This window comes from Sphingobium sp. CFD-1, assembly GCF_024611115.1.
GTDB lineage: Bacteria > Pseudomonadota > Alphaproteobacteria > Sphingomonadales > Sphingomonadaceae > Sphingobium > Sphingobium baderi_A.
This window is the reverse complement of sequence record NZ_CP084398.1, coordinates 3640172-3694941: the sequence shown is the minus strand read 5'-3', so window position 1 is coordinate 3694941 and position 54770 is coordinate 3640172. Positions and strand designations below refer to the sequence as shown.

The window sequence follows — 54770 nt, the reverse complement described above, 5'->3', positions numbered from 1 at the left end:
GAAGTGGGTCTGGAAAGGCGCCACCCTGCTCGACCCGGATGAAAAGCGGGCGCTCATCAATCTATCGGACGGGGGCGAGGATGCCGTCACCCTGCGGGAGTTCGATCTCACCACCGGGCAGTTCGTGCCGGGCGGGTTCGATATTCCAACCTCGAAGCAGAATGAGGCATGGCTGGACGGCGATACGGTGCTGCTGGCCCGCGATTGGGGCGAGGGGACGATGACGGCTTCGGGCTATCCCTTCGTGCTCAAGGGGGTGAGGCGCGGAGAGCCTCTGGTGGCGGCGAAGGAAATCTATCGCGGGGAAGCGTCAGATCAGGTGGGCGTCTATCCGATGGTGCTGTCCGATGGGCAGGGAAACCGGGCAGCCTTCCTCTATCGCGGCGTAACCTTTTTCGGGAACGAGACGTTCCTGCTGACGGCGCAAGGGCCGAAGAAACTACCGTTGCCAACCCGAAGCAACCTGCAAGGCATGGTCGCGGGACAGGTGCTGATCCAGACCGGCGAGAACTGGACGAGCGGCGGCGTGACCGTGCCTGCCGGGTCGCTTGCGGCGGTGCCGCTCAAGGCTCTGGAGAGTGGCGAGGCGTTGAAGCCCGCTATCCTCTTCGCGCCCAATGCCCGGCAGTCCCTCGATGGAGTGGCGACGACAAAGGATCGCGTGATCCTGTCGATCAATGACAATGTGCGCGGGCGCGTGCGAGTGCTGGCGCCGGACGACAAAGGCTGGACCTCGCAGCCGGTCTCCCTGCCCGACAATGCGACCATCGGCATCGCGACGGCGACGGACAAGAGCAACAAGGCTTATCTGGCGGTAGCGGGGTTCCTCGCACCGACGACGCTGTGGGCGCTGGATGCGACGGACCCGAAGCCTGTGCAGGTTAAGGCGATGCCTGCGCGCTTCGACACATCAGGACTGATAGTGGAGCAATATGAGGCAGCCTCCACCGATGGGACGAAAATCCCCTATTTCATCGTCCGGCGGAAGGACGCGAGCAAGGATGGCTCCACACCAGCCATCATGACGGCCTATGGCGGGTTCGAAGTGTCGATGACGCCCAGCTATGCAGCGACCACCGGCAAGCTGTGGCTGGAGCGGGGGAATAGCTTCGTGCTCGCCAATATTCGTGGCGGCGGGGAGTTCGGCCCGGCCTGGCATGAGGCGGGCCGCAAGACGAAGCGGCAGATCATCTATGACGACTTCACGGCGGTAGCGAAGGATATTTTCGCGCGCGGATTTTCTTCACCCCGGCGGTTCGGGATTTATGGCGGGTCCAATGGTGGATTGCTGATGGGAGTAGAGTTCAACCAGCACCCCGATCTCTGGAACGCTGTCACCATCCAGGTGCCGCTGTTGGATATGATTCGTTACGAACAAATCGCGGCGGGCGCTTCCTGGGTGGACGAATATGGCAGCGTGGCAGTGCCGGAGGAAAAAGCGTTTCTGGAGAAGATTTCACCCTATGCCAACATCCGCAAAGGAGTGAAATATCCCATGCCATATATCTGGACCACGACCAAGGACGACCGCGTCGGCCCGCAACATGCGCGCAAGTTCGCAGCGCGACTCAAGGAATATGGACTACCCTATCTGTTCTATGAAGATACCGCCGGCGGCCATTCAGGTGACGCCGACATCGAACAGGGCGCGCGCTTGCAAGCGATGCAGATGGTCTATTTTTCGCGGGCACTGGAGGGGGAATAACCTGCAATAACGGCCCTGCCCCGCCGCGCAGAATGGTAATATCTATTCGTGCGGCAGCAGCGCCTTGTTCAATCTGTCCATCACTTCCGCAATCGGTTCGGTGACCGTGACGCTGCGTCCTTCGCCAAAGCGGATGCGTGTTCCCTCGGTAACGGAAGAAACGAACGTGACCTGACCGGCGTTGACAGCGGTTTCGGTGCGATCCGCACCCACGAACATCACCATCATTGCGCGCTCTCCTGCTCTTTATGGACCGGCAGCTTAGCCGCTCGCGCGGAACAGGCCAGCATTTTTGCTTCGGCGCCTGACGGAAATAGCCCCTTCAGCCCTTCATGTCCTCAAACATCAGCTTCATCCCCGTTCTCGGCCGGATCGTCAGGCGGCTGATCGGTTCCGGCCTGAACCCCTGCGGCACCGACAGGCGGTAACGACGCAGCGTGGATGCGATCACCGTCATCACCTCCTGCTGGGCAAAGCCCGCGCCGACGCAGACGCGCGGCCCCCGGCCGAAGGGGAACCATGCCTGTTTCGCCATCTCCGCATTGGCCGGATCGTCGAAGCGTTCAGGATCGAAGGCATGGGGACAGGCCCAATTGTCCTTGTTACGCTGAGTGAGCCAGGGAGCGACGACCAGCATCGCTCCTTCCTCCAGATGCTTGTCGCGCATGTCCATGGGACACGGCACCTCGCGCGGGAAGAAGGCCACCGGCGGATAGAGACGCAACGTCTCGCGGAAGATGTTCCGCACCGCGCCCATGTCCTTGAGCATCCCGGCGGCGAGCGGCTGGCCGCCGGCCACGTCCTGCACCTCGGCGCGGGCTAGGTTCTGGATATGCGGACATTCGGCGAGCATGTAGAGCGCCCATGTCATCGTGCTGGCCGATGTTTCATGGCCCGCGAGAAAGACGGTCGAGACCTGATCCATCACCTGTTGCAGGGTGAAGGGCGCGCCGGTTTCGGGATGCTTTGCCTCTATCAGCGACTGGAGGATATCGCGATGCGGCGCGTCCCCGCGCTGGTGGAATCCTTCGAAACGCGCCTCCACTATGGGACGGAAGACGTCGTGAATGGCCTTGGCGGGCCTCAGGGAGCGCCGTTCGAACCAGCGGGCGGGCAGGCCGTAGAGGCGCAGCATGGAAGCGCTGTGGGCGAGCCGCTGGAACTTGCCGAACGCGGTGTGGATGATGTTGGAGCGATGCGCGTCCAGCGTCTGCGAAAACAGCGTCCGGAAGATGATATCGGCGGCCACATGGGTCATCATCGGGTCGATGTCGATGGGCCTGCCCCGGTCGGCGGCGTCGATGCGGGCGAGGAAATCGTCCGCCGCCGCGACCATGAGCGGCATGGAGCGGTGGAGCGCGGTATGGGCGAAGGCGGGATTGACCATCGCCCGCTGGCTTTCCCAATCCTCGCCATTGGCGGAAAAGACGCTGTTGCCGATGAGCGGAGAGAGGTTGCGGACCAGTTCGCGATGCTTGGGAAAGGCGGTGCCGCCACGCAATATCCGATCCACCAGCGGCAGTTCGTTGGCGATATACATGGTCTGGCCGGGCATGCGGATTTCGCCCATCTTCATCGTGTAGCTCTTTTCAAAGAGCACATGAATCCAACTATGCCAGCCGCGCAGGAAGCGTTTGACGAGGCCGCGCTTGCTGCGTGGCGGTTCGGGGTAGGGCGGGATGAAAGGGTCCGTCACGGAATCGTCCTGAAGGCGGCGATGGCTTCGTCGATGGTGCGGCGGCCTGCGGTGAGACTCAGATAATCGACCGGCGAGAGACGGTCGCCCACGCGCAGATAATCGAAATGCGCCTCATATTTGTTCGACCAGCCGCTGTGGTAATTTTCCGGCTCGTAGAAGAGGTGGAAGCGCGGCGAAAGCAAATCAACGCGGGCGGCGCATCGGTCCGAAACAAGGCGGATGGGATGCACATCATAAAAGGCCGCGCCATCTGGGGGCGAGGAAAAGTCGACAAGGCGGAAATGCTTGTCATCCAACGCCTTGAGGTCAGCATGATACCAGCGCGCGTCCTTACGGAGCGCGGTGACGGGAACGACCTGCCCCAAGGTCAGCGTCGTGAAATTGGCGGGAAGGCCGGGCCGCTTTTCGAGGATGCGGCGCATCACGCTCATCGCGTAATTGGTGCCGTTGCTGTGGGAGGCGAAGATCACCTCGTCATAGGGGCCGTCCATCTCGGTAAGGACACGATCAGCGAACTGATCCAGCCGGGCGTCCATCTCCGGCCCCGGTCCCTGCGCCGCGACGCTGTGGTTATAATACATGAATCGTAGCAGCCAGGGCACAATCAGCTTGTTGAGAAGACGTCCCGACAACAGCGCGCTCACCGCCACGCCGCAGAGCGCCGCCGCCCAGAAGGGCAGCAGCGTCCACAGCAGCAGCGCCGTCAGCAACGCAATGCCGAGCGGAATGAGGATAGCAAGGATCGGCGGATAGAGGATGGTAATAACCGGACCACGCCGCAATTTACGCATCCGGCCGAACTGCATGAAGCGGGCATGGGCGCTGTAGGTCGCGACGGAACGCCAGGCGAGAAGGAACGGGTTCCTGATCCATACCTTTGCGACGAGGTCTTCCCAGCGGAAAAACTCATAATCAGTTTCGACGCCCGCAGTCGCATTGGTGACGGTCCAGATCGCGGAAGAGGCCGGACCCGGACGGCGCGCGCTCACCTCCACCTGCTCGCCGGAGAGGCGCGCATATTTTTCCGCCTGTTCGCGGTAAAGCTGGTGGTAGAAACGCACCCCGCGCGGATCGAAACCGCCAAGGTAGAAGACTTTCCGCTTGAACTTTTCCATGGCCCCTGTCCACATCGGGCCATGACGACACCCGAACGCGACTACTGCTATTTCATAGACCACCGCAAATACAACCGAAACATCGGTTGCCGGCGCCATGACAATGCCTATGGCATCCATGGTGGAGGGACGGAACGGGACCGCTGGCGGGCGGACTTCGCCTTTTACCGGCATATGCGGGACAATGGCGATCCGATGGCGCTGCCCTCGCTGCTCGCCTGTCTGGCTTTCGGCTGGTTCTGCTGGAATTATCATGCCGGCAAGGGCCTGTGGCGCGGTCAGCTCTTGCGGCGGTTCGTGAAAGCGCCGAAGTGAGCGGCATGACGATACCCAAACATGTTTCGGTGGGGCCGGTGACGATCGGCAACGACCTGCCCTTCGTCCTGATTTCCGGCCCCTGCCAGATCGAAAGCCGCGATCATGCGCTGTTCATGGCGGAGGCCCTGAAGACGGCGGCGGCGCAGGCGGGCGTGCCGTTCGTGTTCAAATCCTCCTTCGACAAGGCGAACCGGACGTCTGTGTCCGGCCGGCGCGGAGTCGGGATCGACGCGGGGCTGGCCATATTGGCGGAGGTTAAGGGCGCGCTGGGTTGCCCGGTGCTGACCGACGTGCATGAAGCTAGCCAAATCGAAGCGGCGGCGCAGGCGGTGGACATCCTCCAGATTCCGGCTTTTCTCTGCCGGCAAACCGACCTGCTGGTCGCGGCGGGCCGAACCGGCGCGGTGATCAATGTGAAGAAGGGCCAGTTCCTCGCGCCGTGGGACATGGCGGCGGTGGCGCAGAAGGTCGCATCCACCGGCAATGAACGCATATTGCTGACCGAGCGTGGAGCGAGCTTCGGCTATAATACATTGGTCAGCGACATGCGCGCTTTGCCGGTGATGGCGCAGACGGGCTATCCGGTGGTGTTCGATGCGACCCATTCGGTGCAGCAGCCGGGCGGGCTTGGTTCGGCTTCGGGCGGGCAGCGGGAATTCGCGCCGGTGCTGGCACGTAGCGCCGTCGCGGCGGGTGTCGCGGCGATCTTCGCTGAAGCGCATGACGATCCCGACAAGGCGCCGTCCGATGGCCCGGTGATGCTGCCGCTGGCGTGGATGGGTCCGATGCTGGAACGATTGAAGGCGATTGACGCGGTGGTGAAGGGGTAGGCCAAGTGCGTGCCCCCGCTTTCGCGGGCTACGCCATCGCACTACGGCCGGGTCTGCCCCGTGCCGCGCACCAGCCATTTGTAGGTCGTCAGCCCTTCCAGAGCGACGGGCCCTCGCGCATGGAGGCGGCCAGTCGAAATACCGATCTCCGCGCCAAGGCCGAATTCGCCCCCGTCCGCGAACTGGGTGGAGGCATTCCACATCACGATGGCGCTGTCCACGGCGTTCAGGAAGCGCTCCGCCCTTTCCGCATCCTCGGTGATGATGGCGTCGGTGTGGTGGCTGGCATGAGCGGCGATATGGGCGAGCGCGTCGTCCAGACCGTCCACCAACCGGATCGACGCAATGGCGTCGAGATATTCGGTGTCCCAGTCCTCGTCGCTGGCGGGCGTGACGCGGCTGTCCATCGCCTGCACCGCCTCGTCGCCGCGCACGGCGCATTTCGCGTCGAGCAACGTCTTCACCAGCGCGGGCGCCTGGCCATAAGCGCGGTCGATCAGCACAGTTTCGGTCGCGCCGCAAATGCCGGTGCGGCGCATCTTCGCATTCACCACCAGCTTTTGCGCCATATCAGGGTCAGCCGCGCCATCGACATAGCTGTGGTTGATGCCATCGAGATGCGCGAGCACGGGCACGCGCGCTTCTTCCTGCACGCGGGCGACCAAGCTCTTGCCGCCACGGGGCACGATGAGGTCGATGAACTCCGACGCCTTGAGCAGAGCGCCCACGGCAGCGCGGTCCGTGGTGGGGACCAGTTGCACCGCGTCGGCGGGTAGGCCCGCGGCAGCGATGCCTTCAGCCATGGCGGCGTGGATGGCGCGGTTGCTTTCCTTCGCCTCGCTGCCGCCGCGCAGGATCACGGCATTGCCTGCGCGCAGGCAGAGCGCGGCTGCGTCCGCCGTCACATTGGGGCGGCTTTCATAAATGATGCCGATGACGCCCAAAGGCACGCGGACGCGGGAAAGCTCGATGCCGTTGGGGCGAACCTGCTTGTCAATGATGCTGCCCAACGGATTGTCGAGGCTCGCGACCTGATCGACGCCCGCCGCCGTCGCTTCGACCCGCGCTTTGTCGAGTTTCAGACGGTCGAGCATGGCGGGAGAGAGTCCGTTGGCAGCGGCGTTTTCCATATCCCGGGCGTTGGCGGCGATGATCTGAGCCGACTGGTCACGCAAAGCCTGCGCGGCGCGGCGGAGCGCGTCGATCTTCTGCGCGTCGGTGGCGCTCGCCAGCATGGCAGCCGCCCCGCGGGCGCGAGCGCCCAGGGTAGCGATCAGCATTTCAGGGGTCTGGGTCAGGTCGTTCATCTTGAGTCTCGCCACTTTTCCGTCGGCGAGCGCCTTAGCATGAAAGCATCGCCGGGCGGAACCCACGCCATGACGGCTCTACAGGAACCGGCAGGCGTTAGCAGCCGCTGATCAGGCCGCCTGCGCCAGTGCCTCGTCCCGCAAGGCGTGGAACGTCCGGCAGGGCGGGATATTGCGCCACACCGTTCGTTCGGTCACCCGCATGAAGATGGGTGTCAGCAAGCGGCGCACGAAAGCGGAATATTGATAGACGAGGAACGCTCCGCCAGATCGCAGGACGGCATGGGTTTCCGCGCAAATCGCTTCGCCCACACCCTCGGGCAGCGTGGAGAAAGGAATGCCCGACAGGACATAGTCCGCCTGCCGGAAACCGGCTTCCGTGACAAAGCGGCGCACATCCACGGCCGAACCATGAACGACACGCAGGCGCGGATCGCTGATTTCCGCCTCCAGATAAGCGACGAAATCAAGATTGAGGTCGATCGCGATCAGCTTTGCCTCGGGATGGAGGCGGTCGAGGATCGTCTGGGTAAAGGTGCCCACACCCGGCCCATATTCGACGAACAGGCGCGTCGTGTCCCAGTCCACGTCGTCCAGCACGGTATCAACCAGCGCCTGGGATGAAGGGATGACGGAACCGATCATGCCGGGATGCTTCACGAACTGGCGGAAGAACATGCTCCATTGTCCCAGGAACTTGGCCTTTCGGCCCGGCCGCCGGGCGGCATGATTTTTCTTCAGCGGAATGGAGGCCATCAATTGTTCGCCTGTTCTGATTACCGTTTCGTCCGGTTGCAAATCCGGGCGCTGCTTGCAAGCAGCTTTGCAATGCTGACCCCATATCGCCAGACCCCAATCGAACGCGCGGGCGGCGACATGGGTTCATCCGCCGCCCGCATGTTTCGCGCGTTCAATCGCGCCTGTTGCGGGCGTTCAGCATGCCCGGCGCGACAAAGCCGATGGGATCGACCTGCATCACGCTTTGCTTAAGCGTAGCCTGGATCTGCTCATATTCGCGTTCCATCTCCGGCGTGACGGATGCGCGAGTTTCCTCCAGCGCCGCCTCGAACTGGGCCATGCCAACCTTCTCTATGGAGAGCGACTGGCGCAGCGCGATCAGGCCCGCGCGGCGCACCAGATCCTCCAGATCCGCGCCGGTGAAGCGTTCCGTCCGCGCCGCGAGGGAATCCAGATCCACATCGTCAGCCACAGGCATCTTCTTGGTATGGATCGACAGGATATGCCGCCGCCCGGCCTCGTCGGGCACGGGGACATAAATCAGCTCGTCGAAGCGGCCCGGCCGTAGCAATGCTGGATCGACCAGTGTCGGCCGATTGGTCGCGCCGATGACCACAACCGATTGCAGTTCCTCCAGCCCGTCCATCTCGGCGAGGATGGTGTTCACCACCCGTTCCGTCACCTGCGGTTCACCAAGGCCATTGCCTCGCGCGGGGACGAGGCTATCCAGCTCATCGATGAAGATGACCGTGGGTGCCACCTGCCGCGCGCGGGCGAAGAGGCGGGCGATCTGCTGTTCGCTCTCCCCATACCATTTGCTGAGCAGATCGGACGATTTGGTAGCGATGAAGTTCGCCTCCGCCTCCCGCGCGACCGCCTTGGCCAACAGCGTCTTGCCGGTGCCGGGCGGGCCGTAGAGCAGGAAGCCCTTGGCCGGACGGATGCCGATGCGGCGGAAGGCATCCGGGTCTTTCAGCGGAAGCTCCACCCCTTCCTTCAGGCGCATCTGCGCGTCGCCAAGGCCGCCTATATCGCCCCAGCCGATATTCGGGGCCTGCACCATCACCTCGCGCATGGCGGAAGGCTGGACACGCTTGATCGCGGCCATGAAATCATCCCGCGTGACGGAAAGCTCTTCCAGCACATCGGGCGGGATGATCCCTTCCTCCAGATTGAGGCGCGGCATGAAACGGCGCACTGTCTCGATCGCCGCCTCACGGGTGAGCGCAGCAAGGTCGGCGCCGACGAATCCGTATGTCATGCGCGCCAGTTCGGTGAGGTCGACCCCCTCCGCCAGGGGCATGCCGCGGGTGTGAATACCCAATATCTCACGCCGCCCGCGTTCGTCGGGAACGCCGACGATGATTTCGCGATCGAAACGGCCTGGACGGCGCAGCGCCTCGTCAATCGCCTCGGGCCGATTGGTCGCGGCAATGACGACGAGGTTGGTGCGCGGCTCCAGCCCGTCCATCAGCGTCAACAATTGCGCGACGAGACGCTTTTCCGTCTCACCCGTTACCTGCCCCCGCTTAGGCGCGATGGAATCGATTTCGTCGATGAACAGGATCGATGGGGCGGACTTGGTCGCCGCCTCGAAAATCTCGCGCAACTGCTTTTCGGATTCGCCATAGGCGGAGCCCATGATTTCCGGGCCGTTGATGAGGAAGAATTCCGCTTCCGATTCATTGGCGACCGCGCGGGCCAGCCGCGTCTTGCCGGTGCCTGGCGGACCATGGAGCAACACGCCCTTGGGCGGATCGACGCCCAGCCGCTCGAACAGTTCGGGATAGCGCAGTGGCAGCTCCACCATCTCGCGCAGCTGGTCGATCGCATCGGCCATGCCACCGACATCATCATAGGTGACATCGGCCCGCCGCAGGTCGCGCGGTTCTTCATATTCGGCGCGCAATTCGACTTCGGTGTCGGCGTCGATATGGACAAAACCCTTGGGTACGGTCGATACGACCACCAGACGGATTTCCTGCAAGGCATAAGCCGGCGCGGCCAGCATTTGCCTGAGTTGAGGCGGCATATCGCCGGGCGGCACCTGCTGCTGGCCGGAGGTTGCGACGATGTCACCTGCGGTCAATGGCCGCTGATAAAAGACGCGTTTCAAGGCGTCGGGATTACCCTGAAGCCGCAAATTGCTTTGTGCAGGCGCGAAGATCACCCGCTGGGCGGGGCGCAGCTCCACCTTGCGGATGTGCACGAAATCGCCCGAGCCCACGCCCGCATTGGCGCGCTGCAACCCATCAAGGCGCAACACGTCCAGCCCTTCATCCTCCTTATAGGGTCGCACCACGCGGGCAGGAGTCGGGCGCTTGCCGGCGATCTCGACCACATCGCCTTCGGCCAGGCCCAGTTCCGCCATCACTGCCAGCGGCAGGCGCGCCAATCCGCGCCCCGCATCCTCAGGCCGCGCATTCGCCACATGAATCCTGCGCCCTGCATTGTCCTGATCCGCCATCGGCACCCCTCGTTCCTGTCTCCTGCGTAACGAGATAGGAAATGCGCGGGCGAAGGAAAAGGGCGCATCGCTCGCCCCACCAAAACAAAAAAAGGGCCAGCCCGAAGGCCAGCCCTGAAAGTTTATAGGAGAGGATGCCTGAAAGGCCTTTTCTATGTGCGGTGCAGCAGCTATTTTTGCAAGTGCGAAAGAAATCGGGCAAGTTGCAAAAAATGCATCTTGCCAATTGACGGATATTGCTCATCATTGAATGGAGGATGCTGATAAGTCGGCTGACGCACCATCCAACAAAGATATGATGCGGTGCGACGGCCTGGATATTCTGGAATTTCGACGGATTTATGCGCAGACTGCCGCCTCTCACGGCCCTGGAGGCCTTTGTTCAGGTTGCCCGCCTTGGTTCGGTCAAGGCGGCGGCGGAGGAACTTGCGCTATCGACACCGGCCTTGAGCCGCCGGGTGCAGGCGCTGGAGCGTTTCATTGGGCGTTCGCTATTCGACCGCAAGCATCAGGCGCTGGAAATCAACGCCGACGGGCAGCGGTTGTTGGACGATATCGCCCCCGCGCTGGATTCACTCAGCCAGGCGCTGGAAAATATTCAGAGCGGTGGCAATCAACTGCGCCTGCGGCTGGCTGTCATGCCTCTGTTCGCAACACAGCGCCTGTTTCCTCGGCTGGGCCAATTACGGCAGATGCATCCCCAGCTACATATCGATATCGAAACCACCCCTTATGCCGTCGCGCGGCTGGGCGAGGGACTGGATGCAGCCATCGTGCTGGCGAAGGACATCGACCCCGCGCTCTACGCGCATGAACTGGATCATGACGAAGTCTATCTGATCGGGCGGCGCGCCCTGCTGGAGCAGCCCCATCCATTGAGCACGCCGGAGGAGCTATCACAACACACCATATTGCTGCACCGCGACATGACGTTGGCCTTCGACGCATGGAAGGAAGCGGTCGGCCTGCCCGACCTGCAACCGCTGGCGGTCGACAATTATGATTCGGGCCAGCTCATGCTGGAAGCCGCGGCACAGGGATTGGGCGTCGCCGTGATGCATGCCAGCCATTTCCAGCAGGCGGCGGACGAACGGCTGGTCCGCCTGTTCCCGACCAGGGTGGAAAGCCCCTATCGTTATTTCTTCGTCTGCCGTCCGCGCGCATTGCAGACGCGTTCTGTCCGCATATTCCGCGACTGGCTGGTTTCGGCGGATATCTGAACGCGATTCCAATGGCTTTTCAGAATTTGTTTGATAGGGATTTAACCCTCCTTGCGCCCTGCCGTTCTCCCTTGCATGAGCGCAGCACCCTCTCCTTTCGCCAGCCCTCCGCATGGGCTTACCGACCGCCTGACGCGATGGGCGCGTGGCCTATCGGGCAAAGCCGAAGAGGGGGAGGAAGAAACGCCGGTTGAACGGCGGTCGCGCGCCAGCACGGCAGCCAATCGGGAAATTACGCGCCGGCGCAAGCTGTATGACGATATTGGTGATTTCCTGTTCGCGCATGATCTGGACCTGACGTCGATGAATTTCTCCGTCGCGCTCGATTATCTGACGGGCACGAATATCGGCATCGAAAAGGCGGTGAAGGCCGTAATGATGGAACGCGGTCAAGTCACCAATAGCTGGGTCGAAACTGTCGTCGCCGAACAGCGCGCCGACGAAATCACGCCCGAAGCGCTGGCGGCCATGCTGGACAAGGTAGAGGAAAATCTGACCCTGTTCACTGGCCTGATGCATGAATCGCGCAGCAGCGCCAAGGATTACGGCGCCGCCCTGCAGGAACATGCCAAGGATCTGGCATCAGGCGGCGACGCGGAAACCGTGCTTGGCCGGCTGGTCAGCCTGACCCGGTCGATGGTGGAAAAGACGCGACAGGTCGAAACCCAGCTTCGCGACAATCAGAAGCAGACGCAGGCGCTGAGATCTAGCCTGGAAAACGCCCGCCAGGCTGCCGAGCATGACTTCCTGACCGGCCTGCCCAACCGCCGCGCCTTTGAAGGCGCGCTGCGCGAGGAACTATCGCTGGCGCGGGCGCAGGGCGAGCCGCTGGCCATCGGCTTCTGCGACATCGATCATTTCAAGATCATCAACGACACCCACGGGCACGACACGGGCGACCGGGTGCTGAAATTCGTGGCGGGCCTGCTGACGAAGATTTCCAACGACCGCTGCCATGTGGCGCGCCATGGCGGGGAGGAATTCGTGATGCTATTCCGCGGCAAGACGGCGTCCGAAGCCTGCGCGCTGGTCGACAAGGTGCGCGAAGATCTGGCGGGCCGCAGCCTCGTCAACCGCGCCAATGGTGAGAAAATGGAACAGGTCACCTTCTCAGCTGGCGTCGCCGATGTGCTGGAATATGAACATCCCCGCGCCGCTCTGCGGGCTGCGGACAGAGCACTCTATCTAGCCAAGGAACATGGCCGCAACCGCGTCTATGTAGCAGCGGATACGGATTGAGCCGTTTTCGTCCGCGCCTAGAAATCGGGCTTTTCATAATGGGGCGGCGGAGTGATGACCTCCATCCGCTCCGACAGCAGCGGGCGGAAGGACGGGCGCGACTTGAAGCCGGCATACCAACGTTTCACCGTTTCATGCCCCGCCCAGTCGATGCCACCTAGATAATCCGCCACAGATAGATGCGCCGCCGCCGCGACATCGGCAAGGCTGAGCGTTCCGCCCGCCATCCAGGCGCGGTGGTCGAGCAGATAGTCCATATAATCCATATGAATGTTGGCGCGTTTCATCGCCTCGCGCAGGACACGGGCGTCAGGTGGAGCACGTTCGATCAGGCGCTTTTTCATCCGCTCGTGGAGCAGCGGGCCGACCACGTCGCCATAAAAATTCTGGTCGAAAAAAGCGGTCAGCCGGCGCACTTCCGCCCTTCCCGCTGCAGTGCCGGAAATCAGTGGGAATTTTTCCACGGTTTCCTCGAAATATTCGCAGATCGCCTGACTGTCGATCAGGGTCAGGCCCCCTTCCCGATCCACCATGACAGGCGTGGTGCCCGCGGGATTGAGGTCCAGAAATTCGTCGCGCATGTCCCATGGCGATTCGCGCACAAGATCATAGCCCACGCCCTTCTCGCCGAGCAGAAGGCGCACCTTGCGTGAGAAGGGACAAAGCGGGAATTGATAAAGCTGCCACATGTCCCTGTCTGTTAGGCGCGCGCACGACATTGGGAAAGCGGCAAAATGGGGAAATTCCGTAGCGATCGCGAAACGATCTGCGTGAAAAGCGGGGTCGTCCATCTTCCGGTTTGCGCCATCCCGTCCTAGGTAGGGAAGGCGATAAATCGCTGCAAAGGAAAGGATGCCCCATGTCTAACGATTTCTTCCCGGTTCCCGCGACATGGGCCAAGGATGCGCTGCTGGACCGGGAGGGGCGGGCGGCGGATTACCGGCGCTCGATCGAGGACAGCCATGATTATTGGCTGGAGCGGGCTAAGCGGCTGGCTTGGATCACCCAGCCCACGCGCACCGACGAAAGCAGCTTTGCCGAAGCAGATTTCAACGTGAAGTGGTTCGCGGACGGACAGATCAATGTCAGCGTCAATTGCATCGACCGGCATCTGGCGGAACGGGGCGATCAGGTCGCGATCATCTGGGAACCCGATTCCCCGGAAGAGGAACCGCGCCGCTACACCTACAAACAGGTGCATGAAGAAGTCTGCCGCTTCGCCAATGTGCTGAAAGGCGCGGGCGCGAAGAAGGGCGACCGGATCACCATTTACCTGCCGATGATCCCGGAGGCCGCCTTCGCCCTGCTCGCCTGTGCGCGGATCGGGGCGGTCCACAGCGTCGTCTTCGGCGGCTTTTCGCCCGAAGCGCTGGCCGGGCGCATCATCGATTGCGATTCGACGCTGGTCATCACCGCCGACGAAGGACGGCGCGCGGGCAAGGCCGTGCCGCTCAAGGCCAATGTCGATGCGGCGCTCCATGACTGCGCCAGCGTGAAGCGCGTGATCGTGGTGAAGGCGACCGGCGGCGCGGTGGCGATGAAGGACGGACGCGACCTGTGGCTGCATGAGGAAGCGGGACGCGTTTCCGCCGACTGCCCGCCCGAAACCATGAACGCCGAAGATCCACTGTTCATCCTCTACACCTCCGGATCGACCGGCAAGCCCAAGGGGGTGCTGCACACGAGCGGAGGCTATCTGCTCTGGGCCGCCCTCACCCATGAGTTGTGCTTCGATTACCGGCCCGGCGACATCTGGTGGTGCGCGGCGGACATCGGCTGGGTCACGGGTCACAGCTATATCGTCTATGGGCCGCTGGCGAACGGGGCGACCACGCTAATGTATGAAGGCGTACCCAACTGGCCGACGCCCAGCCGCATCTGGGAAGTGGTCGACCGGCATCAGGTGCACGCCGTCTTCACCGCCCCCACAGCGTTGCGCGCGCTGATGCGGGAAGGCGACGAGTTCGTTACACGCACCAGTCGCCAGTCGCTGCGCCTGCTGGGCACGGTGGGCGAGCCGATCAACCCGGAAGCATGGCGCTGGTATCATCATATCGTAGGCGAGGATCGCTGCCCGATCATCGACACCTGGTGGCAGACCGAAACCGGCGCGGCGATGATCGCGCCGATGCCGGGTGCCACGGACCTGAAACCTGGCTCCGCCACTCTTCCCATGCCCGGTGTCGTCCCGCAGATCGTGGATGGCGAGGGGCAGGTGCTGCACGGCGCGGCGGAGGGCAACCTCGTCATCGCGCAGAGTTGGCCGGGACAGATGCGAACCGTTTGGGGGGATCATGATCGCTTCTTCCAGACTTATTTCACCACCTTCCCCGGCAAATACACGACGGGCGACGGAGCGCGGCGGGATGCCGACGGCTATTACTGGATCACGGGGCGCGTGGACGACGTCATCAACGTATCCGGGCACCGCATGGGCACGGCGGAGGTCGAAAGCGCGCTGGTGCTGCATGAAAGCGTCGCGGAGGCGGCGGTGGTCGGCTTCCCCCACGACATCAAGGGGCAGGGCATCTATGCCTATGTAACCTTGAACGCGCATGAGGAGCCGAGCGAGGACCTCCGCAGGACACTCAGCGCATGGGTGCGGACGGAAATCGGCCCCATCGCGACGCCCGACGCCATCCAGTTCGCGCCAGCGCTGCCCAAGACCCGCTCAGGCAAGATCATGCGTCGTATCCTCCGCAAGATCGCGGAGGGTGAGACATCGGCTCAGGCGCTTGGCGACACCAGCACGCTGGCCGATCCGTCGGTGGTGGATAATTTGGTGGCGAATCGGGTGGGAGGATAGGAGAGCAACTGGCGAGGTGGCCCTAAACCATCTCGCCCGTCAGCAGACGGGGGAGAGCCCCGGATTCGCCCCGCGCTTCGGCCATGAAGCGGTTCTTGAGGACGGACGTGCGCTGCACGGCGGCAAGACCCGCACGGCGGATGGCTGAAGGGATGCGACCGGGAATGTCGAACAACCGGACAAGGCCGTCCATCGCCACGCTGACCGACAGGGAATCGAGGCTCCGCCAGCGCTGATAGCGTGCCAGAAGCTGCGCGTCGCCCGGATCGAGGCCAAGGCGCATCCCTTCCACCAGCACTTCCGCCAGCGCCGCGACATCACGGAAACCAAGGTTCAACCCTTGCCCTGCGATGGGATGGATGGCGTGGGCCGAATCGCCCACCAGCGCAAGGCGCGTGTCGGTGATCCGCGCCGCATGATGGAAACCCAGCGGATAGGATGATCGCGGCCCCGCCAGCGAAATCTCGCCCAGAAAGCCGCCCATGCGCTTCTGCGCTTCGGCGAGCCACGCCCGTTCCGACAGCTTCATCATCGCGGGCGCCTGCTGCGTCGGCACCGTCCACACGATGGCCGAGCGCGTTCCTGGCAGCATCGGCAGCAGCGCAAAGGGGCCGCCGACATAGAAGATTTCATAGGCCGTGTTGCCGTGCGGCACTTCATGGTCGATGGCCGTGACCATCGCGACATGCTTATATTGCCAGCGAGTCGTGCGGATACCCGCCGCTTCGCGCGTAGGGCTGTTGCGGCCCTCCGCCGCAACTAGCAACCCACCGCACAGTTGCGCGCCACTGGCGAGCGTCAACGTCACGCCATCCGCGCCGCGATCCACGGCGACAGCGCGATCGGGCTGGAAGCGGGTGAGGTTTCCTGCCTTCTCCGCCGCCTGGGCGAGCGCCACGCGCAAGTCGCGATTGGGGAACATGACACCCATCACGCCGTCATCCGCATCCGGCGCGAAGTCGAGGGCGCCGGGCTGCAAGCCGTCGCTGACCCAGATGCGATCGATGGGACAACCCTTGCCCTCCAGCAGATCGGCGACCCCGATGGCGGAGAGCATGGCATGGCTGGTCGAGGAAATGGCCGACACCCGCCCGTCGAAACCGGCGGCGGTGGTTTCGACCGGATCGGCGGGGTCAATCACGGCGCAGCGCACACCGTGGCCCGAAAGAGCGATGCCAAGGGTAAGGCCGACGAGGCCCCCGCCCAGAATCACGACGTCAAAGCGTTGCATGAGCGCCTGTCTAGGCGGTCGGGCAGCGGAAGGGAAGCGGTGGTATCGAGGATGGAGTTGCGTCATTTGCACGAGGCTATCGGCTTGTCATGGCAGGTTTCGGTCAATGGCGGTTCCCACTCCGCTCGCCCTGAGTAGTGGCTGAGCGAAGTTGAAGACCGACGTCGAAGGGTCTTGCGCGACATCAGTCCTTCGATATGCCACTTCGACAAGCTCAGTGGCTACTCAGGACGAACGGATTTGAGTGTCCACAAACCACCCAAATTCGCCCGTGGAAAACCACTCCTACAAAGGCAGAAGGCCGCTCTTTACAGCCTGCGTACCCAGTTCACCGGATCGGCCACCGTGCCACGCTGGATGCCGGTCAGGTCAGCGCGCAGCGATTCTGTCACCATGCCGCCATCGCCATTGCCGATGGTGAAATCGCCCTCCACGCTCTTGACCGTGCCGATGGCGGTTACCACCGCCGCCGTGCCGCAGGCGAAGGCTTCGCGCAGCTTGCCACTGGCCGCGTCCGCGCGCCACTGGGCGAAGCTGTAGGGTTCCTCGCGCACGTCATGGCCCTTGTTGCGGGCCAGCTTCATGATGCTGTCGCGGGTGATGCCGGGCAGGATCGTACCGAGCGGCGGAGTCACGATCGCCCCATCCTCCATCACGAAGAAGATGTTCATGCCACCCAATTCCTCGACCCACTTATGCTCTGCGGCGTCCAGGAAGACGACCTGATCGCAACCATGAGTGCTGGCTTCGGCCTGCGCGATCAGCGAAGCGGCATAGTTGCCGCCGCATTTGGCGGCGCCGGTGCCGCCGGGCGCGGCGCGGGTATAATGTTCCGACACCCACAGGCTGACAGCCTTCTTGCCGCCCTTGAAATAGGCACCCGCAGGCGATGCGATGACACAGAAAATATAGTCCTTGGCCGGTCGCACGCCTAGGAACGCCTCACTCGCGAACATAAAGGGGCGCAGATAAAGGCTTCCCTCACCATCCGGAATCCAGCCCGCGTCGATCTTCACCAGTTGCTCGACCGCTTCTAGGAAGAGGTCTTCGGGAATGGGGGGCATCGCCATGCGGTGCGCCGATTCATTGAAACGGCGGGCATTTTCCTCCGGCCGGAACATGGCGACGTTGCCGTCGGCAAGGCGATAGGCCTTCATGCCTTCGAATATTTCCTGTGCATAATGCAGGACCGCGCAGGCCGGATCGAGCTGAAACGGCTCACGCGGTCCGAGCATATGGCTGTGCCAGCCCTGCCCCTCAGAATAGCGAATCGTCACCATATGATCGGTGTGAATGCGCCCAAAGCCCGGATCTTCCAACAATACGGCGCGCTGGTCAGCCGCCACAGCCTTGCTGTTGGGGATGACGGTGAAGCGCGATGTCTGCTGGACGTCCATGATAACTACTCCTTCGGCTTGGACGCGCGCCCTATGTCACAAAGCGGGCGACGAAACAATGTTGCGCGATGGATTTGAGTCCATTGACTGATAAATGGACCGGCGAGCGACGCTTGCGCTTTGCCGGAAGGCGATTATCCCGCTCGTCATGCATTTCTTTTCCGACAACGCCACGCCCGTCTGTCCGCCTGTCATGGCCGCCATCGCCGCCGCTGACCGGGAGGATCATGGCTATGATCGCGACGCATGGAGCGCGCGGCTGGACGGTGCCTTTTCCGATCTGTTCGGCACGCCTGCAAAAGCCATATGGGTGGCGAGCGGGACGGCCGCGAACAGTATCGCGCTTGCCTGCCTGTGCCCGCCCTATGGCGGCATCGTCGCGCACGAAGAGGCGCATGTCGCGGTAGACGAATGTGGCGCGCCGGCTTTCTTTACTCACGGCGCCAGCCTGATGACGCTGCCGGGCGAAGGCGCGAAGCTGTCACCTGATGCGGTGCAAGAGCGGCTTGGGACAATCCGCCCGGACGTGCACCAGATGCCTGCGCGAGCGATTACCATCACCAACGCAACCGAATATGGCCTCGTCTATACGCCGGACGAGGTGGCGCGCCTGAGCACCGTAGCGAAAACGCATGGCATGGGCCTCCACATGGACGGCGCGCGCTTCGCCAATGCGGTGGCGCATCTGGACTGCGATCCGGGCGACATCACATGGCGCGCGGGCGTCGACGTGCTGAGCTTCGGCTGCGTCAAGAATGGCGGCATGGTGGGCGAGGCGCTGGTTTTTTTCGGCCCGCAGGCCAACGTGCGGGCGGCTGAGGCCGAGCGCTGGCGCAAGCGGTCGGGGCATCTCGTTTCGAAAGGGCGCTATCTCGCCGCGCAGATCCTCACGCTGCTGGAGGATGATCTGTGGCTGGCCAACGCCCGTGCGGCCAATGAAGCGGCGCAGGTGCTGGCGGCGAACGCGAGCGGCAGGCTAATGTATTCGGTGCAGGCCAATGAACTGTTCTTAGAGCTGACGGCGGCGGAAGCGGCAAGCCTGCGCGCGCAGGGCTTCGAATTCCATGACTGGGGCGAAGGCGCGGCCCGGATCGTCACCAACTGGTCGCAGGATGCTGCAAGTGTCGAAGTGCTCGCCCAGGCGTTGCGGGCACTCGGCTGATGGAGCAGCAGCCGGCAAAAAGCGGCGTGATCCTCCCCTTCCTCCTCGTCACCTTGATCTGGAGTTCGACCTGGATCGTGATCCGCGACCAACTGTCGGCGGTGCCGCCAAGCTGGTCTGTCAGCTACCGCTTTCTGGTGGCGGGATTCGCTATGGTCCTGTTCGCGTTGGCACGGCGGGTGCCGCTGCGCCTGCCGCCGAAAGGTATCGCTTTTGCCGCATTGCTGGGACTCGCGCAATTCGTGCTCAACTTCAACTTCGTCTATCGCGCGGAGCATTATCTGACCTCCGGCGTGGTCGCGACCGTCTATGCGATGCTGCTGATCCCCAACAGCATCCTGTCCTGGATCGCCTTTCGCCAACCGGTGAGCCGCGCCTTCATCGCCGGATCGGCCATCGCCATCGCGGGAATCGCATTGCTGCTGGTAAAGGAATATCGCGCGGCGGAAATCGCATCCGATGCGGTGCTGCTGGGCGTGGCGCTCAGCATCGCTGGGCTGTTCAGTGCATCGGCGGCCAATGTCATGCAGGGGATGTGGATCGCCCGGCGGCTGCCGATGGTGGCGGTGTTGAGCTGGGCGATGCTGATCGGCGGGGCGATGGACGCGGCCTATGCATGGATTACGGTGGGGCCGCCGGTGATGGAATGGCGAGCCGCTTATGTAATGGGGATATTGTGGTTGGGGATAGCGGGATCGGTCGTCACCTTCCCACTCTATTTCCAGTTGATCCAGCGCATCGGCGCGGCACGGGCAGCTTATAGCAGCGTACTGATCCCGGTGATCGCCATGCTGATCTCCACGGTGGCGGAGGGCTATCGCTGGACTGCCCTATCCATCGCGGGAGCCGCGCTGGCGATCCTGGGCATGATCATCGCGCTGCGAGCGAAGAAAAATTAGCGCGGCACGCCCAGTTCGTAACCACGCTTGGCCGCGTTCACCCGCGAAAGGAGGTGTGCGATCGGTTCAGGCTTGCGAGGCGCGCGAGCGGGCACGGACAGGCTGGCCATCCGCTGGCTGATTGCGGCAAAAGCAAGGTCGATTGAGTCCATCTGTCCGATCCCATGGTGGTGAGGACATAGGCTTTCGGACCAGCGTGGTTAACATAGGGTAACCATGGGTGCGGCGATGCGACGAACCGATTCACGCCTATTGAGAAAAGCAGCCAGCCAGCCCTTCGTGATAGGTTGGGTAGCGCGGCTTCCAGCCGAGGAGGCGCTTGGCCCGCCCGTTCGCAACCCGGCGATTTTCCGTATAGAAGGCGCGGGCCATGGGAGACAGCTTCGCCTCTTCCGGCGTCAGCAGCGGCGGGAGTGGTAGGTGCAGCAGCGCGCAGGCCGCCTGCGTCACCGCATTTTGCGGCGCGGGCAGGTCGTCAGCCAGATTATAGACGCCCGGCGGCCCATCGAAAGATGCGACGACGCCCGTAACAATGTCGTCAACATGCACACGGCTGAAGACCTGTCCCGGCAGATCGATGCGATGCGCTTTCCCCTCTCGCACACGGTCCAAAGCGCTACGACTGGGGCCATAGATGCCGGGCAGCCGAAAACGGCGCATATCGGGGCGAAGCGCGCCCCATGCCAGATCGGCTTCCGCGCGGGCGGTGCGACGGCCCTCACCCACCGGGCTGGCTTCGTCGACCCATGCGCCGTCCGCATCGCCATAGACGCCGGTGGAGGATAGATAGCCAGTCCAGAGCGCGGGCGCGGCGGCGATGGCGACGCCATAGCGGGCAAGGGCAGGATCTCCTTCCCCGTCCGGCGGGACGGAGGAGAGGATATGCGTGGTGTTAGCAATGGCAGCGCGGACAGCTGGTTCATCGTCAAACGCCAATGCTTCGGGACCAGCCGTGCGGCGCACCCCCGTGACCTGCCAGCCCTGTGCGCGCAGCCGTCCCGCTAGGCGCGCGGCGGTGTAGCCCAGCCCCAGGATCAACATATGCGGCATGATACGGCCCACCAACGCTTAGACGGTGAAGCTCTCGCCGCAACCGCAACTACCCTTGGCATTGGGATTGTTGAAGACGAACCCTGCGGTAAAATCGTCCTCCACCCAGTCCATCGTCGATCCGACCAGATAGAGCACCGACGCGCCGTCGATGTAGAATATGCCGCCAGGCGTTTCGATCTTCTCGTCGAACTTCACCTCATCGGTCACATAGTCGACCGAATAGGCAAGGCCCGAGCAGCCCCGGCGCGGAGTCGAAAGCTTGACGCCGATCGCCCCTTCAGGCGCCTGAGCCATAAGCTCCGCGATGCGCTGTTCCGCGCTCGGCGTCAGGACGACGGCAGCGGGACGGGCGCGAGCTTTGGTTTGCGTCGTCATCAGAGCATTCCCAGTTCCAGCTTGGCCTCGTCCGACATCTTGCCGGGGTCCCATGGCGGATCCCAGACGAGGTTCACCTCTACATCGCCCACGCCCGGCACCGCGCCGACGCGCAGTTCCACTTCGCCCGGCATGGATTCAGCGACCGGGCAATGCGGCGTCGTCAGCGTCATGGTGACGACGGCATGGCCGTCCTGTGTGACGTCCACTCCGTAGATGAGGCCAAGATCATAGATGTTCACCGGAATTTCCGGGTCGAAGATTTCCTTGAGCGCATCGATAATCGCATCATACAGGTCGCCGCCCGGCTCGCCCACTGGCGTCCCGGCGGGCTTTTGCGAAAGGAAGCCTTCCAGATAGTCGGGCTGGCGCGGCTGCTCGCCTCCGGCATCGTCCAGACGCGCCTTGGGCGGCGCTTCCACGCTTTCCACTTCCTCGACCATAATCTTCCGCTCGGTCATCCGAAGATCTTCCTCACTCGTTCGATACCTTTGACCAACGCGTCCACATCGCTCTCGTCGCTGTAGACACCAAAGCTCGCCCGCGCCGTCGCCTCTACACCCAGATGACGCATCAACGGCTGAGCGCAATGGTGCCCGGCGCGGATGGCCACGCCCGTTTCATCCAATATGGTGCCGACATCGTGCGGATGCACCCCCTCCACCTCAAAGGAAAGAATGCCTGCCGAATCCTCCGGGCCGAAAACGCGCACGCTATTCAGCTTTTCCAGCGCCGTCCGCGCCTTGCCCACCAACGCGCATTCATGGGCATGGATAGCGTCCAGCCCGATCGCCTGCACATAATCGATCGCGGCGGACAGCCCAACTACGCCGACGATATGCGGCGTCCCTGCCTCGAACCGCGTGGGCGCGGGAGCATAGGTCGTCTTTTCGAATGTCACCTTGTCGATCATCGACCCACCGCCCTGATAGGGGGGCATGGCATCGAGCAGTTGCTTGCGCGCCCACAGCACGCCGATGCCGGTCGGCCCATAGAGCTTGTGCGCGGAAAAGGCGTAGAAGTCGCAATTCAGCGCCTGCACGTCGACGGCAAGGCGCGGCACGGCCTGGCACCCATCGATCAGGAGCTTCGCGCCGACCGAATGGGCGATGTCGGCGGCGCGCCGCACGTCCAGCACGCTGCCCAGCACGTTCGAAACATGGGCGAGCGCTACCATTTTATGCCCGGGGGTAATTATCGCGGCCATGGCATCAAGGTCGATCTTGCCATCCGCCGTCAGGGGCACGACGTCGATCTCTGCACCGACTTTCTCGGCCACCATCTGCCACGGCACGATATTGCTGTGATGCTCCAGCATGGACAGCAGGATACGATCCCCCGCCTCCAACTGCTCGCCAGCCCAGCATGTCGCGACGAGATTGATGCCCTCGGTCGCACCGCGGACATAGACGATCTCGCTGTCGCTCGCCGCGCCGATGAAGTTCGCGACCTTCCGCCGCGCCGCCTCATAGGCCAGCGTCATATTCGCGGATCGCTCATAGACGCCCCGATGCACCGTGGCATATTCCACGCCGTAGGCGCGGGCGATGGCGTCGATCACCGCTCGCGGCTTTTGCGCTGTGGCGGCGCTGTCGAGATAATGCCAGTCGCCCCCATTTCCATCCAGAAGGCCGGGGAAATCATGGCGCAGGTCGAGGCGATCGAAGGCGCGGACGGTCATACCAGCACCTCCAGCTTGGCGATCGCCGCCGCTTCCAGTGCCGCCTTCACCGCTTCGTCGGCCATATCGTCGAACACGCCAGCGACAAAGGCCTTCAAAAGCAGCGTCTTGGCTGTCGCGGGGTCCATGCCGCGCGAGGCCATGTAGAACAGCGCCTGTTTGTCGAGTTCGCCCACTGTCGCACCATGCGCGCATTTCACATCGTCGGCGTAGATTTCCAGCTCTGGCTTGACGTTCGCGGTCGCCGTGCGGTCCAGCAGCATCGCCTTCACCGACTGGAAGGCGTCGGTGCGCTGCGCGCCGCGAGCGACATTGATGCTACCGAGATAGCTGCCAGTAGCATGATTGCCCAGGATCGACCGGATCGTCTGCCCGCTGGTGGCGTCCGGCGCGGCATGGGTGACGGCAGTGACGATCTCCAGCGTCTGTTCGCCGCCGCCGATGATTGCGCCGTTCAATTCGAAATGCGACCCCCTGCCCAACGTGACGTTGATCGTCACCCGCCCGAATTTGCCGCCGATATTGAGCACATGAAAATCGCAGCGCGCACCGTCCGCAATGGTGATGGCATAGTCATACACCGCCACCGCGCCATCGGCTGCGTTCTGCAACAGATGATGGCGCGCCGTTTCATCCGCCGCGACGTCGATGCGCGTGGGCGCGGGCGTCGGCCAGATGGCAGCCAGCGCATCGACGTCGCTGTAACGCCAATCTTCCTGCCTGCGCGTGGGAAGAGCGATTGTCGTCACGCCGCAACCACCTCGGCCCCGACCACATCGGCATAGCCTTCGCGTTCCAGTTCCAGCGCGAGTTCCGGCCCGCCCGACTTCACGATCCGGCCGCCAGCCAGCACATGCACGAAGTCCGGCTTCACATAGTCGAGCAGCCGCTGATAATGTGTGATGAGCAGCACCGCCTTATCGGGGCGCCGCATGATCGCATTGATGCCCGCGCCCACGGTCTTGAGCGCGTCGATGTCGAGGCCGCTGTCCGTCTCGTCCAGGATCGCCAGCTTCGGGTCGAGTATGCCCATCTGCACCATTTCGGCGCGCTTCTTCTCGCCGCCCGAAAAGCCGACATTCACCGGGCGCTTGAGCATTTCCATGTCGAGGCCCAGCAGCGCGGCCTTCTCCTTGGCGAGCTTGATGAACTCGCCGCCGTTCAGTTCCTTCTCCCCCCGCGCGCGGCGCTGCGAATTGAGGCTTTCGCGCAGGAATTGCAGGTTGGAAACGCCTGGAATCTCAACGGGATACTGAAAGCCCAGGAACAGCCCGGCGGCAGCGCGCTCATGCGGCTCCATTTCGAACAGGTCCTTCCCCAGGAAAGTCGCGCTGCCGCCCGTCACCTCGTAACCGGGGCGGCCGCCCAGCGTATAGGCCAGCGTCGACTTGCCCGCGCCGTTCGGTCCCATGATCGCATGGACTTCGCCCCCATTGATGGAAAGCGACAGCCCCTTGAGGATCACCTTGCCGTCAATCTCGTTCGAGAGGTTTTCAATTGTCAGCATGCATTCAATCCTTGTGCGCGCGCTGGAGCGTCCGCGCGGTCCAGAAGGCCATGTCGCGAACGTCGCCCGGAGCGGGAAACAGTGTGTCGATGTGGCGCTTGATCGGCATATAGGGCCACCAGTCGGCATCCGGCTCGGGCGCACCTTTTTCCAGCAGCGCGACGACGAATTCGCTAACCGGCCCCATGCGGGCGAGGTTGGGGGCCTTGGCCTTGTGGAACGCCTTGTCGGTCCGCAGGCGCTCGGTCATCGCCTTGTCGCCTGCCTCCAGCGCGGCGCGGCATTCGACCTGATATGCATCGAGGTCACCGAAATCCTTGGCGGCGCGTGTCTGAAGTTCGCCCTCTTCCAACTCATAGTCCTCGGTCAGGATACGGATCGCGGCGGTCCACGCCTGTCCATTGCCAACATCCTCCGCGAAATCGGCGAGGGCATCCTGAATATCGTCTTCGTCGCTCAAGGTTCAGTCCTTCAAACTCTCACATTCTTCGTCGCCCCGAACTTGTTTCAGGGTCCATTTCTCTTCGCGCCCTTTCACCTTCGAAAGCCAAGTGGATGCTGAAACAAGTTCAGCATGACGCGTGGAAAAGTCGTTAGCCCACGCTCCCCTCAAGGCTGATGCCCAACAGCTTCTGCGCCTCGACCGCGAACTCCATCGGCAGCTGTTGCAACACTTCCTTGGCGAAGCCGTTCACGATCAGCGACACCGCGCTTTCCTGATCCAGCCCGCGCTGCATCGCGTAGAAAAGCTGGTCATCACTAATCTTGGAAGTGGTCGCCTCATGCTCGATCTGCGCGGAGGGATTACGCACCTCAATATAGGGCACAGTATGCGCGCCGCATTGGTCGCCCAGCAGCAGACTGTCGCACTGGGTGAAGTTCCGTACACCTTCCGCGCCCGGCGCCACGCGCACCAGCCCGCGATAGGTGTTATTCGAACGCCCCGCGCTGATTCCCTTGGACACGATGGTCGACCGCGACCCCTTGCCGTTGTGGATCATCTTGGTGCCGGTATCAGCCTGCTGCAGATTGTTGGTCAGCGCCACCGAGTAGAATTCACCCACGCTGTTCTCGCCATTCAGCACGCAGCTCGGATATTTCCAGGTGATCGCCGACCCGGTTTCCACCTGGGTCCAGCTGACCTTGCTGTTGCGACCTTGGCACAGCGCCCGCTTGGTCACGAAATTATAGATGCCGCCCTTGCCGTTCTCGTCGCCCGGATACCAGTTCTGGACGGTCGAATATTTGATTTCCGCATCGTCCAGCGCGACCAATTCGACCACTGCGGCATGGAGCTGGTTCTCGTCGCGCATCGGCGCGGTGCAGCCTTCGAGATAGCTTACATAAGCCCCCTCGTCCGCGACGATCAGCGTGCGTTCGAACTGCCCCGTATTCTCGGCATTGATGCGGAAATAGGTGGAAAGCTCCATCGGGCAGCGCACGCCCTTGGGAATGTAGACGAAGGTGCCGTCGGAAAAGACCGCGCAATTGAGCGTGGCGAAATAATTGTCGTGCATCGGCACGACCTTACCCAGCCACTTCTTCACAAGGTCCGGATATTCGCGCACCGCCTCACTGATCGAGCGGAAGATGACACCTGCCTCCTCCAGTTCCTTGCGGAAGGTGGTAGCGACGGAAACCGAATCGAACACCGCATCGACCGCGACCTTGCGGCTGCCCTTGACCCCGGCCAACACTTCCTGCTCGGCGATGGGGATGCCCAGCTTCTGATAGGTGGCCAGGATTTCCGGGTCGACCTCATCCAGCGAATTCAGCTCCGCCTTCTTCTTCGGCTCGGCGTAATAATAAGCATCCTGATAGTCGATGGGCGGAATATTGAGCTTGGCCCATTCCGGCGCTTCCATCTTCCGCCACATGGCGAACGCCTTCAGGCGCCATTCGAGCAGCCATTCCGGCTCGTTCTTCTTGGCGGAAATGAAACGGACGGTATCCTCGCTCAGCCCCTTGGGCGCGAAATCCTGCTCGATAGCCGACGACCAGCCATGCTCGTAAGTGGAGGCGCGCTCAGCCGCCTCATGCGCTTCGAGATTACGGATGCTAATCGTTTCCTGCGTCATACCATTTCTCGTATCAGGCCAATTCTCGTGTCAAACTGGCGATTGTCACTCTCGCAAGGGCCGAACGAATCGCACTGTTCGCCGCATTCATATGCGGACGGATGCGGCAATCCTGCTCCAATGTGCAGTCATGCGCGCCATGTTCGGCACAAGCAGTCATGGCAATGGGACCTTCCACCGCCTCCACCACATCCGCCAGCGTAATCGCCGCCGGGGGCCGCGCCAGCCGCACGCCGCCGCCGGTGCCGCGACTCGACTCAAGCAGGCCCGCAGCTGACAGCCGGCTGACCAGCTTCTGCGCCGTGGGCAACGGAATGCCGGTTTCAGCGGCAAGCGTGGTCGCATTCATCTTTGCGGCTCCGCAATGGCGGGCAGCGGCAGACATCAGCACCACGGCATAGTCAGCGAAGCTCGACAGTTTCATCCCGCGTCCAGTTGCGAACCATTCTCAAATCGGATCGAATCAATCCGATTGGCATGTGGTCCTCCAACGGCGGATTATCAAGGCTTTTCTCATAGCATCCGCTACAAAAGCGGAGCGGCGTTCAGCTCATGCGATTGATGACGGCCACGTCTCCGCCCAGCGACCGGCGCAACAGCGTCAACTGCGCGACGGCGGTCGGATCATTCTGCAATTGCTGGGGCGTCAGGCCGATGAAATGCTTGATCTCGCGGATGAAATGGGACTGGTCATAAAATCCCCCTTCGTCGCACAGCACCTGCCAGCTTTCCCGGTCCAGCACGATCCGCGCGCTGCATCGAAGCGCCCTGTATTTGCGCGCCAGCAGCTTGGGCGGCGCACCATAATAGCGGTTGGTAAGCCGCGCGAGTTGCCGCGGCGAAAGCCCGGTGCGGTCGGCCAGTATTTCGATTCGCGGCGATCCTTCGTCCATCAGCCAACCATCCACCGCCTCGAGCAGGCGCCAGGTCGTGTCGGGCAACGGCTTGATCCGTGTCTGGAGGAATGACCAGCAAAGCGACGCAATTGCATCGGCATCCTCCATGCCTTGGAGCTTTTGCAGCAATCGCCCATATTCGGCATCGCATGTCACCATGTCGAAGGCGCTGTCCGCCATGCTGTTCGCATCGTCGCCATAAAGCGCGATCCATCCGGCGGGAAGCAGCGATATGCCCAGCACCCGCGACGGTTCTTCCAGACGGAACCGTGTCGCGCCAAAGGTCGGCCCCAACAGGCAAACCTCTGGCGTCGGCATCACCATGCCGTCCTGAAAGATGTAATTGCCGCCTCGCCCGCCCAGCCGGAAGCGCAGTTGGGGCACATCCGCACGCGTTGCGTCGGCATAACCCGAAGAGGAAACGCTGAAAATATAAAGCGAACCGAAATAAGCGCATAGTGGTTCGGGCGGAGCGAAATAACGCAGCCTGACCGGACCCTGCGCCGCTTCGACGGTATAAGAAAGCGGCGCGCCGTCATCCGCAGCGACGACCCCTGCTACCCCCCCGGGTGTGTATTGAGGATACAACCCCATATTTATGACCCCCGCTATCCAATATCTCCCTTCGCGACGGCTTCGCAAGAAAATTTGGTTAAAATCGGGAAACAATCCAGTGTCATGCACAAGACACATATAAAAATGGCCCGGCAGCTTTCACTGCCGGGCCAGGAAAAGGTCTCGTTCGGCCATGTGGCCTTGGAGCCTTCGGGTCGCAGCCCTGCTTTACGCCCGAATCGGGGAAAGATTATTGGATGGATCGGACATTGGCTGACTGAAAATGTCTCAAAATATTACGATTCCAGCCATGAAAACTGATCTGGATCAGCTGTTGCCCAATCGCAACAGCGACTCGACGGATGCGAGCGGCGCTGGCATAGCAGCCGCCATGTCCTATCGCCTGATCCGCCCCCTCGTTTTCGCCTTCGACGCCGAACGGGCGCACCACCTGTCCATCGCCCTGCTGCGGATGATGCCGACTCCGCCCGCCCTGCAACCCGATCCCATGCTGGCCCAGACGGTCGCGGGCATCGCCTTCCCCAACCCGGTGGGACTGGCCGCCGGTTATGACAAGGAAGGACTGGTCGCGCACAAGATGCATGGCCTGGGTTTCGGCTTTGCGGAACTGGGGACGCTGACCCCCCTGCCGCAGCCGGGCAATCCCCTGCCCCGCCTGTTCCGGCTGGAGGAGGACCGGGCCGTCATCAACCGCATGGGCTTCAACAATGGTGGACAAGCGGCGGCGGCAGAACGAGTCGCCAAGCGGCGGCGGAATGGAAGCGCGGTTATCGGCATCAATATCGGCGCGAACAAGGATGCGACGGATCGTATCGCGGATTACGCCACAGGCGTCACCTGCATGATGCCGCTCGCCGATTATCTGACGGTCAACATTTCCTCTCCCAACACGCCGGGCCTGCGCGCGCTTCAGGACCGGGCGGCGCTCGATCAGCTTTTGGGCGCGGTGATGGCGGCACGGGGCTCGGACCGGACGCCCATTTTCCTCAAAGTCGCTCCCGACCTCGAACCGGCGGATGTGGAGGACATCGCCGCCGCCTGCCTCGACCACCACATCGACGCGCTGATCGTGTCCAATACCACCATTTCGCGCCCGCCCTTGCGTTCGGCCCATGCGGGCGAGACAGGCGGCCTGTCGGGCGCGCCGCTGCACGACCTTTCGCTGGAGAGGTTGCGCGATTTCCGCCGCCTGTTGGGCGCCCGCCTGCCGCTGATCGGGGTCGGCGGCATATCCGATGCCGAACAGGCCTATGCCCGCATCCGCGCCGGGGCGAGCCTGATCCAGCTCTACAGCGCGCTGGTCTATGAAGGGCCGTATCTGGCGAAGCGCATCAATGCCGGATTGAAGACCCTGCTGCAACGCGACGGCTTGCGGACGATCAGTCAGGCAGTCGGTATCGACGCCTGATCCGGACAGGCAGGCTTGCAGCCAGCGACGCGGGCGATAGGGTGGCCGCCATGACATTCCGCTTCCTGGCCCTGCTGGCCCCCCTCGCTCTCGTCGCCCTTTCCCCCGCACCACTATCGGCGCGCGAGCCCGTTGCGCTCAACGCCACGGTATCCGCCGCCGATCCGCGCGCAGCCCAGGCGGGACAGGATATCCTACGCAAGGGCGGCAGCGCGACGGACGCTGCCATCGCCATGATGCTGGCATTGAACGTGGTCGAACCGCATAACAGCGGCATCGGCGGCGGCGGCTTCCTGATGCATCATGATGGCGCGACGGGGGCGCTCGAATCCATCGACGGCCGCGAAACTGCCCCAGCCGCTGCAAAGCCCGACCGCTTCATGGGACCGGATGGACAGCCGCTTTCCTTCCGCGATGCATGGCCAGGCGGCTATTCAGTCGGTGTGCCGGGCAATCTGCGCCTCGCCTGGGACGCGCATCGCAAATGGGGCAAACTGCCCTGGGCCGACCTGTTCCAGCCCGCCATCCATCTGGCCGAGGACGGGTTCGAAGTGCGCCAAAGGCTCGACACCGCGATGAACGCCGTCGCGCCGATCTGGGCCGATTTCCCGGAAATTCGCAAATATTTCTGGATCGACGGCAAGCCCGCGCCGATCGGCACCATCCTCCAGAATCCGCCGCTCGCCGCCCTGTTCAGGCGTATCGCCGCCGAAGGACCCGACGCCTTCTATCTGGGCGACAATGCAAAGGCGATCGCGGACGCCGTCACCAACGCGCCGAAAAATCCGGTGCCGATGACACAGGCGGACCTTGCCGCTTATCAGGCCAAACCGCGCAAGCCCGTCTGCGGCAAATATCGCGTCTATACCGTCTGCGGCATGGGACCGGCCTCTTCCGGCGGTGTCACGGTTCTCCAGATCCTCGGCATGGTCGAACGCTTCCCGCTGGGCCAATGGGGTAAGGACGATGTGCGATCCTGGCATGTGATCGGGGAAGCGATGCAGCTTGCCTATGCCGACCGCGGCACATGGCTGGGGGACCCCGACTTCGTGGCCGTGCCGCTAGCGGGGCTGATCGACCCGGCCTATCTGAAACGGCGCTCCGCCCTCATCTCGCTCCGCAAGGCCCGCAACGACTACCAGCCCGGCCAGCCGCAGGGCGGGCAGCCGCGCACCGCATCCCGGCCCCAGCCCGAATCGGGCACCAGCCATTTCGTCGCCGTGGACCGCAATGGCGACATCGCCGCCTGGACCTCCACCATCGAAAGCTTCTTCGGCAGCCAGCTTGTCGCCAATGGCGTCATCCTGAACAACGAACTGACGGACTTCAGCTTCACGCCGGAAAAAAACGGCGCGCCCGTCGCCAACCGGGTGGAGCCGGGCAAGCGCCCGCTTTCCTCCATGTCGCCCACCATCGTCTATGACGCGGCGGGCACGCCGATCTTCACCGTCGGCGCGGCAGGCGGCAAGACCATCATCATGCAGGTCGCCAAGGCGCTGATCGCCCATTTCGACTGGGGCCTGTCCGCGCAGGATTCCATCGCGCTGGGCCTGGAATTCTTCAACGGCGACGGCCTCGTGCTGGAACAGGGCACATCGCTCGAAGCCATGAAGGCGCCGCTGGAAAGGCTGGGCCACCGCGTCGCCATCTCCCGCCTCGGCCTCAAGGCCAATGCCGCCGAGCGCCTGCCCGACGGCCATTGGGTGGGGGCTGCCGATCCGCGCAGCCCCGGCGTGTCCTTGCAGGAATGACGATCAGCTTTTCAGGTCCAGCCCCTCGACATTGAACTGGAACGGGAAGGTCCGGTCATCCTTGCCCACGGCCAGATTGACCTTCACCGTTTTCGCCTTGGCAATCGCCTCATAGGCATTTTGCGAAGGCATGATCTCGATCCCGTCATTGGTGTCGGCCATGCGACCCTTCCAGCGATGTTCCTTGCCGTCGTCCGTCACCGCCGTCACCGCGCAGTCGGACAGGTCGCAGCGGAACCGCGCGCCGACCAGCTTGACGGTCACGTCCTTCTCGCCATTGGTCATCGGCTGCACCAGCATCACCGAAAAGGTGTCGGGCGCGGTGATCGTCTGCACCGTGTTGGCGCTGCCAATATAGGCGACCTTCGGCTTGCCGCCGGTCCCACCGCCTTCATATTTCCACGTCTGCCCGATCTGCTCGCGCTGGGTCATGTCCTTCTCGCCCGATGAACAGGCCGCGATCAGCCCAAGGGCCGTCAAAGTCAGGATGGCGCGCATCGCCTCTCTCCTTCCATATATCATGTTACGGAAGGACAACGTCCGTGCGGAAACAGCGGTTGCGCGGGTCAGCCGCCGTAGCGACGAGCCGTTTCGCGGATAAGGGCAATCATGTTCGGAATCCCCTGCGTCCGATTGGAACTGAGCTGATTGCGCAGGTCGAACGGCGCCAGCGCCCCTTCTATATCCGCCGCGCCGATTTCCTCGGGCGTCCGGTCCTGCACGGTCAGCAGCACCAGCGCGATGATCCCCTTGGTGATCGCGGCATTGCTGTCGGCCAGGAAATGCAGCCGCTGCCCATGACCGGAATCGGCATCCAGCACGGTGGGATAGACCCACACCGCCGCCGAACAGCCGCGCACCAGCGTCGCGTCGGTCTTGAGCGCGTCGGGCATCGGCTCCAGTTCGCGGCCCAGATCGATCAACAGCCGGTAGCGATCGTCGGCGTCGAGAAACGCATATTCTTCGTGAAGATCGGCAAGGGCGCGCATCTGTGTCATGCCCGCCCATATAGGGGGAAAAGCGGGCGGCGAAACCCGCTTTTCCCATCTGCTTTACAGATCGACGCCCGCCGCTATGGCTTCCAGCTTGCGGATGCGTTCTTTCAGGTCGGCGACCTCGATCCGCGTGGCGGCGGACGGCGGGGCGGCTTCCCCGGCCCCGCGCGCCAGTTCCGCGCGCTTGAGTTCCAGCCAGCCGTTCCAGCCGCGCAGCGCCGTCACCGCGACGATCACCAGCCCCGAAAGGCCGGCCACGGCCATGGTCAGATAGAAAAGGGGGTCCTGCACATTGTCCTCCCTACGGTTCGTCCGGGCCGCTTTCAGTCGCGGTCCTTCAATTTATCGAATTCGCGCTCCAGCGCGGTGGAACTGTCGGTCGCGAGCCGTTCCAGCACGGCCACCCGATCCTTCAGCGCCTTCACCTCCGCGCGCAGCCTTTCGGCTTCCGGGTCCGGCCCACGATGGGCGAAGGCTTCGCCCTTGTCCCGGCGCAGGACGCCATATTTGGCGCGGATGACGCTGGCGATGGCGGTGATCGCGACGATGGCGACGACCATTTCAAATGGATTCATGGCTTTTCCCCTTGCCTGTCAGGACGGCGCGCTATCGCCATTTCCTTCCCTTGGCCCGCGCGCGGCCGATTTTTCGACCGGCGGCATCCGCCGTTCGATGAACGGTATCAGCGCAGGCTCTCGATCTCATCCGCCAGACGCGTGTTGCGGCTGGTGTAATAGGTTTCGATGTCGGCCAAGCGCCGGTCGATATCGCGGAACTTGGAGCGCACATCGCGGGTGGAGCGCGCCGGATTGGCGCGCACGCCCTGCCAGAATTTCGCATCGTCGCGATCTGCATAGAGGCCAATCGGCTTGTTTTCGGCGACGAAACCGATCACGAAATAACCCAGCAGCGTCCAACCGATGATGAAGAAAGACAGGACCATGGCAACCCGGACCCAGACGACGTCGATGCCCGTATAGTCGGCGATGCCGGAGCAGACGCCCATGAACTTGCCGTTCTGCTTGTCGAGATAGAATTTGGTGCGGCGGGCGGTCATCTCAGTTCCTCCGGTCGAATGCATAATCGCCATCGTCCTGCGAAGGACGGGCGGGGCGGAAATCGGGATTGTCGGCGGCGACGATCCGTTCGACCGTCTGCAACCGTTCCTCCAGCCGCCGGGCGAGCAGGTGAAGCTCGTCCAGCAGCTTCTCGTCCTCGTCAGTGATCTTGGGCGCCTGCTTCCACTTGGTCACATAGTGGAAGATCAGCCAGGGCATCCCGATGAACAGCATCCCGACGATGGCGATGGGGACAAGAATGTCTTCCATGGCGTCACTCCCCGGTCTTGCCAGCGTTCATCGACGCCTTGAGCGCCGCGAGTTCGGCGTCCACCTTGTCGGCCGACTTGAGTTCGGCGATCTCTTCCTCCAGCGTCTTGGGCTGCTGGCCCAGCGCCATGGCGTCGGCGCGGCCTTCGGCCATGTCCACGCGGCGTTCCAGCATGTCGAAGCGGGCAAAGGCTTCGTTCACCTTCTCGCCGGCATAGGCTTCGCGGACGCGCAGGCGGTTTTCGGCGCTCTGCATCCGGGTGACGAGGCTGTTCTGACGGGCACGGGCCTCGCGCAGCTTGGCCTGCAACTTGGCGATGTCCTCCTCCGAAGCCCGCAGCGCCTCATCCAGCGTCTCGATCTCATGGGACATCTGCTGCGCCATGTCGGCGGCCTTCTGCTTTTCGACCAGCGCGGCCTTGGCCAGGTCCTCGCGATCCTTGCTGAGCGCCAGTTGCGCCTTTTCGGTCCAGCTATCCTGAAGCGCGTTCAGCTTGCCGATATGGCGGCGCATCTCCTTCTGGTCGGCGATGGTCCGGGCGGCCGACGCGCGCACCTCGACCAGCGTCTCCTCCATTTCGAGGATAATCATGCGGATCATCTTCGCCGGGTCTTCCGCCTTGTCGAGCAAGTCGGTGACATTGGCGGCGATGATGTCGCGGGTGCGGGAGAATATACCCATTTGAACGTCACTCCTGGTCAAAACTTTGCCGGGGCGGGCGAGGGGGGCTTCCCGCCCCGGCCGGGGCTTGCGATCCTTACGCCAGATAGCGCAGGGCCGCGGGGGTATCCTGTGTCGCGAGCATCGGGGCTTCGCTGGCGCGGGCCGGGCCGACGGCGGAAAGGATCAGGGTCGATCCAAACAGCACGGCGGCGATGGCGACGGACAGCAATTGGCCGATTTCGCGGACTGGGTTGCTCTTCTCTTCCATCTTCTTGCTCCCTGAACTCTGGCCTTCAAAAGTGCCGTCGGCTTGTGCGGCGGCTTCCTCCCTGTCTTTGCAGAAGCCGTGCCAATTTGCCGAAATGGCGGAAAAGCGCGGCTTTAGGCGGCCCGTGCCAAAATCCTCTTGCGAAGATTTGGGAAATTTCCCCATAAGTTGGGAATGGAGAAGAACACGCAGTTCGTCGGCCAATCACTGGCCTTTCTCGACGCGGTCGAACTGGCCGGGCGCGCCGCCGAACTCAACCGCCCGGTGCTGGTGATCGGCGAACGCGGCACCGGCAAGGAACTGGTCGCCGAACGCCTCCATCACCTTTCCCGCCGCTGGGGCGAGCCGCTGATCGTCATGAACTGCGCGGCGCTCCCCGAAACGCTGATCGAAGCGGAATTATTCGGTCATGAGCAAGGGGCCTTCACCGGCGCGACAAAAGCGCGGCCCGGCCGGTTCGAGGAAGCGGACGGCGGCACGCTCTTCCTCGACGAACTGGGCACGCTCTCCATGGCGGCGCAGGAAAGGCTGCTGCGCGTCATCGAATATGGCGAAGTCACCCGCATCGGCGCATCCCGCCCGATCACCGTCGACGTCCGCATCGTCGCCGCCACCAACGAAGACCTGCCCGCCGCCGCGCAGGCAGGCCGTTTCCGCCCCGACCTGCTCGACCGGTTGAGCTTCGAGGTCATCACTTTGCCGCCGCTCCGCGCGCGCGAAGGCGATATTCCCGTCCTCGTCGACCATTTCGGGCGGCGCATGGCGGCGGAACTGGCATGGCCGCAATGGCCGGGCTTTTCCGCCGCCTGCATGGCGGAGCTTGAGGGTCATGGGTGGCCCGGCAATGTGCGCGAACTCCGCAATGTGGTAGAGCGCGCCGTCTACCGCTGGGACGATCCGGCGCGGCCGGTGAGCCGCATCACCTTCGACCCCTTCGCTTCCCCGTGGAAGCCGCAACCGATGATGCTGCCGCGCGCCGAAACGCCGCCCGCGCCTCCGCCGCCCTCCGATTTCGAGTCGATCACCGACCTCAAGGCCGCCGTCGACGCTCATGAAGCCGCCATCGTCCGCGCCGCGCTCGACCGCTACCGCTACAACCAGCGCGCGACCGCCAAGGGCCTCGGCCTCAGCTACGACCAGCTAAGGCATTGCATGAAGAAGCACGGACTGTCGGCGGGCTAAACCGGCAGCGCCGTCGTATATTTCGTCATCGACAGCGCAAAATGGGAGGCCGCGCCCTGAACGGAGGGGTGCGACAGCACTACGTTCATCAGGAAATCATTATAATCCGCCACGTCCGCCACGACGATCCGCAACAGATAGTCCCACTCCCCGGACATGGAAAAGCACTCCACGATCTCCGCACGGCCATCGACGAATTGCTCGAACAAGGCACGCGCATCGCGCGCATGGCTCCGCATCCGAATGTTGCACAGCACATTGACCTGCCGCTCGACGCTCGCCGGATCGACTAACCGCACGGCCTTGAGCAGCACCCCCGCCTGCTCCAGCGCCTTGATCCGCCGCCAGCAGGACGCGCTCGACGCGCCCACCTTCTCGGCCAGTTCCGCATGGCTGATCGACGCATCGGCCTGCAACAGTTTCACGATCCGGCGATCGACCGCATCAAGTTGACGCTTCTGTTTCATATTCTCACCATAGTCGAAACAATGATTCATGATAAGCCTTTTTCGTTCGGAGATTGAAACGAAATTTCCGCAAAATCGTGAAATACTCTTCGCCATGTCTCATATCCATGAGCGCGCCCCGGCGAGCGCCGCCGCAGACTGGACAATCCCGCAGGACTGGAGCGCCTACACGCCCCAGGACCATGCGATGTGGGACACCCTCTTCGCGCGGCAGGCGGCGATGCTCCCCGACCGCGTGGTGCCGGAGTTCATGGACGGGCTAGACATCCTCCGCATGACGAAGCCCGGCATCCCCGACTTCAGCGAATTGTCGGACCGGCTGATGCGGCGCACCGGCTGGCAGGTCGTGGCCGTCCCCGGCCTTGTCCCCGACCGCGTCTTTTTCGAGCATCTGGCTAACCGCCGCTTCGTCACGGGCCGCTTCATCCGCACGCCGGAGCAGCTCGACTATCTGGAGGAGCCGGACGTCTTTCACGACGTGTTCGGCCATGTGCCCCTGCTCGCCCATCCGGTCTTCGCCGACTATATGCAAGCCTATGGCGAAGGCGGGCTGCGCGCCGAGCGGATGGGCGCGATCGACCGCCTCGCCCGCCTCTATTGGTATACGGTCGAATTCGGCCTGATCCGGCAAGGCGACGATCTGCGTCTTTACGGCGCGGGCATCGTGTCCTCGCATGGTGAATCGATCTTCGCGCTGGACGATCCTTCGCCGAATCGCCTGGGCTTCGATCTCAAGCGTCTGATGCGGACCAAATATCGCATCGACGACTATCAGCAGAGCTACTTCGTCATCGACAGCTTCGAGGATCTGCTGCGCCAGACCGTCGAGACGGACTTCGCGCCCCTCTACCACGCGCTGGAGGGCGCCCCCGATCTGGAGGTCGACACCATCCTCCCCGAAGATCGCATCTACACCCTCGGCACGCAGGCATATGCCCGTGGCCGCTTCACAAAAGAGGACCGCCTCCCATGACCGCAACGTCGGACAATCCCTTGGGTCTCAACGGCTTCGAATTCGTCGAGTTCACCTCGCCCGATCCGCAAGCCATGGTCGCGCAGTTCGAACAACTCGGCTTCACCCCCACCCACCGCCACCCGGTCAAGAATATCACCCGCTACAAGCAGGGCCGCATCAATCTGATGCTGAACCGCGACGATGCGGGGCGCGTTGCGGCCTTCCGGGGCAAGCATGGCCCTTCGGCCAGCGCCATGGCCTTTCGCGTCGCCGACCCCGGGGCTGCAATGCAATGGGCGCTGGAGCATGGCGCGAAACCGACGGACGAGGATGACACCGTCATTCAGGGCATCGGCGGTTCCTATCTTTATTTCATCGCAGACGGCACGGACCTCTATGCCGATTGGGCCGAATTTCCCGGCTGGCGCGAGGCGGAAGCAAGGAACAGCGTCGGCCTCGACCTGCTCGACCACCTCACCCACAATGTCCGGCGCGGCCAGATGCGGGTGTGGAGCGAATTCTACCGCACCCTCTTCAACTTCGAGGAGCAGAAATATTTCGACATCAAGGGGCAGGCGACCGGCCTTTTCAGCCAGGCGATGATTGCACCGGACCAGGCGATCCGCATTCCCCTCAACGAAAGCCAGGACGACAAAAGCCAGATCGAGGAATTCATCCGCGAATATCATGGCGAAGGCATCCAGCACCTCGCCCTGACCACCCACGACATCCATGCCACGGTGGAGAAGCTGCGGGCGCGCGGCGTGCGCCTGCAGGACACCATCGAAACCTATTACGAACTGGTCGACAAGCGCGTCCCCGGCCATGGCGAGGATCTGGAGCGCCTCAGAAAGAACCGCATCCTGATCGACGGCAGCGTGGAAACGGGCGAAGGCATATTGCTCCAGATCTTCACCGAGCCGATGTTCGGCCCGATCTTCTTCGAGATCATCCAGCGCAAGGGCAATGAGGGCTTTGGAAACGGCAATTTCCAGGCGCTGTTCGAAAGCATTGAACTGGACCAGATCCGGCGCGGCGTCATCAGCGTGGACGCCTGAGCGCCACGACCCATGCGGCATGGCTCCCCCGGCCGCATGGGTCGCCTCACCATCCTCCGTTCGCCCTGAGCCTGTCGAAGGACGCGAGTCAAGTTTACCCAACCTGTTTCAACTCTGTCGATTGCGGGCAAAGAGCCTAATTCGCTCCCCCTTCGATCAAAGCCTGCTTCTTGGCCCGACTCCAATTCTTGCTTCTGCGCTCAGCGGTTAGAGCCTCGTCCCGCGTCCCAAAACTTTCCATCAAGACCAAGGCAACGAGTCTGCGCGGAGCGGTATAACTTCCGCCCAACCCCATCTGATGCTGGGCCAACCGACTTTCGAGATGATCTGTATGATCTGCATAAAAGGAGCCATCGCTGCACCGGAGGAGATATGCGTGAAAGGCCATTGCCATGATCTACCGTCAGCGCGCGTCCTTCGAAGATCAGGACGAACGGAGACAGGACCGCCCCGACATTATCGCCTGTCGCCGCCCCATGGCCCGTGCCCCCATGGCCCACGACCGTCACCGCGTAGGCACAGGCTCAGCCCCCGAATAATCGTAAAAGCCCTTGCCGGTCTTGCGGCCATACCAGCCCGCCTCGACATATTTGACCAGCATCGGCGCCGGGCGGTATTTGGGGTCGCCGGTCGAACTGTGCAGCACCCGACAAATCTCAAGACAGGTATCCAGTCCGATGAAATCCGCCAGCGTCAGCGGCCCCATCGGGTGATTGAGGCCCAGTTGCACCGCCGTGTCTATATCCTTCACATTGGCCACGCCCTCGCCCAGCGCGAAGCAGGCTTCATTCAGCATCGGCAGCAGGATGCGGTTGACGATGAAGCCCGGCGCATCGAACGCATGGACGACCTGCTTGCCGAGCTTCACCGCAAAGGCCTCGATCGCCCCCACGGTTTCGGGCGCGGTGGCAAGGCCGCGGATGATCTCGATCAGGCCCATGATCGGCACGGGATTGAAGAAATGCACGCCCACGAAGCGCGCAGCATCGGGCGCCGCCTGCGCCAGCCGCGTGATCGGGATGGAGGAGGTGTTGGACGCCAGAATGGCATCCGGCGCGAGCAGCGGCCCGACATTGCCGAAGATCGTGCGCTTGATGTCCTCACGCTCGGTCGCAGCCTCGATCACCAATTGCGCGCCCGCAAGCGGCGCGACATCGCCCACCGGCCTGATCCGGGCGAGCGCGGCGTCGGCATCGGCCTGCTCGATCTTGCCTTTTTCCACGCCCCTGGCCAGCAGCTTTGCAATGCCCGCGATCCCCTTCTCCGCGCGCGCCTGATCGATGTCGGACAGGATCACATCATAGCCCGCCTGCGCCGAAACCTGCGCGATGCCCGCGCCCATCTGTCCGGCGCCGATCACCCCGACCGTGCGAATGTCAGTCATATATACCCAAATCCTTCCGCATGAAGCATGCTTACCAGCTTGCCATTAGCGCCGGGGAAGCGGGACGGACAGCCCCATCGCGCGGGCAAGATGGTGCGGGCGCGTCATTTCCCGCTTTGCGCCGCTCGCCGATGATGGTTAAAGGCGGGCATGGCCCTTTCCGACGCCCTTGAAGCGCCTTGCTTGCCGGTTCCCGCATCCGGCCGCTTCATCGCGGCGGAGCATCATTTCCCCCTGCGCGTCTATTTCGAGGATACGGACCTGTCCGGCCTCGTCTACCACGCCAATTATCTGCACTATATGGAGCGCGCGCGGTCGGACATGCTGCGGATCGCGGGCATCGGCCAGCGCGCGGCGCTGGAAGAGGGAGAGGGCGTCTATGCCGTCACCGATCTTCAGATCCGCTACCGTCGCCCCGCCCGGCTGGACGACGACCTGATGGTGGTGAGCCGCGTGTCACAGGTCAGCGCCGCCACCTGCGCCATTCAGCAAGCGGTCATGCGCGGCGAGGAAATACTGACGCAGGGCGACATATCGGTCGCCTTCCTGACACCCCAGGGCCGGCCCCGAAGGCAGCCCAAGCCCTGGATCGATATTTTCAGCCGCCTGATGAGAGGGGAAGACATCCACCCATGAGCCTTGCCATGCCCGCCGTCGGCGCGATGGGCGCCGTTGCCGCCAATGCCACTATATCGCCGCTCCATTTGTTCCTTCAGGCCGACATCGTCGTGAAAGGCGTGATGATCGGCCTGTTGCTGGCCAGCATCTGGACCTGGGCGATGATCATCGGCTTCAGCTTCACCTTGCGGAAAGCGAGCAAGCAGAGCAGCGCCTTTGAGGGCGACTTCTGGAAGGCGGAGGATATCGACCGCTTCTATGAAGCGCGCGGCAAGGCGGAGTTTCCCGCCGCCAAGGTTATGGCTGCGGGCGTGTCCGAATGGCGCCGCTCCACCGCGCAGAAGGTGATCGACCGTGACGGCACGCGCGACCGCCTCCATACCGCGATGAACAGCACCATCGCATCGGAGGTGGATCGATTGTCCGACCGGCTCAACATCCTCGCCACCATCGGTTCGGTCGCGCCCTTCGTCGGGTTGTTCGGCACGGTCTGGGGCATCATGCGCGCCTTCACCGCCATCGCGGCCGAGCAGCAGAGCAGCCTCGCCGTCGTCGCGCCGGGCATTGCGGAGGCTCTGTTCGCCACCGCCATCGGCCTGTTCGCGGCAATCCCGGCGGTCATCGCCTACAACCGCTTCAGCCACGGCATCAACCGCCTCGAAACCCGCCTGTCGCGCTTCGCCGACGGCTTCTATTCGACGCTGAGCCGCGAACTGGAAGCCCAGCGATGAGAAGGCGGCTCTCCACCTTCGTCAGGGAAGGAGCGCGATAATGGCCATGTCCGGTCCTTCGGGCCGCCGGGGCCGCGGTCGCGCGCCGATGGCGGACATCAACGTGACGCCGCTGGTGGATGTCATGCTGGTGCTGCTCATCATCTTCATGGTGACGGCCCCCCTGCTGGTGACGGGCGTGCCGGTGAACCTGCCCGAAACCCGCGCCAAGGGGCTGGATCAGGACGCCAAGCCTACGGTGGTGTCCATCGACCGCGATGGCGGCCTCTATATCGACGAGGAACAGATCGGCGATGCCGACCTGCCCGGCCGCCTGGCCGAGATCATGTCGGCCCATGCAGGCCAGCCCGAGCCGCCGCAGATATTCCTGCGCGCCGACACCGCGCTCGATTACGGCCGGGTGATGCGGGTGATGGGCGAACTCAACCGCGCGGGCCTCAACAAGGTCGCGCTGGTCAGCACCGGCGCGGAAAATGGCGATGCCGCCGCCGGTGACGTCAGCGATAGTTCAGAATAAGGTTCATAGGTTCAGGGGATGGAGCGCGCGGAAAAGATCGGCCTGGGCGTCGCGACGGCAGGACATGCCCTGCTGTTCGGCTTGCTGTCCGCCGGATTCCTGGCCACGCCCAATCCCTTGAAGCTCAATTCCCCGCCCATGGACGTGAGCCTGGTGGACGAGGTGGCGCTGAAATCCGCCGCGCCGCGCATCTCGGCTGAACCGCCTCCGCCCAGCGAAGCGCCGGAAAAAGGCCCGACGCAGGACGCCGCGCCGGAGCCGGAGCCTGCCCCGGCGCCGGAACCCGCGCCCGCACCGCCCAAGCCCAAACCGGCGCCCCCCAAGAAAGACGTGCCCAAGGCCGCGCCAAAGCCAAAGCCCGCACCCGAAAAACCCGCGCCGCCCAAGGCGAAGCCCGCGCCGGAAAAACCGAACAAGCCCGCCGCCGCCGCGCCCGCGCCGAAGAAAAAGGACGCGCCCAAGCCCAAAAAGGATGCCCCGGCGCGCGCCTCCGGCAGCGGAAAGGCGGACAAGCCCAAAGGCTCGCTGCTGGGCAAGGATTTCCTCAAGGGCATCGACACGGACGCTGACGCGCCCCGCAAGCCCGCCGCCCCCGCCGCTTCCAGCATGGGTCCGCAGCAGAAGGCCGCGCTCGACGCGGAATTGCGCCGCCAATTGAAGCCGCATTGGCGTCCCCCTTCGGGTGCGGACGCCGACCAACTTGTCACCCTGCTCGAAGTGCGACTGGACAAAAACGGCCGGGTGATCGGCCAACCGGAGGTGATCGACCAGCTCGGCGTCACCGCCAGCAATCGCCCGCAGGCGCAGCTTCACGCCGAACGCGCCATTCAGGCGGTGAAGCTCGCCTCTCCCTTCACGAATCTGCCGCCCCAATATTACGAACAGTGGAAGTGGCTGCGGCCGCTCCGCTTTGACGCGAGGCTCAACCGATGATGACGACCCTGATGCGCCGCTTCAGCATGGCGGCCGCCACGCTGATCGCTTTCACCGCCGCGCCCGCGCTGGCGCAGCTTTCGGTCGACGTGACCGGCGAGATCGAAAGCAATCTCAAGATCGCAGTGCCCACGCTTCCCGCCCAGCAGGAAGTATCAACGCCCGCCGGTTCCTCCAGCGAACTGGGCCGCAAGATCGCGGAGGTGATCGCGTCGGACCTCAAAGGCTCCGGCCTGTTCGATCCGTCCGGTCCGGGCGGCCTGTCCCCGGTCGGCTTTTCCGAAGTCACTTTCCCTCAATATGAGAAATGGGGGGCGTGGCAGGCGCTGGTGCAGGGCTTCGTCCGCACCACGGGCGGGGAAGCGGACATCACCGTTGGCTGCTATCTCTACGACGTGGCATTGAAGCAGGAACTGACGCGGCAAGGCTATGTCGTCGCGCCCCGCGACTGGCGGCGCGCCGCGCATAAATGCGCCGACGCCATCTATGCGCGCCTGTCGGGCGAAAGTCCCTTCTTCGACAGCCGCATCGCCTATATCGCCGAAAGCGGTCCCAAGGGGAACCGCACCAAGCGGCTCGCCATCATGGATTCGGACGGCGCGAACCACCGCTTCATCACCAACGGCCAGTCGATCGCGCTGACCCCGCGCTTCTCGCCCGATTACAAGTCCATCGTCTATGTGAGCTATCTGGGCAGCCGGGTACGCATCTATGTCTATGACATCGGCACCGGCAAGCAGCGGCTGGTGACGGAAAGCAACAATCCGACTTTCGCGCCGCGCTGGTCGCCCGATGGCCGCAACATCCTCTTTTCCATGGCTGTCGCGGGCAACACCGACATTTATCGCGTGTCAGTGAATGGCGGGACGCCGGTGCGCCTGACCAACACGCCCGGCATTGATGTCGGCGGCAGCTATTCCCCCGACGGCCGCCAGATCGTGTTCGAAAGCGACCGTTCGGGCGGGCAGCAGATCTATGTCATGAACGCGGACGGTTCCGGCCAGCGCCGGATCAGCCATGGCGGCGGCCGCTATGCGACGCCCGAATGGTCGCCGCGCGGCGACCTCATCGCCTTCACCAAGCTATCGGGCGGCTTCAAGATCGCAGTGATGACCCCGACCGGCGACAATGAACGGATTTTGACGAATGGCTGGCAGGATGAGCAGCCCAGCTGGTCGCCCAACGGCCGTGTGCTGCAATTCTTCCGCACCACGGCGGGCCGCCAGGGGACCAGCCAAGTGTGGCAAGTCGATCTGACCGGCGTCAACGAACGCCGCATCCCCACTCCGCTCAGCGGTTCCGATCCGGCATGGGGCCCGTTGCTCCCCTGAGCATTTTTCTGTGGATAACGGAACCCAATCGTCTTGACAGCGTAACGATTTTAACCAAGCCTAGCGCCTGACTTCGCGGGCGGCCCAAAACGACCAAGGAGACCCCGATGAAACTATCCCGGCCCCTTTTGATGGCGACAGCCATCATCACACTCGCCGCTTGCTCGAAAAAGCCGCCAGCAGAGCTGCCTCCCGCGCCCGGCGGCGACACGGGTGCTGCGACCGGCACGGCTACGCCGGGCGGCCCGGTCAAAGGCAGCCAGGAGGACTTCGTCGCATCGGTATCCTCTGACCGCATTCTCTTCGGTCTGGACCAATATGATGTCGACGCGGAGGATCAGGCCACGCTGCAAAGCCAGGCCGCATGGCTGCAACAGAACCCCAGCGTCCGCGTGACAATCGAAGGACATTGCGACGAGCGCGGCACCCGCGACTATAATATCGCGCTGGGCGAGCGTCGCGCCAATGCGGCGAAGAACTATCTTGCCTCACTCGGCGTCGATCCCGGCCGGATCACCACGGTCAGCTATGGCAAGGAACGCCCCGCCGCGCTGGGCTCCGATGAATCCGCATGGGCGCAGAACCGCCGCGCCGTCACTGTCACCGTGCAATATTGAAGCCCTTGGGTCGCGCCTAGCTTCAGGCCCGCCGGTTCTATGATCGGCGGGTTTTTTGTTGAGTTGCGAAAGCCGTCAGGGCCGGGGATCAGGAAAATCGGTCCCGATCCGTAGGTGCCGATTAATCTCCTTCGGCGGAGCGGCCGATAAGGTTGACGCCAGCATCATCAGGATGAAGGCGCCCAGGAAAGATTGGCTACCGTAGACGGGTACTGCTGCCTTTGTATCCGATCATGGGATTGATCGGCGGGATAGCTGGTGGGATGCGGGGGGGGGTGTAGGCGAAGCGGGATGTCGCGCTCGCGCAATTCTTGTTTCAGGCGGGGCCAGGCACGGCTTTGCGGGGTTTTGTCGAGGCGATGGTGCTGGTGCTGGGTGGCGCACGGGAGATCGACGTGCGCGGCGATCTGGCTGGCATTCTGTCGATGGCCTTGGCCTTTGAACGCAAAAAGCCCGCCTTGCGGGCGGGTTTGGGGGTGATGGTTTTTATGTGGTTGCGGGAGCACGCAACTACCGATACCGACATTCATTAGAAATAGCGGTTTGATGGACATCATGCGGCCCTCTCCTGGCGGGTACGAATGTCAGTGATCCAGTTCGCTAGCGCGCTGATTTCGCTTTCGATCATCGCCGCTGAGGGCAGGCGGGGATTGATTTCGCCGGGCTGACTATGAAGGAGCGCGGAGCAACGGCCGAAGGCCTCACGCATCGTGGCGCAATCGGTATCGGTGAGGATGGTAAGCTTGATCAAGCCGGTCGTATCGACTTTGCGTGACAGGCGACGGATCACCGGTCCGACCACCTCTTCTACCGCCCGTTCCCAACAGGTGCGAAGCTGGTCTTGGAAGGATGTCACCTCCCGCAACCATTTCGCCTGATCACCGCGCTCGTGGTGGATTTTCACATTCGTAAGGTGTGCCTTCATTCCGTCTATCACTTTATCGAGCGGCATGACGCTGGCTGGCGGGTCTTGATGACAGAAGCCGGAATTGTCGGCGCCACGACTGATGAGCCGGTAGGCGATCGGCGTTGCTTCACGGTCCTTGGTTGCCCGGCAGGCCTCCTCAAGTAGAAGCAAGAAGGCCATGTCGTGTGTGAACACAATCACCTGCCGTGTTTCGCCCGCTTCGGCCAAGCGTGCGGCGACCCTATCACGGTGCAGGTGGTCAAGAGAGGACACGGGATCGTCGAAAACGATCGCCGACTGCGCGTCGATGGTCGACAGCTCGGCGAGGAAAGCGGCGAGCGCTACACATCGATGCTCACCTTCGCTCAAAACCTTGCCGACGGGTTCGCTCGGCTTGTTGATGAGACGCACCTGAAAGAAGGGCACCCCCGCTGAGGTCTTCGCCTGTTGAAGCTCGATGGCGAGGCCGGCAACGCCGAGCTTGTCGACTTCAATCGCGAAGCGGCCACGCAGGCGATTGGTGACAAGAGCCTGCGCGATACGGGCGCTCTGCGTCGTGATCTTGTTTGTGGTCGTTTCCTTACTGGCCTTTTCCAGGGCCTCGATGGATTTGCAGCGTTCAATTTGGGCAAGGACGTCGGCTTGCACGACGCCGAGCCATTTCCGGTCGGCCAGGCCGTCTCGCTCGATGATAAGGGAGGCACGTTGGGGAGAGCCTACCTCCGATTCCAGGCCTTCGATCCGCGTCGCAATCCCGACCAGCACATCACGCAATTCCTCTGGCGCAGAGATCGCGTCCGGCGGCAATGTGTGCAAAACCTCGCTTGCGTGGGTTCGAAGTACCGCCCGTAGCCGCCAGGACAGTTGGACGATCTGGCGGCGAAGGATCTTAGCCAACTCGTCGTGGCCGATATCGTCGCGGATCAGCGCGAGGAATGAAGGCAGATCCTTCATGGGGAAACTTTGCGACGATAGCTCCTCCAGCAAATCGTCATAAGCCACGCCAGCTTCCTCTTCACGGCGCTTGCTTTCGTCTTGGACGAAGGCTTCGAAGCTGCTCAGTCGTTTGACGGCTTCCTCGCCGAGCGGCTGTTGGCACAGGACGCAATGGGCATCCGGGCCTGTCACGGGGAAAGGCTTTTCTGGATAGGCCGCTTCGCGTGAATAGGTTCGAGCAGCTTCCCAGAGGGCTCTCCAGATATCCGAGCCAATGTCCGGCAGAGGTTCCGCGGCGAAAAGATCGTCGGATGCAGCCAATGCCGCCGCTCGCGCAGTTGCAAGACGCCCATGAGCCTCACGGAGCGCGGTCCGGTTCTGCTCAGAGGCGGCGGTGGTCAACTTGCCGATCTGTTCGATCACTGCATTGATGCGGGTTTCCTGAGTCTGGAGTTGACGGACGGTCCGGGCTGGATCGCCAGCGAGATCGGTAATGAGGGTTTGAAGCCGCGCGTCTTCCTGCGCGTTCAGGCCAGCCAGTTTCTCAATTGCGTCGGGTTTGGTCTTTCCGGACAAGCCGGCGATCATCTTGCCGACCGCCGTATCCGGCTTGCATTCGGGTTTTGAGAGGACGGCGGGCGTTTGCTGTTGCAGCTTATGGATTTCGGCCGAAAGTTCGGCTTTCACATCCTGGCACGCCTGCGCGAGACCGGCGAGAATGCGGAGAGGAAGGGGCGTATAGGCGAGATCGTTGGTGTTCTCGACATGGACATTGGCGGTCCGGGAGTCGAAGACGCTGACGGCGGACAGCATAGGATCGACTGCTCCGCCCTGATTCCACGTCGCGTTTCGCTTCTGGCCGCCGATGAAAAAGTCGATGCTGGCAGTCGGTACGCCGCCTGCACCGGCATAGATATTTGGAAGGATGGCATCACCCTTCGGTGAGCGTGCCCGGCAAAGCTGCTTGAGGACGCGGGCATATCCTGATTTGCCAGCACCGTTGTCACCATAGATCACGGTGAGGCCGGTCTTGCCGAAGGACAGCCGCTCGCCTGGCGCGAGCGCGTTCACATTCGACAATCCATGCAAGGATCCGAGGTTGACGACCGCATGGCTTGCGGCAGGGTCACGGATGTGGGTGGCATCCAGCGGAGCTGCGGGAGTGCCGCCCTTGCAGACCGCAACGAGCGCCGTGACATCGGCAGGTTCTAGCTTTGTCTGGCCGCACAGCCGACGCAAGGCGTCGCGCTGCCAGCCGGGCAGGTCGACTGACCATTTCAGTATGTCTGCAAGCGCCGCAGCCTCGTTCGAGAGGTCAGTCTTCTGTTGATCCATCGTTCGGTCCCCCATGGCTCCGTCTTCAGCGGTCTGCCATCTGATGTTCTATTGTCGCCACCCCGTCATGCGCCGCCGACAATGCGTTTTTCCGCGCCAAGCGGAATGATCCAGCCGCCTGCGCCGTCGCGGCGCGCAAAGTCATCAGGACTGGCCTTCGCGGCCAAACGACCGCGAATGGTGTCCGCTTCGCCATCGATTGCCGCGCGGACCAGATCCCGATCGATGCCGACGAAAACCGGACGAAGGTTAAGCCGGGCCAACGCCTCCTGATCGACGGCGCTGGCGCTTGCATCGGTGATCGGACCCGCGCGTGTGACGATCCCGCCAACCAGGCCGCCGATATCGCCGTCCTTCTCGACTTCGCTAATCACCGCATTGTCCAAGGTGGCGCGGGCTCGGGCCGAAGTGTTTTGCAAGGCACGCGGGAGGGCCTGCCGTGTCAGATCACGCAGCGCTTGGGCGAGTTCTGCATGGCCGAGGTGTTCGATCATGCTGGCGACATGCAAGCGAAGCAGGCCTACGAAAGGGGCGTCCTTGTCTTGCGGGTCGATGGCCTCGCCCATGTCGACCGGATCGTGAACGGAAAGATATGCGTCGGCCGGGCTGGGACTCGCCACGCCCCAGCGCGTGGCGATAGCGATCCTCTTCACCGTAACCTTGCGGCCTTTGACCGTGAGGTCGATCCGTCCGGCTTGTGTCCAGGCGCGGGAAAGCGCCCTCGCTGTTCCGCTTGGGTCGTGGCAGCCCTTGGCCTCTGCGATCGTGAGCGAAGTCAGATCGGATTTGCACGCGATCCAGTCGGGTAGGTCGCCTCGCGCGAGGCGCTCGATCTTGGCGCGTTTGCGTCGATCAAGATCGACGACACGATTACCGAGATGGGCAAAGATGGAGAGGTCAAAGTAGCGTTCAAGATAGGCGCGGGCGACGAATCTGCCGAACAGACCCGATAACGCGACCTTCACTTCACGAGCTTGCCCGAGCGGCTGCTTGAAGATGAAAGGCGTGCCTATGCCGGTAGGCGATAGCAGCGCATCGAGAATCGACCATGCGCCGTAAGCGGCGCCCGGCGTTTGAAGCACCTCGCGAATGCCGGCATCCTCGATCTCGGAGACGTCCAATGTGATGGTCGCCCCGGGGGCTGGGTCCAGCGATGGCGGAGTAAAGCTGTAGATGAAGGTTCGACTCATGCATCGACCAACTTGTAAACAGACCTGAGAAGGGCAATCGCCTCGTCGCGGGTAAACGGCACGTTGAGCGCTTTTGGATCAAGAGTGTCGTCCGCCGCTGCCAGATCAAGGAAGCGTCGCATGTCGTCGCGAATTTGATCGGGCAAGGTGATCGAGGCATCGCCAGGCAGAAGCTGGGTCAGACGAAGTACATCATTGCGGTGCTTCTTGATGTTTTTGCTGTCGATCCTGTCCCCGGCTTCGGCCCGTGCGGACAGATCGAGAAATGCCCGCGCCTTGAATGGGATGAGAAGTGTTTCATCGATGACGGTTACGCCCTCGATCTTCCGCTTCGCGGACTGCAACGCTTCATAATATCCGTCGTCGAGCAGAATGGCCGAGAGGCTGACGATGTCTTCCTCAACCGGGATGGGGGTGAGTTCCGCATTTTCCGGAAGGTTGAGGGTGCCCGGCCTGCGGGAAAACAGCTCAATCATGAAGGGGAAGCTCTGATCCGACGGTTTGTGGAAGCGGTAGAATTCCTTGTCGCCGGTGCTGCGCTCGCGTGCCTGGTAGCCACCCGCATCCAGAAACGCTTTGAAGGCTGTGCCGAAAGCGGCATCGACCACCTCAACGCAGAGCACCATGTCGATATCCTTGGTAGCCCTGAAATCGAGACCGGCTTCATCGAACAGGAGGTCACAGGCCGCCCCGCCGATGATGGCGTAGTGGTCCTCATGGCCAGCGAAGTACTTCTGAAATTTATCAATGCCAGCTACCAAGGTAGTTTCTCCAAAAGTCGATCCGCAGCCATGGCGACACGCTCGTCGCGATGATCCCGGAATTGTGCGTACAAGGACAGGACGTCCACGGTGTTTGTGTCGGACAAGGCGGCTGGATCGTAGGACCACGTCTCGATGATGCAGTCGGCTTCTTCGCGGTCAGTTTCAACAAGGTCAGCCGCCTGCGAAATCGCTTTCCAGTCGCTGGCGGCGACGGCGAAAGTGTCGATACGGGGGCTAGCCAGCTCCGTGAGGTGGGATAGCGCCGTTTCCCCTGCCAACTTCAGGTGTGCGCTGAAGGCGCTCCCACGCACGAATTTCATGGAACGAACCGGACTGCGGAGATGTGGTGTCGCTTCCTCCAGGAGGCGTCGCCCTTCCGCCTTGAAGCTAATGTGCCTCTCTTTCCCATGTCTGACGGTTTCAGCGAGACGGGCGGCCACCAGGTCATCGAACGCTCGGCCGATTGACATTGCCGAATAATGCAGCCGTTCGGCTAAGGCGGACGGCGTTGCCAAATTCCTGTCGAGATGCAGAATGTGATGGAAAAGAACCGTTTGAGCAGCGGGCGATAGTCCTGCCACTTGCCGGCGGCGTGGGGCACGAAAATGTTCGCGTAGGTCGATCGCCAAATCCGGGATGTAAAGCTGGTTGCCAGGAACTATGAAGGGGACACCTTGACCGATTAGCCGCGCCCTGTTGTGCGCGGTAATGCTCATGGTCGCGAAAACCACCGTGGCGTCGGTGACATTGCGGATGATGTCGATGTGCTTAGCGATATCTGCCGGTGTACCTGTATCTCCGAGCTTGGCAGCGATGATGCAGTGGTGCCCGAGAATATATGTTTCATAAAGCCTGTAAGCTCGCCCGACAAACGACGGCAAGCTGCGCGTACCCTCGAATGCACGAACAACGATGCGAGCATGAAGCAGTTCTTCCAGATAGCGCTCCAGCGCTTCCAGAAACTGCGAATCACTTATATCGAGATCTTTTCCTAACATGGTAACGCACACTAACATTGATGACGTTACCGTTCAATGTCGCCGTTATCGTATCTTCTTATCCTCTGCCCCTTCGAGCCTTCGCGAAGCCACGGTCCGTGGCAATGAAACGCTCCAGCATCGGCACGATAAGCCGGACGGGATCAGCAGCGGGCTGGCCACTTTCGCGGGCCAGCACCTCTGCATAGGCGATCAGATCACGGTGGAGCGTGCCCGGCAGTTCAACCGTCACTTTGACGGGTTTGTCTTCAACGACTGGGCCGAGTTTCAGCTTTGTCATGGTCAGTTCCTATAGGGTTCGAGTACCAGGTCGCGGGTGACGATGACCCTGACGGGATAGCCCGGTCGGACGGTCAAGGTCGGCGCGACCTGCAACTGACGCTGGACGATTTGCTGCCCGGCCTGATTGATGGTGTCCTGTGCGCCGTCGCGGATGGCGCGGATCAGACGGTCTTCGTCGTCGGTCGCCAGTTCCGTGCCAATGCCGAGCAGCGTGGACAGGCCCGCTGCTTTCATCAGATCCCACCAGTGGTAATCGACGCCATCCTCCAGACCGGCATAGCCGGAAGCGTCCGCGCCGGGCTGGCGCTCCAGCACGATCGAGCGGCCATTGGGCAGGATCAGGCGGTTCCAGACCAGCAGCACACGGCGCTGGCCGAACTGCACACCGGCGTCATACTGGCCGATGATGCGCGTTCCCTGCGGGATCAGGAGCAGCGCGCCGGTCGGGCTATCATAGACATTTTCCGTGACCTGCGCGGTGATCTGGCCAGGCAGATCCGAACGGATGCCGGTAATCATTGCAGCCGGGATCACGGCCCCTGCCTGAAGGATATAGGGCGACACTGGCACCATGATCCGATCCATGGCAACGGTCTGGCGATCCACCGGACCATTCAGAAATGCCGTATGGCGGTCCTGCGTGGCGGGCTGATCGCCAAGGTCAAGACCCGCAAGGCCCGGCATATTGGAGCCAAGTGTCGTCGCTGATCGCTGCCCCGACTGGAAGAACACGGTGCTAAGACGTGCAGCTTCCTCTTCGGCAAGACGACGTTCCTCGGCGGGGTCTCGGGCTGGTGCTGCCATAACCGGCGGCGTAACGGGCTGCCCCCTGTTCTGGGCGTCGAGGATCGGGCCGCCGAGGTCGCCCGGCAAAGCTGGACCCAGGACGGGGCCGGTATAATCGCGCGGCAGACCAGCCAGCCCGTCGGCTGTGGGGCGGTTCTCGGTGGAATAGAGTTCCTCGCCATTTCCACCCATGTCGCGGGTCTGGAGCGCATAGATCAGTGCGCCGCCAATGCCGAGGAGCGCGACAGCTCCAACGCCAGCCAGCATCTTGCGTGACAGGCGGGTGACGCGCGGCGGCTCGGCGCGCAGGCGCATAGGAGGCGCGTTGGTGGTGGTCTCGTCGCTCATGACGGATTCTCCCCGGTTTTTGCGGGCTGGGCTGCCTGCCTTTGTTCAACGCGGACGATCCTGACGGTTTGCTGGCGATCACCGCTGCCAAGGCGCAGTTCGGCAGCACCGAACAGGCGATCCACGATCAGGATGTTCTGGTGAATGCGGCTGTTGACGATCTGCGTTTCGCCCTCGGAGCCTATGACGAAGATCGGCGGCATCTCGCCCTGCACAATGCCGCGCGGGAAGACGACATAGACACGGCGGCCGTCGTCGAAGACGGAGATGGGGCGCCACGGTGGCGTGTCTCCAGTCAGTCCGTAGCGATAGTTGCGGGCCGTCTCGACAGGGATGATGGGGGCTGCCGGAACGGTCACGCGCTGACCGGCAGGTAGCGCGGGATAGGCCCAGGCCACAGCGGGCATATAGAGCGCCGCGCGGGCGCGAAGCTCAATGAGATAGACGCGGCGATCCGTGCTGATGACAAGATTGGTGGAAATATCCTCACGGGTCGGTTTGACGAGGATATGGACGCGGCGGCTTGTACCCGATCCACTTTCTGTATCGCCAATGATCCATCGGGCGGTGTCGCCTGCTGCAATCGGTCCCGCGCCGGTCAGGCTTTCGCCGGGTTCAAGCGCGATTGTCGTGATCTGCCCCGGTGCGGCATAGACCTGAAACAGCGCCCCTTCCGACCAGGGGTAGATCTGGATGGCGTTGTAGTAGCCCTCACGCCGTGGTTCGACACGGGCGGCGGCATTGGCGTTCTCGACGCGGCCAGTCGGTGTCGCTGCAACGGTCCCGCCGCGCGCCACAGTCCATGCCGGCGGCGTGTGCAAAGGCCGGGGGCGGTCATCGGTAACGGCTGCCGGCACCACGGGCAACGCGGGTACATCGGCATCATAGCTGAACTGCGGGGTGCGGTTGGTGGCGCAACCGGCCAGCATGGTCGCTGACAGCAACAAAGCCGCCAAAGCGGGTTTACGGAAAACCGGCAAGCCGGAATCACGGACCATATTGCGGGTCATTGGCTCATCTCCCGCGACCATGAAATCGCATTGACGTAGATGCCGAGCGGATTGGCACGCAGACGTTCAGCATCGCGCGGCGTCTGGATCACGATGGTCAGGATCGCCGTCCAGCGTTCGGTGGTGGAGAGCTGGCCGTTTTCGTAATGGCGCTCCGTCCAGGCGACACGGAAGCTGTCATTCGAGGCGCGGATCACCGACGACACCTCGACCGCAATTTGCTGCCTGCCGACCTTGGTGAAAGGGTCATTGGCACGGGCATAATCATTGAGAGTTGCCGCACCCCGATCCGTGGTGAACTCATAGGCACGCAGCCAGTTCTGCCGCACGATGATGGCGTCAGACGGGATCGAGCGCGTCTGCTCGATGAAGCGGCCAAGATGGAAGGCAATCTGCGGATCGGTCGGGCGATAGTCAGCCACGGCGGGCGCAACGGCCTGCGACTGGCCGAGATTATCGACTTGCACCACCCAGGGCACGACCGTCCCGCGCGCCGATTGCCAGACAAGGGCGGCGGCGAAACCAGCCGAGAGGATCAGCGAGCCGAAGGCCATGATGCGCCAGTTCTTTGCCTGCACGCGGGCCGAACCGATACGTTCGTCCCATGCCTGGGCAGCTTTCTGATAGGGCGTCTCGGGTTCGGGCGATTTGCCGTAATGGGCAGATGGACGTTTGAAGATGTTCATGAGCGGTCACTTTCAGAAAGATTGATGGAGGAGCCGCCGCCATGGCTGTCGCCGGAGCGCACGGCATGGGCGGCCATCGACGTGCCGTGGCTGAGTGTCTGTTTGCGCTGCATCTGCCTTGCCCATGCCGGAGAGCCGCCAGCCTGTGCGGCGGGTGACGCCGCCGCGCTTGCTGCCTCGCCCGCACCTCCGACTGTTCCAGCCGTGGAAGAGCCGCCACTGACGCCGAAACCGGCGCGCGCTCCATCAGAAAAGCTGGACTTGATGCTTTCGGAGGCTTTGGAAGCCGCGCGCTTCAGGGGCGATGCGGCGGCGGAGCCTGCCGCACGGGCAACACCGCCCAGACCGGAGGCGACACCGGCAGCGCCGGACTGGCCAAGTGAACCGACACTGTAGGCGGCGCTCACCGCACCTGCGGCGGCGGCACCACCCCGAACGGCAGCCGCTCCACCAGAGAGCGCAGCGGCTCCTCCCTTCGCGGCCATCCCTGCGGCGGCACCCCCGGCAAGCATCATGCCGCCTGCGGCAAGGCCGGTTCCAACGGCGGCACCTGCGCCAAGCTGCGGGCCGCCGGAAACGAGACCGGAAGCGATGCCGGGACCGAATATGCCGAGGCCGAGAAGGGAAAGGGCCGCCAGCACGATTGCCATGGCATCGTCGATGGTCGGCGTCACGCCGCCGAAGCCTGCCGTGAACTGTGAAAACAGCGTCGAGCCGATACCGATGATGACGGCCAGAACCAGCACCTTGATGCCGGAGGACACGACATTGCCGAGAACGCGCTCGGCCATGAAGGCGGTCTTGCCGAACAGGCCGAAGGGGATCAGCACAAAACCGGCCAGCGTGGTCAGCTTGAACTCGATCAGCGTGACGAAGAGCTGCACGGCGAGAATGAAGAAGGCGAGCAGCACCAGCACCCAGGCGAACATCAGGCAGGCGATCTGGATGAAGTTCTCGAAGAACGACCAGTAGCCCATCATGTCGGAGATGGATTCGAGCAGCGGGCGACCGGCATCAAGGCC

At 62.9% G+C, this 54770-nt stretch carries 60 protein-coding genes (2 of these 60 running past the window's edge); 20 read left to right on the top strand and 40 right to left on the bottom strand.

What is annotated here, in order from left to right:
* A protein-coding gene (locus tag LDB26_RS18515) for a prolyl oligopeptidase family protein (RefSeq protein WP_257539490.1) crosses the window boundary here: on the top strand, window positions 1–1705 show its 3' portion. 404 nt of this gene lie to the left of the window's left edge; 1705 of the gene's 2109 nt are visible here — the last part of the coding sequence; the start codon falls outside the window, past its left edge; the stop codon is at window positions 1703–1705.
* Window positions 1706–1747: 42 nt separating this feature from the next.
* On the opposite strand, the gene LDB26_RS18510 is transcribed toward LDB26_RS18515, so the two are convergent.
* From LDB26_RS18510 to LDB26_RS18500, 3 genes are all read right to left on the bottom strand, one after another.
* Window positions 1748–1933: a hypothetical protein gene (locus LDB26_RS18510; protein WP_062062539.1), complete on the bottom strand. Its 186-nt coding sequence runs from the start codon at window positions 1931–1933 to the stop codon at window positions 1748–1750.
* Window positions 1934–2027: 94 nt separating this feature from the next.
* Entirely contained in the window at window positions 2028–3401 is a 1374-nt protein-coding gene (locus LDB26_RS18505) for a cytochrome P450 (RefSeq protein ID WP_257539489.1), read from the bottom strand.
* Window positions 3398–4519, bottom strand: coding sequence for a hypothetical protein (locus LDB26_RS18500; RefSeq protein ID WP_257539488.1), 1122 nt, complete (start codon window positions 4517–4519; stop codon window positions 3398–3400). The genes LDB26_RS18505 and LDB26_RS18500 overlap by 4 nt, the downstream gene beginning before the upstream one ends.
* 21 nt (window positions 4520–4540) lie before the next feature.
* On the opposite strand from LDB26_RS18500, the gene LDB26_RS18495 reads away from it, so the two are divergent.
* Together LDB26_RS18495 and kdsA are read left to right on the top strand one after the other, a co-directional pair.
* On the top strand, window positions 4541–4834 hold the full coding sequence (locus LDB26_RS18495) for a hypothetical protein (protein WP_062062531.1): 294 nt from the start codon (window positions 4541–4543) through the stop codon (window positions 4832–4834).
* 5 nt (window positions 4835–4839) lie between these two features.
* The gene (gene kdsA / locus LDB26_RS18490; protein WP_062068392.1) at window positions 4840–5667 is read left to right on the top strand and encodes a 3-deoxy-8-phosphooctulonate synthase; all 828 of its coding nucleotides are present in this window, start codon (window positions 4840–4842) and stop codon (window positions 5665–5667) included.
* 41 nt (window positions 5668–5708) lie between these two features.
* Here the strand turns inward: kdsA and LDB26_RS18485 are convergent, their stop codons facing one another.
* From LDB26_RS18485 to LDB26_RS18475, 3 genes are all read right to left on the bottom strand, one after another.
* The gene (locus tag LDB26_RS18485) at window positions 5709–6974 is read right to left on the bottom strand and encodes a glutamate-5-semialdehyde dehydrogenase (RefSeq protein WP_062062528.1); all 1266 of its coding nucleotides are present in this window, start codon (window positions 6972–6974) and stop codon (window positions 5709–5711) included.
* A 111-nt stretch (window positions 6975–7085) separates the two neighbouring features.
* Window positions 7086–7730, bottom strand: a complete 645-nt coding sequence (locus LDB26_RS18480) for a class I SAM-dependent methyltransferase (protein WP_062062525.1) — start codon at window positions 7728–7730, stop codon at window positions 7086–7088.
* A gap of 154 nt (window positions 7731–7884) precedes the next feature.
* Complete coding sequence (locus tag LDB26_RS18475; RefSeq protein WP_257539486.1) at window positions 7885–10179, bottom strand: CDC48 family AAA ATPase; 2295 nt, start codon at window positions 10177–10179, stop codon at window positions 7885–7887.
* 341 nt (window positions 10180–10520) lie between these two features.
* Between LDB26_RS18475 and LDB26_RS18470 the strand changes: the two genes are divergently transcribed.
* Together LDB26_RS18470 and LDB26_RS18465 are read left to right on the top strand one after the other, a co-directional pair.
* The gene (locus LDB26_RS18470; RefSeq protein ID WP_062062519.1) at window positions 10521–11399 is read left to right on the top strand and encodes a LysR substrate-binding domain-containing protein; all 879 of its coding nucleotides are present in this window, start codon (window positions 10521–10523) and stop codon (window positions 11397–11399) included.
* Window positions 11400–11474: 75 nt separating this feature from the next.
* Complete coding sequence (locus LDB26_RS18465) at window positions 11475–12638, top strand: diguanylate cyclase (RefSeq protein WP_257539484.1); 1164 nt, start codon at window positions 11475–11477, stop codon at window positions 12636–12638.
* Between the two features lie 17 nt (window positions 12639–12655).
* Here the strand turns inward: LDB26_RS18465 and LDB26_RS18460 are convergent, their stop codons facing one another.
* Entirely contained in the window at window positions 12656–13327 is a 672-nt protein-coding gene (locus tag LDB26_RS18460) for a glutathione S-transferase family protein (protein WP_062062514.1), read from the bottom strand.
* A 170-nt stretch (window positions 13328–13497) separates the two neighbouring features.
* Between LDB26_RS18460 and acs the strand changes: the two genes are divergently transcribed.
* Window positions 13498–15444 carry an acetate--CoA ligase gene (gene acs, locus LDB26_RS18455; RefSeq protein WP_257539483.1) on the top strand — a complete coding sequence of 649 codons (1947 nt, stop codon included), beginning with the start codon at window positions 13498–13500 and terminating at the stop codon, window positions 15442–15444.
* Between the two features lie 22 nt (window positions 15445–15466).
* On the opposite strand, the gene LDB26_RS18450 is transcribed toward acs, so the two are convergent.
* Window positions 15467–16675 carry an FAD-dependent monooxygenase gene (locus LDB26_RS18450; protein WP_257539482.1) on the bottom strand — a complete coding sequence of 403 codons (1209 nt, stop codon included), beginning with the start codon at window positions 16673–16675 and terminating at the stop codon, window positions 15467–15469.
* Between the two features lie 308 nt (window positions 16676–16983).
* Window positions 16984–18072 (bottom strand): branched-chain amino acid aminotransferase, encoded by a 1089-nt coding sequence (locus LDB26_RS18445; protein WP_062062505.1) that lies wholly within the window; start codon window positions 18070–18072, stop codon window positions 16984–16986.
* Window positions 18073–18220: 148 nt separating this feature from the next.
* Here LDB26_RS18445 and LDB26_RS18440 point away from each other — a divergent pair, with 148 nt between their 5' ends.
* Both LDB26_RS18440 and LDB26_RS18435 read left to right on the top strand, forming a co-directional pair.
* Window positions 18221–19234, top strand: a complete 1014-nt coding sequence (locus tag LDB26_RS18440) for a low specificity L-threonine aldolase (RefSeq protein WP_257539481.1) — start codon at window positions 18221–18223, stop codon at window positions 19232–19234.
* A complete protein-coding gene (locus tag LDB26_RS18435) occupies window positions 19234–20133 on the top strand; it encodes a DMT family transporter (protein ID WP_062062502.1) in 900 nt (299 codons plus the stop codon). Before LDB26_RS18440 ends, LDB26_RS18435 begins: the two co-directional genes overlap by 1 nt.
* On the opposite strand, the gene LDB26_RS18430 is transcribed toward LDB26_RS18435, so the two are convergent.
* The 11 genes from LDB26_RS18430 to LDB26_RS18380 all read right to left on the bottom strand — a co-directional run bounded on the left by LDB26_RS18430 (window position 20130) and on the right by LDB26_RS18380 (window position 28317).
* Window positions 20130–20285 (bottom strand): hypothetical protein, encoded by a 156-nt coding sequence (locus LDB26_RS18430; protein ID WP_156415216.1) that lies wholly within the window; start codon window positions 20283–20285, stop codon window positions 20130–20132. The genes LDB26_RS18435 and LDB26_RS18430 overlap by 4 nt on opposite strands.
* A gap of 97 nt (window positions 20286–20382) precedes the next feature.
* A complete protein-coding gene (locus LDB26_RS18425) occupies window positions 20383–21183 on the bottom strand; it encodes an NAD(P)-dependent oxidoreductase (protein WP_062062499.1) in 801 nt (266 codons plus the stop codon).
* 18 nt (window positions 21184–21201) lie between these two features.
* On the bottom strand, window positions 21202–21561 hold the full coding sequence (locus LDB26_RS18420) for an iron-sulfur cluster assembly accessory protein (RefSeq protein WP_062062497.1): 360 nt from the start codon (window positions 21559–21561) through the stop codon (window positions 21202–21204).
* Complete coding sequence (locus tag LDB26_RS18415; protein ID WP_257539480.1) at window positions 21561–22022, bottom strand: SUF system Fe-S cluster assembly protein; 462 nt, start codon at window positions 22020–22022, stop codon at window positions 21561–21563. Before LDB26_RS18415 ends, LDB26_RS18420 begins: the two co-directional genes overlap by 1 nt.
* Window positions 22019–23242, bottom strand: a complete 1224-nt coding sequence (locus tag LDB26_RS18410; RefSeq protein WP_257539479.1) for a cysteine desulfurase — start codon at window positions 23240–23242, stop codon at window positions 22019–22021. Before LDB26_RS18410 ends, LDB26_RS18415 begins: the two co-directional genes overlap by 4 nt.
* A complete protein-coding gene (locus tag LDB26_RS18405) occupies window positions 23239–23991 on the bottom strand; it encodes a SufD family Fe-S cluster assembly protein (protein ID WP_257539478.1) in 753 nt (250 codons plus the stop codon). The genes LDB26_RS18410 and LDB26_RS18405 overlap by 4 nt, the downstream gene beginning before the upstream one ends.
* Entirely contained in the window at window positions 23988–24749 is a 762-nt protein-coding gene (gene sufC, locus LDB26_RS18400) for a Fe-S cluster assembly ATPase SufC (protein WP_257539477.1), read from the bottom strand. Before sufC ends, LDB26_RS18405 begins: the two co-directional genes overlap by 4 nt.
* Before the next feature lie 4 nt (window positions 24750–24753).
* On the bottom strand, window positions 24754–25209 hold the full coding sequence (locus LDB26_RS18395; protein WP_062062482.1) for a hypothetical protein: 456 nt from the start codon (window positions 25207–25209) through the stop codon (window positions 24754–24756).
* Between the two features lie 133 nt (window positions 25210–25342).
* Window positions 25343–26827: a Fe-S cluster assembly protein SufB gene (gene sufB, locus LDB26_RS18390; RefSeq protein ID WP_062062479.1), complete on the bottom strand. Its 1485-nt coding sequence runs from the start codon at window positions 26825–26827 to the stop codon at window positions 25343–25345.
* A gap of 13 nt (window positions 26828–26840) precedes the next feature.
* Window positions 26841–27251, bottom strand: a complete 411-nt coding sequence (locus tag LDB26_RS18385) for an Rrf2 family transcriptional regulator (RefSeq protein ID WP_062062476.1) — start codon at window positions 27249–27251, stop codon at window positions 26841–26843.
* Window positions 27252–27372: 121 nt separating this feature from the next.
* Window positions 27373–28317, bottom strand: coding sequence for a helix-turn-helix domain-containing protein (locus tag LDB26_RS18380; protein ID WP_373886136.1), 945 nt, complete (start codon window positions 28315–28317; stop codon window positions 27373–27375).
* Window positions 28318–28669: 352 nt separating this feature from the next.
* Here LDB26_RS18380 and LDB26_RS18375 point away from each other — a divergent pair, with 352 nt between their 5' ends.
* Window positions 28670–29707, top strand: a complete 1038-nt coding sequence (locus LDB26_RS18375) for a quinone-dependent dihydroorotate dehydrogenase (RefSeq protein ID WP_257542198.1) — start codon at window positions 28670–28672, stop codon at window positions 29705–29707.
* Between the two features lie 50 nt (window positions 29708–29757).
* Window positions 29758–31458, top strand: coding sequence for a gamma-glutamyltransferase (gene ggt / locus LDB26_RS18370; RefSeq protein ID WP_062068387.1), 1701 nt, complete (start codon window positions 29758–29760; stop codon window positions 31456–31458).
* A 3-nt stretch (window positions 31459–31461) separates the two neighbouring features.
* Here ggt and LDB26_RS18365 read toward each other — a convergent pair whose 3' ends face one another.
* The 8 genes from LDB26_RS18365 to LDB26_RS18330 all read right to left on the bottom strand — a co-directional run bounded on the left by LDB26_RS18365 (window position 31462) and on the right by LDB26_RS18330 (window position 34713).
* Window positions 31462–31956 carry a hypothetical protein gene (locus LDB26_RS18365; RefSeq protein ID WP_257539476.1) on the bottom strand — a complete coding sequence of 165 codons (495 nt, stop codon included), beginning with the start codon at window positions 31954–31956 and terminating at the stop codon, window positions 31462–31464.
* Between the two features lie 68 nt (window positions 31957–32024).
* Window positions 32025–32456 (bottom strand): SufE family protein, encoded by a 432-nt coding sequence (locus LDB26_RS18360; RefSeq protein WP_257539474.1) that lies wholly within the window; start codon window positions 32454–32456, stop codon window positions 32025–32027.
* Between the two features lie 54 nt (window positions 32457–32510).
* A complete protein-coding gene (locus LDB26_RS18355) occupies window positions 32511–32744 on the bottom strand; it encodes a hypothetical protein (protein ID WP_145074058.1) in 234 nt (77 codons plus the stop codon).
* 32 nt (window positions 32745–32776) lie between these two features.
* Window positions 32777–33028 carry a hypothetical protein gene (locus LDB26_RS18350; RefSeq protein WP_062062464.1) on the bottom strand — a complete coding sequence of 84 codons (252 nt, stop codon included), beginning with the start codon at window positions 33026–33028 and terminating at the stop codon, window positions 32777–32779.
* A 107-nt stretch (window positions 33029–33135) separates the two neighbouring features.
* Window positions 33136–33510, bottom strand: a complete 375-nt coding sequence (gene pspC, locus LDB26_RS18345; RefSeq protein WP_062062462.1) for an envelope stress response membrane protein PspC — start codon at window positions 33508–33510, stop codon at window positions 33136–33138.
* A 1-nt stretch (window position 33511) separates the two neighbouring features.
* A complete protein-coding gene (pspB, locus tag LDB26_RS18340; protein WP_021244449.1) occupies window positions 33512–33781 on the bottom strand; it encodes an envelope stress response membrane protein PspB in 270 nt (89 codons plus the stop codon).
* A gap of 4 nt (window positions 33782–33785) precedes the next feature.
* A complete protein-coding gene (pspA, locus tag LDB26_RS18335; protein WP_062062459.1) occupies window positions 33786–34463 on the bottom strand; it encodes a phage shock protein PspA in 678 nt (225 codons plus the stop codon).
* Between the two features lie 76 nt (window positions 34464–34539).
* Window positions 34540–34713: a hypothetical protein gene (locus tag LDB26_RS18330; RefSeq protein WP_197413665.1), complete on the bottom strand. Its 174-nt coding sequence runs from the start codon at window positions 34711–34713 to the stop codon at window positions 34540–34542.
* A 174-nt stretch (window positions 34714–34887) separates the two neighbouring features.
* Between LDB26_RS18330 and pspF the strand changes: the two genes are divergently transcribed.
* Complete coding sequence (pspF, locus tag LDB26_RS18325; protein ID WP_062062453.1) at window positions 34888–35895, top strand: phage shock protein operon transcriptional activator; 1008 nt, start codon at window positions 34888–34890, stop codon at window positions 35893–35895.
* Here pspF and LDB26_RS18320 read toward each other — a convergent pair.
* Window positions 35892–36362, bottom strand: coding sequence for an Lrp/AsnC family transcriptional regulator (locus tag LDB26_RS18320; RefSeq protein WP_062068385.1), 471 nt, complete (start codon window positions 36360–36362; stop codon window positions 35892–35894). The two genes, pspF and LDB26_RS18320, sit on opposite strands and share 4 nt — an antisense overlap.
* 94 nt (window positions 36363–36456) lie before the next feature.
* Between LDB26_RS18320 and phhA the strand changes: the two genes are divergently transcribed.
* Together phhA and hppD are read left to right on the top strand one after the other, a co-directional pair.
* On the top strand, window positions 36457–37335 hold the full coding sequence (gene phhA, locus LDB26_RS18315; RefSeq protein ID WP_062068383.1) for a phenylalanine 4-monooxygenase: 879 nt from the start codon (window positions 36457–36459) through the stop codon (window positions 37333–37335).
* Window positions 37332–38375 (top strand): 4-hydroxyphenylpyruvate dioxygenase, encoded by a 1044-nt coding sequence (gene hppD / locus LDB26_RS18310; protein WP_062062450.1) that lies wholly within the window; start codon window positions 37332–37334, stop codon window positions 38373–38375. The genes phhA and hppD overlap by 4 nt, the downstream gene beginning before the upstream one ends.
* Window positions 38376–38511: 136 nt before the next feature.
* Here hppD and LDB26_RS18305 read toward each other — a convergent pair whose 3' ends face one another.
* On the bottom strand, window positions 38512–38763 hold the full coding sequence (locus LDB26_RS18305) for a GIY-YIG nuclease family protein (RefSeq protein WP_062062447.1): 252 nt from the start codon (window positions 38761–38763) through the stop codon (window positions 38512–38514).
* Between the two features lie 117 nt (window positions 38764–38880).
* Window positions 38881–39759 (bottom strand): 3-hydroxybutyryl-CoA dehydrogenase, encoded by an 879-nt coding sequence (locus tag LDB26_RS18300; protein WP_062062444.1) that lies wholly within the window; start codon window positions 39757–39759, stop codon window positions 38881–38883.
* Window positions 39760–39909: 150 nt separating this feature from the next.
* Here LDB26_RS18300 and LDB26_RS18295 point away from each other — a divergent pair, with 150 nt between their 5' ends.
* From LDB26_RS18295 to LDB26_RS18265, 7 genes are all read left to right on the top strand, one after another.
* Window positions 39910–40395 (top strand): YbgC/FadM family acyl-CoA thioesterase, encoded by a 486-nt coding sequence (locus LDB26_RS18295; RefSeq protein WP_257539473.1) that lies wholly within the window; start codon window positions 39910–39912, stop codon window positions 40393–40395.
* Window positions 40392–41108 (top strand): protein TolQ, encoded by a 717-nt coding sequence (gene tolQ, locus LDB26_RS18290; protein ID WP_062062439.1) that lies wholly within the window; start codon window positions 40392–40394, stop codon window positions 41106–41108. Before LDB26_RS18295 ends, tolQ begins: the two co-directional genes overlap by 4 nt.
* Before the next feature lie 40 nt (window positions 41109–41148).
* Window positions 41149–41625, top strand: a complete 477-nt coding sequence (tolR, locus tag LDB26_RS18285; protein ID WP_062062436.1) for a protein TolR — start codon at window positions 41149–41151, stop codon at window positions 41623–41625.
* 18 nt (window positions 41626–41643) lie between these two features.
* Window positions 41644–42558, top strand: a complete 915-nt coding sequence (locus tag LDB26_RS18280) for a hypothetical protein (protein WP_062062433.1) — start codon at window positions 41644–41646, stop codon at window positions 42556–42558.
* Window positions 42555–43889, top strand: coding sequence for a Tol-Pal system beta propeller repeat protein TolB (gene tolB / locus LDB26_RS18275; protein ID WP_062062430.1), 1335 nt, complete (start codon window positions 42555–42557; stop codon window positions 43887–43889). Before LDB26_RS18280 ends, tolB begins: the two co-directional genes overlap by 4 nt.
* Window positions 43890–43996: 107 nt before the next feature.
* Window positions 43997–44506 (top strand): peptidoglycan-associated lipoprotein Pal, encoded by a 510-nt coding sequence (gene pal / locus LDB26_RS18270; RefSeq protein WP_062062427.1) that lies wholly within the window; start codon window positions 43997–43999, stop codon window positions 44504–44506.
* Window positions 44507–44844: 338 nt separating this feature from the next.
* The gene (locus LDB26_RS18265) at window positions 44845–45039 is read left to right on the top strand and encodes a hypothetical protein (protein WP_257539471.1); all 195 of its coding nucleotides are present in this window, start codon (window positions 44845–44847) and stop codon (window positions 45037–45039) included.
* Between the two features lie 20 nt (window positions 45040–45059).
* Here the strand turns inward: LDB26_RS18265 and LDB26_RS18260 are convergent, their stop codons facing one another.
* From LDB26_RS18260 to trbL, 9 genes are all read right to left on the bottom strand, one after another.
* Window positions 45060–47684, bottom strand: coding sequence for an AAA family ATPase (locus LDB26_RS18260; RefSeq protein ID WP_257539470.1), 2625 nt, complete (start codon window positions 47682–47684; stop codon window positions 45060–45062).
* 65 nt (window positions 47685–47749) lie between these two features.
* Window positions 47750–48874, bottom strand: a complete 1125-nt coding sequence (locus tag LDB26_RS18255; RefSeq protein WP_108130987.1) for a hypothetical protein — start codon at window positions 48872–48874, stop codon at window positions 47750–47752.
* Complete coding sequence (locus LDB26_RS18250) at window positions 48871–49635, bottom strand: hypothetical protein (protein ID WP_108130986.1); 765 nt, start codon at window positions 49633–49635, stop codon at window positions 48871–48873. The genes LDB26_RS18255 and LDB26_RS18250 overlap by 4 nt, the downstream gene beginning before the upstream one ends.
* Window positions 49629–50636, bottom strand: coding sequence for a MarR family transcriptional regulator (locus LDB26_RS18245; protein WP_145693913.1), 1008 nt, complete (start codon window positions 50634–50636; stop codon window positions 49629–49631). The genes LDB26_RS18250 and LDB26_RS18245 overlap by 7 nt, the downstream gene beginning before the upstream one ends.
* Window positions 50637–50694: 58 nt before the next feature.
* On the bottom strand, window positions 50695–50916 hold the full coding sequence (locus tag LDB26_RS18240) for a DUF2274 domain-containing protein (protein WP_108130984.1): 222 nt from the start codon (window positions 50914–50916) through the stop codon (window positions 50695–50697).
* 2 nt (window positions 50917–50918) lie between these two features.
* Window positions 50919–52052, bottom strand: a complete 1134-nt coding sequence (locus LDB26_RS18235) for a TrbI/VirB10 family protein (protein ID WP_108130983.1) — start codon at window positions 52050–52052, stop codon at window positions 50919–50921.
* Window positions 52049–53062 carry a P-type conjugative transfer protein TrbG gene (trbG, locus tag LDB26_RS18230; RefSeq protein ID WP_257539469.1) on the bottom strand — a complete coding sequence of 338 codons (1014 nt, stop codon included), beginning with the start codon at window positions 53060–53062 and terminating at the stop codon, window positions 52049–52051. Before trbG ends, LDB26_RS18235 begins: the two co-directional genes overlap by 4 nt.
* On the bottom strand, window positions 53059–53748 hold the full coding sequence (gene trbF / locus LDB26_RS18225; RefSeq protein ID WP_237831576.1) for a conjugal transfer protein TrbF: 690 nt from the start codon (window positions 53746–53748) through the stop codon (window positions 53059–53061). The genes trbG and trbF overlap by 4 nt, the downstream gene beginning before the upstream one ends.
* Window positions 53745–54770, bottom strand: the 3' portion of a protein-coding gene (gene trbL, locus LDB26_RS18220) for a P-type conjugative transfer protein TrbL (protein ID WP_013368414.1). Its footprint extends 342 nt past the window's final position; 1026 of the gene's 1368 nt are visible here — the last part of the coding sequence; its start codon lies beyond the right edge, outside the window; its stop codon occupies window positions 53745–53747. Before trbL ends, trbF begins: the two co-directional genes overlap by 4 nt.

Bases quoted from the DNA above. Each gene is read 5' to 3' on its own strand.
- LDB26_RS18300 (WP_062062444.1), bottom strand. From the start codon at position 39,759: ATGACTGACATTCGCACGGTCGGGGTGATCGGCGCCGGACAGATGGGC.
- LDB26_RS18255 (WP_108130987.1), bottom strand. From the start codon at position 48,874: ATGAGTCGAACCTTCATCTACAGCTTTACTCCGCCATCGCTGGACCCA.
- hppD (WP_062062450.1), top strand. From the start codon at position 37,332: ATGACCGCAACGTCGGACAATCCCTTGGGTCTCAACGGCTTCGAATTC.
- LDB26_RS18460 (WP_062062514.1), bottom strand. From the start codon at position 13,327: ATGTGGCAGCTTTATCAATTCCCGCTTTGTCCCTTCTCACGCAAGGTG.
- pspF (WP_062062453.1), top strand. From the start codon at position 34,888: ATGGAGAAGAACACGCAGTTCGTCGGCCAATCACTGGCCTTTCTCGAC.
- sufB (WP_062062479.1), bottom strand. From the start codon at position 26,827: ATGACGCAGGAAACGATTAGCATCCGTAATCTCGAAGCGCATGAGGCG.
- LDB26_RS18510 (WP_062062539.1), bottom strand. From the start codon at position 1,933: ATGATGGTGATGTTCGTGGGTGCGGATCGCACCGAAACCGCTGTCAAC.
- trbG (WP_257539469.1), bottom strand. From the start codon at position 53,062: ATGACCCGCAATATGGTCCGTGATTCCGGCTTGCCGGTTTTCCGTAAA.
- LDB26_RS18410 (WP_257539479.1), bottom strand. From the start codon at position 23,242: ATGACCGTCCGCGCCTTCGATCGCCTCGACCTGCGCCATGATTTCCCC.
- tolB (WP_062062430.1), top strand. From the start codon at position 42,555: ATGATGACGACCCTGATGCGCCGCTTCAGCATGGCGGCCGCCACGCTG.
- LDB26_RS18295 (WP_257539473.1), top strand. From the start codon at position 39,910: ATGGCCCTTTCCGACGCCCTTGAAGCGCCTTGCTTGCCGGTTCCCGCA.
- LDB26_RS18380 (WP_373886136.1), bottom strand. From the start codon at position 28,317: ATGGGGTTGTATCCTCAATACACACCCGGGGGGGTAGCAGGGGTCGTC.
- LDB26_RS18365 (WP_257539476.1), bottom strand. From the start codon at position 31,956: ATGCGCGCCATCCTGACTTTGACGGCCCTTGGGCTGATCGCGGCCTGT.
- sufC (WP_257539477.1), bottom strand. From the start codon at position 24,749: ATGCTGACAATTGAAAACCTCTCGAACGAGATTGACGGCAAGGTGATC.
- LDB26_RS18235 (WP_108130983.1), bottom strand. From the start codon at position 52,052: ATGAGCGACGAGACCACCACCAACGCGCCTCCTATGCGCCTGCGCGCC.
- LDB26_RS18470 (WP_062062519.1), top strand. From the start codon at position 10,521: ATGCGCAGACTGCCGCCTCTCACGGCCCTGGAGGCCTTTGTTCAGGTT.
- LDB26_RS18465 (WP_257539484.1), top strand. From the start codon at position 11,475: ATGAGCGCAGCACCCTCTCCTTTCGCCAGCCCTCCGCATGGGCTTACC.
- LDB26_RS18385 (WP_062062476.1), bottom strand. From the start codon at position 27,251: ATGAAACTGTCGAGCTTCGCTGACTATGCCGTGGTGCTGATGTCTGCC.
- pal (WP_062062427.1), top strand. From the start codon at position 43,997: ATGAAACTATCCCGGCCCCTTTTGATGGCGACAGCCATCATCACACTC.
- pspA (WP_062062459.1), bottom strand. From the start codon at position 34,463: ATGGGTATATTCTCCCGCACCCGCGACATCATCGCCGCCAATGTCACC.
- LDB26_RS18425 (WP_062062499.1), bottom strand. From the start codon at position 21,183: ATGCCGCATATGTTGATCCTGGGGCTGGGCTACACCGCCGCGCGCCTA.
- LDB26_RS18440 (WP_257539481.1), top strand. From the start codon at position 18,221: ATGCATTTCTTTTCCGACAACGCCACGCCCGTCTGTCCGCCTGTCATG.
- LDB26_RS18420 (WP_062062497.1), bottom strand. From the start codon at position 21,561: ATGACGACGCAAACCAAAGCTCGCGCCCGTCCCGCTGCCGTCGTCCTG.
- LDB26_RS18375 (WP_257542198.1), top strand. From the start codon at position 28,670: ATGTCCTATCGCCTGATCCGCCCCCTCGTTTTCGCCTTCGACGCCGAA.
- LDB26_RS18245 (WP_145693913.1), bottom strand. From the start codon at position 50,636: ATGTTAGGAAAAGATCTCGATATAAGTGATTCGCAGTTTCTGGAAGCG.
- LDB26_RS18445 (WP_062062505.1), bottom strand. From the start codon at position 18,072: ATGGACGTCCAGCAGACATCGCGCTTCACCGTCATCCCCAACAGCAAG.
- LDB26_RS18430 (WP_156415216.1), bottom strand. From the start codon at position 20,285: ATGGACTCAATCGACCTTGCTTTTGCCGCAATCAGCCAGCGGATGGCC.
- trbF (WP_237831576.1), bottom strand. From the start codon at position 53,748: ATGAACATCTTCAAACGTCCATCTGCCCATTACGGCAAATCGCCCGAA.
- kdsA (WP_062068392.1), top strand. From the start codon at position 4,840: ATGACGATACCCAAACATGTTTCGGTGGGGCCGGTGACGATCGGCAAC.
- phhA (WP_062068383.1), top strand. From the start codon at position 36,457: ATGTCTCATATCCATGAGCGCGCCCCGGCGAGCGCCGCCGCAGACTGG.
- tolQ (WP_062062439.1), top strand. From the start codon at position 40,392: ATGAGCCTTGCCATGCCCGCCGTCGGCGCGATGGGCGCCGTTGCCGCC.
- acs (WP_257539483.1), top strand. From the start codon at position 13,498: ATGTCTAACGATTTCTTCCCGGTTCCCGCGACATGGGCCAAGGATGCG.
- LDB26_RS18415 (WP_257539480.1), bottom strand. From the start codon at position 22,022: ATGACCGAGCGGAAGATTATGGTCGAGGAAGTGGAAAGCGTGGAAGCG.
- pspC (WP_062062462.1), bottom strand. From the start codon at position 33,510: ATGACCGCCCGCCGCACCAAATTCTATCTCGACAAGCAGAACGGCAAG.
- pspB (WP_021244449.1), bottom strand. From the start codon at position 33,781: ATGGAAGACATTCTTGTCCCCATCGCCATCGTCGGGATGCTGTTCATC.
- LDB26_RS18280 (WP_062062433.1), top strand. From the start codon at position 41,644: ATGGAGCGCGCGGAAAAGATCGGCCTGGGCGTCGCGACGGCAGGACAT.
- LDB26_RS18260 (WP_257539470.1), bottom strand. From the start codon at position 47,684: ATGGATCAACAGAAGACTGACCTCTCGAACGAGGCTGCGGCGCTTGCA.
- LDB26_RS18350 (WP_062062464.1), bottom strand. From the start codon at position 33,028: ATGAATCCATTTGAAATGGTCGTCGCCATCGTCGCGATCACCGCCATC.
- tolR (WP_062062436.1), top strand. From the start codon at position 41,149: ATGGCCATGTCCGGTCCTTCGGGCCGCCGGGGCCGCGGTCGCGCGCCG.
- LDB26_RS18450 (WP_257539482.1), bottom strand. From the start codon at position 16,675: ATGCAACGCTTTGACGTCGTGATTCTGGGCGGGGGCCTCGTCGGCCTT.
- LDB26_RS18240 (WP_108130984.1), bottom strand. From the start codon at position 50,916: ATGACAAAGCTGAAACTCGGCCCAGTCGTTGAAGACAAACCCGTCAAA.
- LDB26_RS18495 (WP_062062531.1), top strand. From the start codon at position 4,541: ATGACGACACCCGAACGCGACTACTGCTATTTCATAGACCACCGCAAA.
- LDB26_RS18480 (WP_062062525.1), bottom strand. From the start codon at position 7,730: ATGGCCTCCATTCCGCTGAAGAAAAATCATGCCGCCCGGCGGCCGGGC.
- LDB26_RS18485 (WP_062062528.1), bottom strand. From the start codon at position 6,974: ATGAACGACCTGACCCAGACCCCTGAAATGCTGATCGCTACCCTGGGC.
- LDB26_RS18305 (WP_062062447.1), bottom strand. From the start codon at position 38,763: ATGGCCTTTCACGCATATCTCCTCCGGTGCAGCGATGGCTCCTTTTAT.
- ggt (WP_062068387.1), top strand. From the start codon at position 29,758: ATGACATTCCGCTTCCTGGCCCTGCTGGCCCCCCTCGCTCTCGTCGCC.
- LDB26_RS18500 (WP_257539488.1), bottom strand. From the start codon at position 4,519: ATGGAAAAGTTCAAGCGGAAAGTCTTCTACCTTGGCGGTTTCGATCCG.
- LDB26_RS18435 (WP_062062502.1), top strand. From the start codon at position 19,234: ATGGAGCAGCAGCCGGCAAAAAGCGGCGTGATCCTCCCCTTCCTCCTC.
- LDB26_RS18320 (WP_062068385.1), bottom strand. From the start codon at position 36,362: ATGAAACAGAAGCGTCAACTTGATGCGGTCGATCGCCGGATCGTGAAA.
- LDB26_RS18360 (WP_257539474.1), bottom strand. From the start codon at position 32,456: ATGACACAGATGCGCGCCCTTGCCGATCTTCACGAAGAATATGCGTTT.
- LDB26_RS18330 (WP_197413665.1), bottom strand. From the start codon at position 34,713: ATGGAAGAGAAGAGCAACCCAGTCCGCGAAATCGGCCAATTGCTGTCC.
- LDB26_RS18475 (WP_257539486.1), bottom strand. From the start codon at position 10,179: ATGGCGGATCAGGACAATGCAGGGCGCAGGATTCATGTGGCGAATGCG.